Genomic DNA, 57,671 nt, shown 5'->3' on the forward strand with positions numbered 1-57,671 from the left:
TAGCAAGGAGGGTTACAATACTTGAAGGAGAAAGAATTTCAATCGAAGCCGCTGCTAACGAAAAGAGAAAGAGAAGTGTTCGAATTGCTCGTTCAAGATAAGACAACAAAGGAGATTGCAAGCGAGCTATTTATCAGTGAGAAAACCGTTCGAAACCATATTTCAAATGCCATGCAGAAATTAGGTGTGAAAGGGCGTTCGCAAGCCGTTGTTGAGCTTCTTAGAATGGGTGAGTTAGAGCTTTAATCCTTGCCGGTATTCCTTCTTTTCAGGAAGGAGCCGGTTATTGCTGTTTATAACGCTTGAAACCATATTTGGAATGCTGTGCAAAACTTGGATAGCCAGGCAAAAAACAAAAGTTTCTATTATGATGTGTTTGGCCTAAAGTCCGCTATTTCTCTCCAGTGAGTCTTGCATTTTCTTCAAAAAAGAAGGAAAATAGACACGGAACGCTTTGTGCGTAAGAGATCCTTGAGTGAGGGATGGACAAATGATATCAAAACCTTTGGAGCATGTTGCGGATATTGAAAAGTCACTCCGCCACATTGCCGCGATCATTAAACAAAAAGGACGAGAAATCCTTAACCAATATGCGATCACGCCGCCGCAATTTATCGGCCTGCAATGGCTTTATGAAGCAGGAGATATGACAATCGGCGAACTATCAGGCAAAATGTACTTGGCATGCAGCACAACGACGGACTTAATCGACCGCATGCAAAAAAATGAGCTTGTTGAAAGAGTCAAGGACCCTGCGGACAGGCGCGTTGTCCGGATACACCTTTTACCCGAAGGAGAACGGATTATCCAAGAGGTTATTACAAAAAGGCAGGAATATCTGCACAACATGTTCGAAACGTTTACAGATGAAGAAATAGCCATCTTCGAAAAATCATTGATGAAACTACAGCATGAAATGAAGAGAAAATGAGGCGATTTTGTTGGAACAACCAATAGGAGTCATTGATTCCGGGGTTGGCGGTTTAACCGTTGCAAAGGAAATCATGAGACAGCTACCAAAAGAAAATATTATCTACGTCGGGGACACAAAGCGGTGTCCGTACGGGCCGCGCCCTGAAGAAGAAGTTCTTCAATATACGTGGGAGCTGACGAATTATTTACTCGAAAACCATCACATCAAAATGCTCGTGATTGCCTGCAACACAGCAACAGCGATTGCGTTGGAAGAGATCCAGCGCAGCGTCAGCATCCCTGTTGTCGGAGTGATCCAGCCGGGTGCGAGAGCAGCGATAAAAGTGACGGAAAATCAGCATATCGGTGTCATTGGCACAGAGAATACGGTAAAAAGCAATGCATATGAAGAGGCGCTTTTGGCATTAAATCCTGATCTGAAGGTTGAGAACCTTGCCTGCCCACTGCTTGTGCCTTTTGTGGAAAGCGGGAGATTTCTCGACAAAACAGCAGACGAGATTGTGAAAACATCGCTATATCCTTTAAAAGACACAGCGATTGATTCGCTGATTCTGGGCTGCACCCACTATCCCATTTTAAAAGAATCTATTCAGAGATATATGGGGAAACATGTAAACATTATTTCTTCCGGTGATGAAACAGCCCGGGAAGTCAGCACGATTCTTTCATACAAAGGGCTGCTTAACCAGTCTCCGATTGTTCCTGAGCATCAGTTCCTGACAACAGGAGCACGTGATCAATTTGCGAAAATCGCAGATGACTGGTTTGGCCATGAGGTGGGCCGCGTGGAATGCATTTCACTGCAAGAACCGATTAGAAGATAGTTTTCTCCCGCAACGGCATGTTGCGGGTTTTTTCTGTTTGATGGGAATTCTTCGGTCTATTTCCTAATAAGGCTCGTATACATAATAGTACAAACAGCTTTAGGAGGGAAAAGTATGCTGAAAAAAGGACCTGCAGTCATTGGTGCCACTTGCCTCACCTCTGTCTTGCTTTTATCTGGATGCGGTTTGTTTCAATCTGATAAGGCAGCTGAGGAAATTGATCCGCCTCAAGACGTTACATACGTGAATGATGAAGCGGGGGCCAATTCAAATACAACAGCTGAAAAAACAGGAAGTGAAAAAAGTGATACCGCAAAAGCGGATCAAGCCTCATCCGCAGTCATGAGGGAGCTTTATCTTATTGATAAAAACGGGTATGTCGTTGCGCAAACGCTGCCCCTTCCGAAAAGTGAAGGCACTGCCAAGCAGGCGCTTGAATACCTTGTTCAAGGCGGACCTGTGTCAGAAATCCTTCCGAACGGCTTCAGAGCGGTATTGCCAGCCGACACAGCCGTTAACGTTGACATCAAAAAAGACGGGACTGCAATAGCGGACTTCTCTAATGAATTTAAAAATTATAAGAAGGAAGACGAACAGAAAATCGTTCAATCTGTCACATGGACGCTGACGCAATTCAGTTCGATAGACAAAGTGAAGCTGAGAATAAACGGCCATGAACTGAAGGAGATGCCTGTAGGCGGCACGCCGATCTCAGATGATTTAAGCCGTAAAGACGGGATTAATATGGAAACATCCGGCGTGAATGACCTCACTGCAACACATCCGCTCACTGTCTATTATTTGGCGGAAAACGAGAATAGTGAATACTACGTGCCGGTGACAAAACGAATTGACAATTCGGAAAAAGACGACATCACAGCAGCGATCAATGAACTGGCCAAAGGTCCAAGCAAGGTGAGCGGACTGTTAACGGATTTTAGTGGAGATGTAAAGCTGGTCAGTAAACCAAAAATGAAAGACGGACGCGTAACGTTAGATTTCAATCAATCTATATTCGGCAGCGCCGATGAAAAGACGAAAATGATTTCTTCAGAAGTGCTGAACAGTATTGTGCTGACATTAACGGAGCAGCCCGATATAAAAAGTGTCTCTGTTAAAGTGAACGGTAAATCAGAGCTCGTAAATGAAAAAGGCGAAAAGCTCACAAAACCAGTCTCCAGACCTTCTCAAGTGAATACGGGTAGTTTTTAAATTGAGATTTTTGGTATACTAGAAAGAAAGAGGTTAGCGTTCCGGCTGCCTCTTTCTTTATTCAATTCCGGGACAAAAATGGTTTATGTACATATAATCGGAGGTAAAACATGAGACATGACGGAAGACAACATGATGAGCTGCGTCCAATCACATTCGATTTGGATTTTATCAGCCATCCGGAAGGTTCTGTTCTAATAACAGCGGGAAACACAAAAGTAATTTGCAACGCGTCTGTTGAGGATCGCGTGCCGCCGTTTTTGCGGGGCGGAGGAAAAGGCTGGATTACAGCTGAATACAGCATGCTGCCGCGGGCAACAAACCAAAGAACAATCAGAGAATCTTCAAAAGGAAAAATTTCCGGCAGAACAATGGAGATTCAGCGCTTGATCGGCCGTGCGCTTCGGGCAGTTGTAGATTTAGAAAAGCTCGGGGAACGGACGATTTGGATTGACTGTGATGTCATTCAGGCTGATGGCGGAACAAGAACCGCTTCAATTACAGGTGCGTTTCTTGCGATGTCGATTGCGGTTGGCAAGCTGATGAAAGCGGGAACGATTAAGACAAATCCGATCACTGATTTTCTTGCTGCGATTTCTGTCGGAATTGATAAGGAACAGGGAATTTTGTTAGATTTAAATTATGAGGAAGATTCCTCCGCTGAAGTGGACATGAATGTCATTATGACTGGCAGCGGCCGCTTTGTAGAACTGCAGGGAACCGGGGAAGAGGCGACTTTTTCAAGGGAGGATCTGAACGGTCTTCTCGGACTTGCTGAAAAAGGCATTCAGGAACTGATTGACAAGCAAAAAGAAGTACTGGGTGATTCTCTGCCAGAACTGAAATAAAGACAGAAAGGCTTGATCATCATGAAAGAAGCAATTATTGCGACGCACAATCCGGGAAAAGTGAAGGAATTCAAAGAGATTCTTGAGCCGAAAGATTATGATGTCAAATCGTTAGCTGAAATTGGCTTCACAGAAGAAATTGAAGAAACAGGCCATACGTTTGAAGAAAATGCAATTCTGAAAGCGGAAGCTGTTGCCAAAGCAGTGAACAAAATGGTGATTGCTGATGACTCCGGTCTGTCCGTCGATAATCTTGGCGGAAGACCCGGCGTTTATTCCGCACGTTATGCGGGAGAACAGAAAGACGACCAGGCAAATATCGATAAAGTGCTCAGCGAGCTGAAAGGGATAGAAAAAGAACAGCGCACCGCCCGTTTCCGCTGTGCGCTGGCTGTGAGTATCCCCGGCGAGGAAACAAAAACAGTCGAAGGTCATGTTGAAGGGTACATTGCTGAAGAACCGAGAGGAGAATACGGCTTTGGCTATGACCCGATCTTTATCGTGAAAGATAAAGATCAGACAATGGCTGAACTGACAAGTGATGAAAAAAATAAAATCAGCCATAGAGCTGACGCGCTTAAAAAGCTGTCTAAGCTTTTGGAGGCATAAGGGGGAGTTTATACATGAACGTGCTGATTATCAGTGACAGCCATGGGCTTGAAGAAGAACTCCAAACCATTTCGAAACGGCATGAAGCAGAAGTTGATCTCATGATTCATTGCGGAGACTCTGAGCTTAAATCAGGGCATCCGGTTTTGGAGCCTTATGAGGTTGTAAAAGGGAACTGTGATTTTGCAGGCGATTTTAAGGACGAGCTTCTTCTGACTGCCGGTTCAAAAACAATCTTGGTCACGCACGGTCACCTTCACGGTATAAAACAAACTTTGTTAAACGTATACTATCGTGCAGAGGAGCTCGGAGCGGATATCATTTGTTTCGGGCATTCGCACATCGCGGGAAGTGAAGTGCTGCGCGGAAAACTGCTGATTAATCCAGGCAGCATCCGGCTTCCGAGGGTGCGCAGGACAGAAAGCTATGCTATACTGACATTAGAAAATGATGTTGCGACAGTGCGTTTTTACGACCAAACAGGCCATGAAATTGAGGATCTGCAAAACCGAGTCACACTATGAAAATGTCATGGGGAAGAAAATTTTCTTCCTCATGAAAAAAATTCTAAAAAACCGTTGACTTATTGTTGTGTCCCATATATAATAAATCTTGTCGCTGATAGTTAAGGCGAAAAACAAAGCATGTCCCAGTAGCTCAGCAGGATAGAGCAACGGCCTTCTAAGCCGTCGGTCGGGAGTTCGAATCTCTCCTGGGACGTACCAAAAGAAAAACCTCAAATCCTTTAAGGATTTGAGGTTTTTTGCTGTAGAGTTATGACTTTTATTTATTATTTAACGGATCATCATCCAAGCCATCAGCTTTTCCTTCTTTATGCAGGCGGGGTTCTTCTTTTTTCACAGTTTCAGAAATATGCTCATTTTCTTCTACAGTTCGTTTTCCGACAACCACTTCATCAGTGACAACCGGTTTTTTCGTCACTTCCAGTTTCTCCTCAACGATTGGAACTCTGACCGTTTCTGAATCATTGACAGGAGAAGCGTCCGCTCTGTTTTCATCCACTGGGCGGCGTTCGACATAAATTTCATCATGTCTCACTGGGATGTCCATATCTCTTTGTTCTGTTTTTACTTCTTTTCCTATCTCTACTTCTCCAGTTTGAATATCTTCCTTATCGACTTTCAGCTGTTCTTCCCGCAACGGCATTGTTTTTTCTTCTTTCGCTGTATAATCCGCCATTTCATTTGTGCTGGAAAAGCCGCCTGATAGGGCACTGCCGTTATCGATAGGAGCATTTACATCTGCATCCGTATCAACGGCTACAAGGAGTTTGCCGTCATCCAGATCCTCTTGATACTTGTCAATTTCTCCAGCCTTGATATCCAAATCTGATAATGTTTTGCTATGTTCTGCCGTATCATCCATTGTGAAATAATCTTTTAGTTTATCAATAAAAGATTCAGATCCGCTTTCATGTGCATCGACGGCTTGATTGACTTCTGTTCCTGTTCGTGACTCAAGATAATCTGTATCTCGCCGGCTTGTCACAACAGAAATGTCGTCAGAATCATAACCTTTTGTTAATAAGCCTTCAATCGCTGCGATGGTTTCCTGCGGCGTTTCATATACACCAACTATATTTTTCATATCAATCTCCTCCTTTATCAATTTTGCATTTCATCGTTCATGTTTTTCTAATTCCCGTTGAACTTTGAAATAAACAAAATTGAAAACATCAGAGGAGTTTCAAAGCTATTGCGTGAGACAAAAAAGATAGATAAGATAGCGCCGCCTCTGTACTTTCTAGCCCCATAAAAATGTCTCACAGCTTCTTCGTCGTAAACACACTGTTTGAATTTTAACCCCTCATAGCTGCGTTTCCAGTCTCCTCCTCCAGAATGTGCAGGTTATCAGAACATATTTTACTTCGATAAATCCGTTCTTTTTCTAAATGGAAAAAAGAGCCGAAAACAAAGTTTGGCTCTTGTGTCTTTTTAATATCTAAAGCCCCCATGTACCCCTGATGCTCCGCTGAAGCCGCCAGCATGCGTTGCTGGAATGCTGACACCGCCAGCGGACGTCGCTGGGATACTAAATCCGCCGCCATGGCCGACATAGCCGGCGCCGGCAAATTGCTGTCCGTAAAATCCTGAAGCATATGGAAAAGAGGAGTACATACTGCCGGCAGGGCTTAGCGGGCTGTATGCTTGGCTGTACGGCTGACTATATCCATAACCTCCGATTGGATGATGGCTTTGCTGGTAAAAGGCAGGGGCAGCCGGATAATATTGCGGCGGAAAACTGGGAAAACCTAGGGGGAATCCTTGCATGTCAGCTAATGATTTATTCATCGTATCACCTTTTCTTTGCAAGATACCATCAATGTATGCTGCAGGATGAATGGAAGTGCCTATCCGAAATGAAATGATTTGCTAGGTGATATGTCATATTTCAATCTATATGCCGGCGCTAGTATGTTATAAAATATGACACATTTCTAGGAAATTAAAAAATTCTGGTGTATCCTTGATAGATTAATAAAAAAATTATAAAAACTTATAACATTTGCAATTCCTGATACACCAATGATGAAAGCGTATACAATATAGATTGATTAATCAAAATTGTCTAATAATTTTAAAAATGCTGTTGACACTAGGTCCAAAGCGGCGTAATATGAGTTCAACAAAAGATAAACGCAAGCTTCACAAGCGAAAAATAATCGCAATGTGATCTGAAAAATGTTTAAAATAATAACCTTCAGGAACAGCTGAAAAGCTGTTTCGGAGGCTGAATATGAAAAGCGCAGATGAGGATAAGTAGCCTTGATAAAGTTTCCCACAGAGAACCGGGTTAGCTGAGAACCGGCGAAGCTTTACAAGGTGAACTCGCCTCAGAGTGCCAGTCTGAAATCTTAGATAGTAGGACCTGGCCGGGTGAACTTGATTCACTCGTTATTAAAGCGGATAGAAATATCCATGAGACGGCCGATTATAGGCCGTAAACAAGGGTGGTACCGCGGAAAGAAGAGCCTTTTCGCCCCTTTTGGCTATCGCATTCAACTGCGCGGCTGATTGTGGGTGGAAGGGCTCTTTTTATTGAATAATCAGCTATCAAACGAATAAAAAGATGATCTTTAGAGGATGAAATTCAAAGGGAGGAACTAAAATGGGGACTAACGTACAGGTGGATTCAGCATCTGCCGAATGTACACAGACAATGAGCGGAGCATTAATGCTGATTGAATCATTAAAGAAAGAAAAAGTAGAGATGATTTTCGGTTATCCGGGCGGGGCTGTGCTTCCGATTTACGATAAACTCTACAATTCAGGGATGGTACATATCCTTCCCCGTCACGAACAAGGTGCGATCCATGCTGCGGAAGGATACGCAAGAGTATCTGGAAAACCGGGTGTCGTGATCGCCACTTCAGGACCCGGAGCGACAAACCTTGTGACAGGGCTTGCCGATGCCATGATTGATTCATTGCCATTAGTCGTCTTTACTGGTCAGGTCGCAACATCTGTTATCGGCAGCGATGCATTTCAGGAAGCAGATATTTTAGGAATTACGATGCCGGTGACAAAACACAGCTATCAGGTTCGCAAGCCGGAAGATTTGCCGCGTATTATTAAAGAAGCGTTCCATATCGCAACAACTGGAAGACCCGGACCTGTATTGATTGATATTCCGAAAGATGTAGCAACAATTGAAGGGGAATTCAGCTACGATCATGAGATGGACCTCCCGGGATACCAGCCGACAACAGAGCCGAATTATTTGCAGATCCGCAAGCTTGTGGAAGCCGTAAGCAGCGCAAAGAAACCGGTGATCCTGGCGGGTGCGGGCGTACTGCACGGAAAAGCGTCAGAAGAATTAAAAAATTATGTTGAGCAGCAGCAAATCCCTGTGGCACACACCCTTTTGGGACTCGGAGGCTTCCCTGCTGACCACCCGCTTTTCCTGGGGATGGCGGGAATGCATGGCACTTATACAGCTAATATGGCTCTTCATGATTGTGATCTTTTAATCAGCATCGGCGCCCGGTTTGATGACCGCGTCACAGGAAACCTGAAGCACTTTGCCAGAAACGCAAAGATTGCCCACATCGATATTGATCCGGCTGAAATCGGAAAAATCATGAAAACGCAGATTCCTGTAGTCGGAGACAGTAAAACTGTCTTGCAGGAGCTGATCAAACAAGACGGCAAACAAAGCGATTCGAAGGAATGGAAAAAACAGCTCGCCGAGTGGAAAGAAGAGTATCCGCTCTGGTATGTAGATAATAAAGAAGAAGGCTTTAAACCTCAGAAATTGATTGAATATATTCATCAATTTACAAAAGGCGAGGCCATTGTTGCAACGGATGTCGGCCAGCATCAAATGTGGTCAGCGCAATTTTATCCATTCCGAAAAGCAGATAAATGGGTCACATCAGGCGGGCTTGGAACGATGGGATTTGGCCTTCCGGCAGCGATTGGCGCACAGCTGGCAGATAAAGATGCTACTGTTGTCGCAGTCGTCGGAGACGGCGGTTTTCAAATGACACTCCAAGAACTTGATGTCATCCGCGAATTGAACATTCCGGTTAAAGTCGTCATTTTAAATAACGCTTGTCTCGGGATGGTCAGACAGTGGCAGGAAATTTTCTATGAAGAACGCTATTCAGAATCTAAATTCGCTTCTCAGCCTGACTTTGTCAAATTGTCAGAAGCTTATGGCATTAAAGGCATCAGAATTTCTTCAGAAGCAGAAGCGAAAGAAAAGCTGGAAGAGGCACTAACATCAAAAGAACCGGTTGTCATTGACGTGCGGGTTGCCGGTGAAGAAAAAGTATTCCCGATGGTGGCTCCGGGAAAAGGATTGCATGAAATGGTGGGGGTGAAACCTTGAAAAGAATTATCACATTGACCGTGGTGAACCGTTCCGGCGTGCTGAACAGGATCACCGGTCTATTTACAAAAAGACATTACAACATTGAAAGCATTACAGTTGGACACACGGAGACAAACGGTGTCTCCAGAATCACCTTTGTCGTTCACGTTGAAGGAGAAAATGATGTTGAACAGCTGACAAAACAGCTTAACAAACAGATTGATGTGCTGAAAGTCACGGATATTACGAATCAATCGATTGTCCAGAGGGAGCTGGCCTTAATCAAGGTCGTATCCGCACCGTCAACGAGATCAGAGCTGAATGGAATCATAGAACCGTTCAGAGCCACTATCGTTGATGTCAGCAGAGACAGCATCGTTGTTCAGGTGACAGGCGAATCTAACAAAATTGAGGCGCTTATTGAATTGTTAAAACCTTATGGCATTAAAGAAATCGCGAGAACAGGTACAACGGCTTTTACGAGGGGAACCCAGCAAAAGCCGTCATTCAATAAAACAATATCTATTGTATAAAACATAACAAGGGAGAGATTGAAATGGTAAAAGTATATTATAACGGTGATATCAAAGAGAACGTATTGGCTGGAAAAACAGTAGCGGTTATCGGATACGGCTCACAGGGCCACGCACATGCATTGAACCTTAAAGAAAGCGGCGTTGACGTAATCGTTGGTGTTAGACAAGGAAAATCTTTCACTCAAGCCCAAGAAGACGGACATAAAGTATTTACAGTAAAAGAAGCGGCAGCGCAAGCTGAAATCATCATGGTTCTGCTTCCGGATGAACAGCAGCAAAAAGTTTACGAAGCTGAAATTAAAGATGAATTGACTGCTGGGAAATCATTAGTGTTCGCTCACGGTTTTAACGTTCATTTCCATCAAATTGTTCCGCCGGCTGATGTTGATGTATTTTTGGTAGCGCCTAAAGGGCCGGGACACTTAGTCAGAAGAACATATGAGCAAGGAGCTGGTGTGCCGGCATTGTTCGGGATCTATCAAGATGTGACTGGTGAAGCGAAAGACAAAGCCCTCGCGTATGCAAAAGGAATCGGCGGCGCTAGAGCTGGCGTTTTGGAAACGACATTTAAAGAAGAAACAGAAACAGATTTGTTCGGTGAGCAAGCAGTGCTTTGCGGAGGATTAACTGCGCTTGTCAAAGCAGGATTTGAAACATTAACTGAAGCGGGTTATCAGCCTGAACTTGCATACTTTGAGTGTCTTCACGAACTGAAATTAATCGTAGACCTTATGTACGAAGAAGGGCTTGCAGGCATGAGATATTCAATCTCTGACACAGCACAATGGGGAGATTTCGTATCAGGCCCTCGCGTTGTTGATGCTAAAGTAAAAGAGTCTATGAAAGAAGTGTTAAAAGATATCCAAAACGGTACATTTGCAAAAGAGTGGATCGTCGAAAACCAAGTAAACCGTCCTCGCTTCAACGCTATCAATACGAGCGAAAACGAACATCAAATTGAAGTTGTCGGAAGAAAGCTTCGTGAAATGATGCCGTTTGTGAAACAAGGCAAGAAGAAGGAAGCGGTGGTCTCCGTTGCGCAAAATTAATGTTTTCGATACGACGCTTCGTGATGGTGAACAGTCTCCTGGCGTGAATTTAAATACACAGGAGAAACTCGCCATAGCAAAGCAGCTCGAAAGACTCGGGGCAGATATCATTGAAGCGGGGTTTCCCGCTTCGTCCCGAGGTGACTTTTTAGCTGTCCAAGAGATTGCAAGAACCATTAAAAATTGTTCAGTAACCGGTCTTGCCCGCTGTGTAAAAGGTGATATTGATGCTGCTTGGGAAGCGTTAAAGGACGGTGCTTATCCGAGAATTCACGTGTTTATCGCCACATCGGACATTCATTTGAAACACAAGCTGAAAATGACGCGTGAGCAAGTGGTAGAAAGAGCGGTTGAAATGGTGAAATACGCAAAAGAGCGTTTTCCGGTTGTGCAATGGTCAGCTGAAGATGCCTGCCGCACTGAACTGGCGTTTTTGGCGGAAATCGTCGAGAAAGTCATTGACGCAGGCGCGAGTGTTATCAATCTCCCGGACACGGTCGGATATTTGGCTTCGGCGGAATACGGCAATATCTTTAAATATATGAAGGGAAACGTTCCGAACATTGAGCAAGCAAAGCTTTCGGCCCACTGTCATGATGATTTGGGAATGGCAGTCGCAAACTCACTTGCTGCGATTGAAAATGGTGCTGATCAAATTGAATGCGCTGTGAACGGAATCGGTGAAAGAGCCGGGAACGCAGCGTTAGAGGAAATTGCTGTTGCCCTTCATATCAGAAAAGATTTCTACCAAGCTGAAACAGGCATTACATTGAACGAGATTAAACGTACTAGCGATCTAGTAAGCAAGCTGTCAGGCATGGTTGTGCCGCGCAATAAAGCGGTAGTGGGTGATAATGCATTTGCTCATGAATCAGGTATCCATCAGGACGGCTTCTTAAAAGAAAAATCGACTTATGAAATTATTTCACCGGAGCTTGTCGGTGTGACGGCAGATGCGCTTGTTTTAGGCAAACATTCTGGACGCCACGCCTTTAAAGACCGGCTGACTGCTTTAGGATTCAAATTTGATAGTGAAGAGATTAATAAATTTTTTACGATGTTCAAAGAGTTGACTGAGAAGAAAAAAGAATTCACTGATGAGGATCTTGTTTCTCTTATTTTAGAAGAAAAAGTAACAGACCGCAAGATTGGGTATGAATTTCTTTCCCTGCAAGTGCATTACGGAACAAGTCAGGTTCCTACAGCTACACTTTCTTTGAAAAACCAAGAAAACGCAGAACTTATTCAGGAAGCAGCAACTGGAGCCGGGAGCGTGGAAGCGATCTACAACACGCTTGAACGCAGTATCGACAAAGACTTAGAGCTCTTGGACTACCGCATTCAGTCCAATAGAAAAGGCGAAGACGCATTTGCTCAGGTATATGTGAGAGTTTTGGTGAATGGAGAAGAATCAGCAGGGCGGGGCATAGCGCAAGATGTACTAGAAGCTTCAGCGAAAGCCTATTTGAACGCAGTCAACCGTCAGTTGGCTTTTCAGTCGAGTATGAGCGGATTTAAAAGCCATGCAGCTATCGGATCCTAAAAGAAAGGAGAACGGTTAACTTGAAAAAACGTATTGCTCTATTGCCTGGAGACGGGATCGGCCCTGAAGTATTAGAATCAGCGACAGACGTACTGAAAAGTGTTGCCGAACGCTTTAACCATGAATTTGAATTTGATTATGGCTTGATTGGAGGGGCGGCGATTGATGAACATAACAATCCCCTCCCGGAAGAAACGATTGCCGCTTGTAAAAATGCCGACGCTATATTGCTTGGCGCTGTCGGAGGCCCGAAGTGGGATCAAAATCCTTCTGAGCTGAGACCGGAAAAAGGGCTTCTTAGTATCAGAAAACAGCTTGATTTGTTTGCGAATTTACGGCCTGTAAAGGTGTTTGAAAGTCTTTCTGACGCCTCACCTTTAAAAAAAGAGTATATAGATCACGTTGATTTTGTCATTGTTCGTGAGCTGACAGGCGGCTTGTATTTCGGCCAGCCTAGCAAACGCTATGTAAATAATGAAGGTGAACAGGAAGCTATAGACACACTGTTTTACAAGCGGACGGAAATTGAACGTGTAATCAGAGAGGGCTTTAAAATGGCGGCGGCCAGAAAAGGCAAAGTGACCTCAGTTGATAAAGCGAACGTCCTTGAATCAAGCAGGCTATGGCGTGAGGTGGCTGAAGATGTTGCAAAAGACTTTCCTGAGGTGAAGCTGGAGCACATGCTTGTGGACAATGCGGCTATGCAGCTGATTTATGCGCCGAATCAATTTGATGTCGTGGTGACTGAAAACATGTTCGGCGATATTTTAAGCGATGAAGCATCCATGCTGACAGGTTCACTCGGAATGCTCCCGTCAGCCAGCCTGTCAAGCTCAGGTCTTCATTTGTTTGAGCCTGTTCACGGCTCTGCGCCTGACATAGCCGGTAAAGGAATGGCGAATCCGTTCGCAGCCATATTATCAGCGGCAATGCTTTTGAGAACATCTTTCGGGCTTGAAGAGGAAGCGAAAGCTGTAGAAGATGCGGTTAACAAAGTCTTAGCTTCCGGAAAAAGAACAAGAGACTTGGCGCGAGGCGAAGAGTTCAGCAGCACTCAGGCCATTACAGAGGAAGTCAAGGCAGCAATCATGAGTGAAAATACAATTTCTAATGTGTGACAGCTTATTTAGTTCACAGATAGAGGGAGGAAATAAAAGATGATGCCTCGAACAATCATCGAAAAGATTTGGGATCAGCATATCGTAAAACATGGTGAGGGAAAACCGGATCTTCTCTATATTGATTTGCATCTTATTCATGAGGTGACATCTCCTCAGGCATTTGAAGGGTTGAGACAAAAGGGAAGAAAGGTCAGAAGACCCCAAAACACATTTGCGACAATGGACCACAACATTCCGACCGTCAATCGTTTTGAGATCAAGGATGAAGTCGCGAAACGCCAAGTGACGGCGCTTGAACGAAACTGTGAAGAATTTGGCGTGCGCCTTGCTGATCTTCACAGCGTGGATCAAGGGATTGTCCATGTCGTCGGTCCTGAACTGGGCTTAACACTGCCAGGGAAAACAATTGTATGCGGTGACAGCCATACATCGACCCATGGAGCATTCGGCGCTCTTGCATTCGGAATCGGAACGAGTGAAGTTGAACATGTCCTTTCCACACAGACACTTTGGCAGCAGCGTCCGAAGACACTTGAAGTGCGTGTAGACGGAACGCTTCAAAAAGGGGTAACGGCAAAGGATGTCATTCTTGCTGTCATCGGCAAATACGGTGTGAAATTCGGCACTGGCTACGTCATTGAATATACTGGGGAAGTATTCAGAAATATGACGATGGATGAACGAATGACTGTATGTAATATGTCAATCGAAGCAGGGGCAAGAGCCGGTTTGATTGCACCTGATGAGGTGACGTTTGAATACTGTAAAAACCGCAAGTATACGCCAAAGGGTAAGGAATTTGACAAAGCTGTAGAGGAATGGAAGGCGCTGCGTACAGATCCGGGAGCAGTTTATGATAAATCTATTGTCCTTGATGGCAACGACATTTCTCCTATGGTGACGTGGGGCATCAACCCGGGAATGGTTCTTCCTGTGGATTCAGAAGTCCCTGCGCCGGAAAGCTTTTCTGCAGAAGATGACAAAAAAGAAGCGGTTCGCGCTTATGAATATATGGGACTGACCCCTCATCAAAAAATTGAAGACATCAAAGTCGAGCACGTATTTATCGGCTCCTGCACAAATTCACGCATGACTGACCTTCGCCAGGCTGCTGATATGATCAAAGGGAAAAAGGTAGCTGGCAGCGTAAGAGCCATCGTCGTTCCAGGATCTCAAAGCGTGAAGCTTCAGGCTGAACAGGAAGGGCTTGACCAAATTTTCTTGGAAGCTGGATTTGAATGGAGAGAGTCAGGCTGCAGCATGTGTTTGAGCATGAATAATGATGTTGTTCCTGAAGGAGAGCGCTGTGCGTCAACCTCTAACCGCAACTTCGAGGGCAGGCAAGGAAAAGGTGCAAGAACACATCTCGTCAGCCCGGCAATGGCTGCAATGGCTGCCATTCACGGACACTTCATTGACGTCAGAAAGTTTTATCAAGAAAAAACAGTTGTATAAGGAGTGCGCGAGATGGAACCTTTGAAAACACATACAGGAAAAGCAGCCGTGTTGAATCGAATCAATGTTGACACAGATCAAATTATTCCAAAACAATTTTTGAAGAGGATTGAAAGAACAGGCTACGGCCGCTTTGCATTCTTTGATTGGAGATATGATGAGAAAGGCGAGGCGAACCCTGAATTTGAATTAAACCAGCCTGCTTATCAAGGTGCATCCATTTTAATTGCAGGAGAAAACTTCGGCTGCGGCTCATCGCGTGAGCATGCCCCGTGGGCGCTTGATGATTACGGATTTAAAATTATCATTGCGCCGTCATTTGCTGATATTTTCCATCAGAACTGCTTTAAAAACGGTATGCTGCCAATCCGCATGCCATATGACAATTGGAAAAAACTTGTCGGCCAATATGAAAACCAGTCATCGCAAATGACAGTTGACCTTGAAAAACAGCTCATTCATGACAGTGAAGGCAATCACATTTCATTCGAAGTCGATCCGCATTGGAAAGAGATGCTGATCAACGGTTATGATGAAATTTCTTTAACACTTTTGCTTGAGGATGAAATCAAGCAATTTGAATCACAAAGAAGTTCATGGCTTCAAGCCTGAGAAAGCTGCCGCATTTGTTCGGCGGCTTTTTTCGCCTGGAGAAACCTTTCATTTCTTGTGTTTGTTCACAGGTGTTGATACACTTGAACAAAATAAATGCCTGAAAGGAATATAGGTATGACGCATGACAAGAAGAACGCAAAAATTATTCCTTTTCCTCATCTAAAAGATCGTCTTGTGGAAAAAGGGATGTCATCACTAAAGGATAAAAAGTATCAAGAAGCACTTGAACTCTTTTCAGAAGCAATGAAATATGATGATACTGAATCCGATCTTCACTTAGGGATGGCCATCTGCTTTTTAGAGCTGGGCGAATTAGAAGAAGCAAAAAGCGTGTGCGAAAAGATGTTAAGAGAAGGCTATGGCCATTATTTTACGGTTTTGCAGGTGTACATGACCATCTTGATTCAGCTCAAAAAATACGAAGAAGTCAAAAGCACTATTGAAGCTGTTTTGGAAGAAAATCAGCTCCCGGCAGAAAGTGCAGAGCAATTTTATAAGCTGCTTGATTTCAGCCGAAAAATGGCCGATCCGGAACGTGAGGACGAGGCGTGGGCTGAGGAGTATGAGGATACAATTGATACTGAAAAAGTGCTGGCAAGCCCTGAAGAGCAAATGAATCTCATTCATTCCTTAAAAGACCGCAATGTAGCGAAGTATACAGGCCTGCTCAAAACAATTCTTCAAGACCCCTCAGCTCACCCGATTATTAAAACGATGATTGTGATGTTGTTGGCCGAGCACGAGTACAGCAAACCTGTGCACATTACTAAATTTGGCGAATCGTTGACAATTGAACCGTCTGAGATTGTTCCGCCAGATGCTGCTCCGATTTTACATCGTGTTTTAAGGGTGCTGGATGAGACGCTTGGAAATGAAAACCCAACCTTATATGCGGCAGTGGAAGAATTGTGGAGAAGACATTTGTACGTTTTATATCCGTTCCAGCCAAAATTGCTGTCGGCCGATCTCTGGGCAGCTGCCCTTCATAAAGTCGGTTACGAGATGCACGGGATTGAAATTGAAAAAGAAGAACTTCATATGATGTATGAGTTTATTGACAAAGAACTCGATGAAGCGTGCACAATGATTAAAGATCTTGAAGAAATTTCTTATTTGTAAATCGCGCCATATAGTTGAAAGCGCTATGTGTTATGTTATAATATAATGGTTGTATTTGTGTATAACGGGTTATAAGAAATACGGTTGGACAGGCTTTGCAGTTCATTATTAACATCTATACATAATGATTCTGATCTTTGGCAGCTTTGATTTTGTTGGACGAAGCCGAATGATTGCTTTAGAATGGAAGACCGACACAACCTGAATAGATTTTTGGAGGGAAACACATGTCTGTAAAATGGGAAAAACAAGAAGGCAACGAAGGCGTTTTAACGGTTGAAGTTGATGCTGAAACGTTTAAAACAGCACTTGATGATGCGTTTAAAAAAGTAGTAAAACAAGTTTCAATTCCTGGATTCCGTAAAGGTAAAATTCCACGCGGATTATTCGAACAGCGCTTTGGCGTAGAAGCTCTTTACCAAGATGCTTTGGATATTCTTCTTCCTGTAGAATACCCTAAAGCGATTGAAGAAGCTGGAATCGAGCCGGTAGACCGTCCTGAAATTGATGTTGAAAAAATCGAAAAAGGCGAAAGCTTAATCTTCACTGCGAAAGTAACAGTAAAACCTGAAGTGAAGCTTGGCGACTACAAAGGCTTAGGCATTGAAAAAGACGACACGGCTGTAACTGATGAAGATGTTCAAAACGAACTAAAAGCACTTCAAGAGCGTCAAGCTGAGCTTGTTGTAAAAGAAGAAGGCGCTGTTGAAGAAGGAAACACAGTTGTTCTTGATTTCGAAGGATTCGTTGACGGCGAAGCATTCGAAGGCGGAAAAGCTGAAAACTACTCTCTAGAAGTAGGTTCTGGTTCATTCATCCCTGGCTTCGAAGAACAGTTAGTGGGTCTTGAAGCGGGCGCCGAGAAGGATGTTGAAGTGACATTCCCTGAAGAGTACCACGCTGAAGATCTTGCAGGCAAACCAGCTGTCTTCAAAGTGAAAATTCACGAAATCAAAGCGAAAGAGCTTCCTGAGCTTGACGATGAATTCGCAAAAGATATCGATGAAGAAGTGGAAACACTTGCTGAACTAACTGAAAAAACAAAGAAACGTTTAGAAGAAGCAAAAGAAAACGAAGCTGACGCTAAATTGCGTGAAGAGCTTGTTCTGAAAGCATCTGAAAATGCTGAAATGGATGTGCCGCAAGCAATGGTTGACACTGAGCTTGACCGTATGCTGAAAGAATTCGAACAGCGTCTGCAAATGCAAGGTATGAACCTTGAGCTTTACACTCAATTCTCAGGCCAAGATGAAGCTGCGTTAAAAGAGCAAATGAAAGAAGATGCTGAAAAACGCGTTAAATCTAACCTGACTCTTGAAGCAATTGCGAAAGCGGAAAACCTTGAAGTATCAGATGAGGAAGTTGAAGCTGAGCTTACTAAAATGGCTGAAGCATACAACATGCCTGTTGAAAATATTAAACAAGCCATCGGTTCAGCTGACGCGATGAAAGAAGATTTAAAAGTTCGCAAAGCAATTGATTTTCTTGTTGAAAACCGTTAATATGGTGCATAATAATAGTAATAATAAAACAGGGCGCGAATCATTCGTGCCTTGTTTTGTACAATTATGAGTTATCTCTTTTTCTTGGGGTAAGATAGTTAATGCAGAACTGTTTTTTCTCATACATATAGAATGTGCAAGTCAGAAACACATTGTTACCGTCTTTTTGGAAAGTATGGTAAAATGCAATACATACTCGTTCGTTTCAAGAATCATTTTCTTTTGCTCTGGTGGTAAAAGAAAAAGTGAGACAAGATTAAGGGGTGAAAGAATGTTTAAATTTAACGAGGAAAAAGGACAATTAAAATGCTCGTTCTGCGGAAAAACACAAGATCAGGTTCGTAAGCTTGTAGCTGGACCTGGTGTATATATATGTGACGAATGTATCGAACTCTGCACTGAAATTGTAGAGGAAGAACTCGGAACAGAGGAAGAAGTAGAATTTAAAGACGTACCAAAGCCTCAGGAAATCCGCGAAATTCTGAATGAATATGTCATCGGACAGGATCAAGCGAAGAAATCACTTGCTGTTGCTGTGTATAACCACTATAAGCGCATTAACTCCAACAGCAAAGTTGATGATGTTGAGCTTTCGAAAAGTAATATTTCATTAATCGGCCCGACAGGAAGCGGTAAAACCCTTCTGGCGCAAACATTGGCTCGTATTTTAAATGTACCGTTTGCGATTGCGGACGCTACGTCTTTGACTGAGGCTGGATACGTGGGTGAAGATGTTGAGAACATTCTCTTGAAGCTCATCCAAGCTGCTGATTATGATGTGGAAAAAGCAGAAAAAGGCATTATCTATATCGATGAAATCGATAAAGTGGCAAGAAAGTCAGAAAACCCATCTATTACACGTGACGTGTCAGGTGAAGGTGTGCAGCAGGCATTGCTTAAAATTCTTGAGGGCACAGTGGCAAGCGTGCCGCCTCAAGGAGGACGTAAGCATCCTCATCAAGAATTCATTCAAATTGACACAACAAATATTTTGTTCATTTGCGGCGGTGCTTTCGATGGTATCGAACAAATCATCAAACGCCGTTTAGGGCAAAAAGTGATCGGGTTCGGCGGAGACAATAAAGCTGCGGATCTTGAGAAGGAAGACCTTCTTCAAAAAGCGCTTCCTGAAGATTTGCTCCGCTTTGGGTTAATTCCTGAATTTATCGGGCGTCTTCCGGTTATTGCAAGCCTTGAAAAGCTCGATGAAGAAGCGTTGGTTGCGATTTTAACAAAACCGAAAAACGCTCTTGTTAAGCAATTCAAGAAAATGCTTGAGCTTGATAATGTAGAGCTTGAGTTTGAAGAAGAAGCGCTCTCTGAAATTGCTAAAAAAGCGATCGAACGCAAAACGGGAGCCCGTGGACTTCGTTCTATCATTGAAGGTATCATGCTTGAAGTGATGTTTGAGCTGCCTTCTCGTGATGACATTGAAAAATGTGTGATCACCGGGGCAACAGTGACAAGTGGAGAATCTCCTCGCCTCTTATTAAAAGACGGCACTGAGGTAAACCAAGATAAAACATCTGCATAAAGATAAGCAAAAAACCTCCTGAATGGTGACATTCAGGAGGTTTTTTTGTCATGCAATCTCTTCTGAAAAAACGTTTATTCCATGCTTCTATGGGAGATACTAGCAACCAGAGGAATGAATTGGATACATAAATTGTTTTTCAGGAGGGACCATCATGAGTTGGACAGGGATCGCGTTATTTATTCAGCTGTTTTTTGGGATCATTATTGGTTTGTATTTTTGGAATTTACTTAAAAACCAAAGGACACAAAAGGTCACGATAGATAAGGAATCAAAGAAGGAAATGGAGCAGCTGCGAAAAATGCGCGCTATCAGCTTGTCTGAGCCATTATCCGAAAAAGTCCGCCCTAAAAGCTTTCAAGATATCGTCGGACAGGAAGACGGCATCAAAGCATTAAAGGCCGCTTTGTGCGGACCGAATCCTCAGCATGTCATTGTCTATGGACCTCCCGGAGTTGGGAAAACAGCTGCTGCACGGCTGGTGTTAGAAGAAGCGAAAAAGCATAATCAATCGCCTTTTAAAGAGCAGGCTGTTTTTGTGGAACTCGATGCGACAACAGCGCGTTTTGATGAAAGGGGAATTGCTGATCCGCTCATCGGCTCTGTCCATGATCCGATATACCAAGGAGCAGGAGCGATGGGACAGGCGGGGATTCCGCAGCCAAAGCAGGGAGCTGTAACTCATGCCCATGGCGGTGTGCTGTTTATTGATGAAATAGGGGAATTGCATCCGATTCAAATGAATAAAATGCTGAAGGTCCTTGAGGACAGAAAAGTCTTTTTAGACAGTGCGTATTACAGCGAGGAAAACACACAAATCCCGAATCATATTCACGATATTTTTCAAAATGGACTGCCGGCTGATTTTCGGCTGATTGGTGCGACGACAAGAATGCCGAATGAAATTCCGCCAGCTATCCGATCTCGCTGTTTAGAAGTGTTTTTTCGCGAGCTTGAAAAGGATGAACTAAAAACAGTTGCCAAAACAGCAGCTGATAAAATTGAAAAAAACATTTCTGTTGAGGGTCTCGATCTGCTGACAAGCTATACACGTAACGGGCGCGAAGCTGTTAATATGATTCAAATCGCCGCGGGGATGGCGGTAACGGAGAATCGGAAAGACATTACAATTGAAGATATTGAATGGGTCATTCATTCCAGTCAGCTTACGCCGAAGCACGAGCAAAAAATCGGAGCCGAACCGCAAGTCGGCATTGTAAATGGCCTTGCAGTATATGGACCTAACAGCGGCTCGCTTCTGGAAATCGAAGTGAGTGTAACCGCGGCTCAGGATAAAGGATCCATTAATATCACAGGAATAGCTGAAGAAGAAAGCATCGGCAGTCAATCAAAATCCATACGGCGCAAAAGCATGGCGAAAGGTTCGGTTGAAAATGTGCTAACGGTGCTCCGGACAATGGGAATAAAGCCGTCTGATTATGATATTCATATTAATTTCCCAGGAGGAATTCCGATTGACGGGCCGTCGGCAGGTATTGCAATGGCGACAGGAATTTTTTCGGCGATTCACAAAATCCCAATTGACAATACCGTTGCCATGACGGGCGAAATCAGCCTGAACGGTCTTGTGAAACCCATTGGAGGCGTCATTCCAAAAATAAAAGCGGCCAAGCAGTCTGGTGCGAAAAAAGTGATTATCCCATATGAAAATCAGCAGGCGATCTTAAAACAGATTGACGGAATTACAATTATGGCAGTGAAAACATTCCAGGAAGTGCTGGATGAAATTTTAGTGAATCCGCCAACGGAACAAAAACCGTTTCCTGTTGAAATCAACAAAGAATCCGTTTAACCCTATTTTAAAATAGGGTTTTTTTTATGAAGGACATCTTTTCCTTTTTCATATCAAAAAGAAAGGGTATACTACGAGGAGACTGTTTTATAGAAAATGTAACCATGCCGTTTATTGTACAAGGATGAAAAAGTTGTATTATAATGGTTCATACTAAAGTCACGGAGGTGTCAGTCACATGGCAGAAGAGTTAAAACGCAGCATCCCGCTCCTCCCTTTAAGAGGTTTATTAGTGTACCCGACGATGGTTTTGCACCTAGATGTAGGACGTGACAAGTCGGTTCAGGCTCTTGAACAGGCAATGATGCATGATCATATGATATTTTTAGCTACTCAGCAGGATATTTCGATAGACGAACCGGGTGAAGATGAGATTTTTACTGTCGGCACCTATACTAAAATTAAGCAAATGCTGAAGCTTCCGAACGGTACGATACGTGTGTTGGTTGAGGGTCTCAAGCGTGCCCAAATCGTCAAATACAACGAGTATGAGGATTACACATCGGTCGACATTCAGCTGACCCATGAAGATGATTCAAAAGATACAGAAGACGAAGCATTGATGCGGACATTGTTAGACCACTTTGATCAGTACATAAAAATTTCTAAAAAAATCTCAGCCGAAACGTACGCGGCGGTTACTGATATCGAAGAGCCAGGGAGAATGGCAGATATCGTTGCTTCTCACCTGCCCCTTAAGCTAAAGGATAAGCAGGATATTCTTGAAACGGCTGACGTTAAAGACAGACTGAACAAAGTCATTGATTTTATCAATAACGAAAAAGAAGTGCTGGAGATTGAGAAAAAAATCGGCCAGCGCGTCAAGCGTTCGATGGAGCGTACGCAGAAGGAATACTATCTGCGTGAACAAATGAAGGCGATTCAAAAAGAGCTTGGCGATAAAGAAGGTAAAACGGGCGAAGTTCAGACGCTGACAGAAAAAATTGAAGAAGCAGGCATGCCTGCTCATGTAAAGGAAACGGCACTTAAGGAATTGAACAGATACGAAAAAATTCCGTCAAGTTCCGCAGAAAGCTCTGTAATACGCAACTATATCGAATGGCTGATCGCTCTCCCGTGGACGGATGAGACAGATGATAAGCTTGATTTGAAAGAAGCAGGGCGTCTTTTAGATGAAGAACACCACGGACTTGAAAAAGTGAAAGAGCGCATTTTAGAATATTTGGCTGTCCAGAAGCTGACAAAATCACTGAAAGGCCCGATTCTCTGCTTGGCAGGACCTCCTGGTGTTGGAAAAACATCTTTAGCCAAATCAATTGCAAAAAGCATGGAGCGGGAATTTGTCAGAGTCTCCCTCGGAGGAGTACGTGACGAATCAGAAATCCGCGGACATAGACGAACATATGTCGGCGCAATGCCTGGACGAATTATTCAAGGCATGAAAAAAGCAGGCAAGCTGAACCCGGTTTTCTTATTAGATGAAATAGACAAAATGTCATCTGATTTCAGAGGCGATCCGTCTTCTGCTATGCTTGAAGTGCTTGATCCAGAGCAAAACAGCACCTTCAGTGACCACTATATTGAAGAAACATTTGATTTATCAAAAGTGCTGTTTATCGCAACGGCAAACAATTTGGCCACGATCCCTGGCCCGCTCAGAGACAGAATGGAAATCATTAATATTGCGGGCTACACAGAAGTAGAAAAACTTGAAATCGTAAAAGACCACCTTCTTCCAAAGCAGATCAAGGAACACGGACTGAAAAAAACTAACCTTCATCTTCGTGATCAAGCGATTCTTGATATTATTCGCTACTACACGAGGGAAGCAGGAGTGCGAAGCCTTGAACGCCAGCTTGCTGCGATTTGCCGTAAGGCTGCCAAAGCCATTGTCGCTGAAGAGCGAAAACGGATTACGATTACTGAAAAGAACCTTCAGGACTTTATCGGGAAGCGTATTTTCAGATACGGACAAGCTGAAGCAGAAGATCAAATAGGTGTAGTGACAGGGCTTGCCTATACAACAGTCGGCGGAGATACACTGTCGATTGAAGTATCGCTTTCTCCGGGGAAAGGAAAATTGATCCTGACAGGAAAGCTTGGAGATGTAATGAAAGAGTCAGCTCAGGCTGCATTCAGCTATGTGCGTTCAAAAACAGAAGAACTTGGCATTGAACCTGACTTTCATGAGAAGTATGATATTCATATACATGTACCTGAGGGCGCGGTGCCTAAAGATGGTCCATCAGCTGGCATTACAATGGCGACAGCGCTTGTTTCTGCTTTAACAGGTCGGGCGGTTTCGCGTGAGGTCGGCATGACTGGCGAAATCACGCTTCGCGGGCGCGTGCTGCCGATCGGCGGATTGAAGGAAAAAGCGCTTGGTGCCCATAGAGCGGGGCTTACGACCATTATTGCGCCTAAAGAGAATGAAAAAGATATAGAGGATATTCCAGAAAGCGTCAGAGAGGGTCTGACCTTTATATTGGCGTCTCATCTAGACGAAGTTTTGGAACATGCCTTAGTAGGAGAGAAAAAATGAAAGTCACAAAGTCAGAAATCGTGATCAGTGCAGTTAAGCCAGAGCAGTACCCTGAGGGCGGGCTTCCGGAAATTGCACTGGCCGGAAGATCGAACGTAGGAAAATCGTCTTTTATTAATTCATTAATCAACCGCAAAAATTTGGCGAGAACATCATCTAAACCAGGAAAAACACAAACGCTTAATTTCTATATTATCAATGATGAGCTGCATTTTGTGGATGTACCGGGTTACGGTTTTGCCAAAGTGTCAAAATCCGAGCGGGAAGCTTGGGGCAGAATGATTGAAACCTACATCACGATGCGAGAGAATTTGAAAGCAGTGGTGCAGATCGTTGATTTACGGCATGCGCCGTCTAATGATGATGTACAGATGTATGAATTCTTAAAGTATTACGGTATTCCTGTCATTGTTATTGCCACAAAGGCGGATAAGATCCCGAAAGGAAAATGGGATAAACACGCAAAGGTTGTCCGACAGACATTAAATATTGATCCAGAAGACGAGCTGATTCTCTTCTCCTCAGAAACGAAAAAGGGGAAAGACGAAGCTTGGGGAGCGATCAAAAAAATGATAAACCGGTAGAGAACATTCTCTGCCGGTTTTATTTATCGTATAGATTTTTTTCGTTTTATCAATAATAACAATAAACTGATTCCTATAAAGACAAACGGCCAGTACTCTTTCAAAAGGGCTGTCGGGATATGCACAGACTCAAGCCACGCCATGATTTGTTTGAAAAAGTATAAAAACAGGGAAAAACAAATCATCGATACCGCTTCATATACATATTCTTTTTTCTGTGCGGTTGACACCAAAAGCGAGAAGCCGATAATAAATACGAGCATTTCAAAATGATCCGGCCACCATAGCCATTTTGGTTTAGCGAAAAAGTGTAAGCCAAACCCGAAAAGAAGCAAACCGATAAAGAAATGCGGTGTGACGGTTTCTTTTTTTCCTTGATAAACAAAGGCTGCACCTAACAGCATGAGGAGAACAGGCCATTGATCCTGCCCTGAAAATATTTTGGCTTGGCCGCTTTCGAGCCATGCATATACAGAAGCGGCAAGCAGCAGACAAGGGAATAAAATTGATTTTTGTTTCATGTGTATCACCTTCTTGTTTTTTAGAGCAGATGTGTAGTGAATTTCTGCTGTTTTTGGTATTGTCAATAGGGATGCTTCTTTTTCGTGGAGCTTTTTCTAATATAGCATAAGAATTTTGAAATCTGTTCACATTTTGTGAAAGAAACTATGTTATAATCATTATAAATAATAAATTCTATGTTAGAATGATTATAAATAAAGAATGGACGTTGGGGGTGCAAAGAAAGCGATGCATATACTTGTTGTGGGAGTAGATTATAAATCCGCCCCTATTGAAATGCGTGAAAAAGTTAGCTTTCAGCCGAATGAGCTGGCTGAAGCGATGGTGCAGCTGAAAGAAGAGAAAAGCATTCTTGAAAACATCATCGTTTCCACCTGCAACCGCACTGAAATTTATGCGGTAGTCGACCAGCTCCATACCGGCCGTTATTATATAAAGAAGTTTTTAGCTGATTGGTTTCAATTAAGCAAAGAAGAGCTGTCACCGTTTTTAACATTTTACGAAAGCGATGCGGCTTTTGAGCATTTATTCCGCGTAGCCTGCGGACTTGATTCTATGGTAATTGGCGAAACGCAGATTCTTGGCCAGGTGCGTGACAGCTTTAAAACAGCTCAGCAAGAAAAAACCATCGGTACTATTTTTAATGAACTGTTTAAGCAGGCCGTTACAGTAGGCAAACGAACTCACGCTGAAACAGACATTGGCTCAAACGCAGTGTCAGTAAGCTATGCTGCAGTTGAACTTGCTAAAAAAATCTTCGGAAACCTTTCAAGTAAGCACATATTGATCCTCGGTGCGGGAAAAATGGGCGAGCTTGCTGCGGAAAACCTGCACGGACAGGGAATTGGCAAGGTCACTGTCATTAACCGAACATATTTGAAAGCGAAGGAGCTTGCAGACCGTTTCTCCGGTGAAGCGAGAAGCTTAAATCAGCTTGAAAGCACGCTTGCGGAGGCCGATATCTTAATCAGTTCAACTGGCGCAAGTGATTTTGTTGTGTCCAAAGAGATGATGGAAAATGCGAACAAGCTTCGCAAGGGACGTCCGCTGTTTATGGTGGACATTGCTGTGCCTAGAGACCTTGATCCAGCGCTGAATGATCTTGAAGGCGTTTTTCTTTATGATATCGATGACCTTGAAGGTATTGTAGAAGCGAACATGAAAGAGCGCAGAGAAACTGCTGAAAAAGTTGAACTGTTAATTGAAGAAACCATTGTGGAGTTCAAACAATGGCTGAATACACTTGGTGTTGTTCCGGTTATTTCTGCATTGCGCGAAAAGGCGCTTGCGATTCAGTCTGAAACGATGGAAAGTATCGAACGGAAGCTGCCTCACTTAAGCACAAGAGAGAAAAAGCTGTTGAACAAACACACCAAAAGCATCATTAACCAAATGCTGCGTGACCCAATTTTAAAGGCGAAAGAGCTTGCGGCAGAAGCTGATTCTGAAGAAAAGCTGGCCTTGTTTATGCAGATTTTTGATATTGAAGAAGCTGCGGACCATCAAACGATGAAAACTGTTGAAAGCAGCCAAAAGGTTCATTCTTTTAAAAAGACTGAATCAAAAGCGGGCTTTGCCCCACTTGTAAGTGAGTGAATGCTGAATGATTGATACTGCAATGGCAAGGCTTAATGAAGGAACAATCGTCATTTATGCATTAAGTGTGCTCTTTTATTTTATAGATTTTCTTCAACACAACCGGAAGGCTGGAAAAATGGCCTTCTGGTTGCTTTCTATTGTCTGGACTCTGCAAACCGTGTATTTGTCCTATTTTATGTGGGTAACGGGGCGGTTTCCGGTATTAAATGTGACAGAGGCGCTTTATTTTTATGCGTGGGTGCTTGTCACACTGTCACTTGTCCTGACAAAGCTATTACGAGTTGACTTTATTGTGTTTTTCACAAATGTGATAGGGTTTTCTCTGATCGCTATCCATACCTTTTCACCGACAGATCAGCAATCAGCCGCTTTTTCCGGGCAGCTGGTATCTGAGCTTTTGGTGATTCATATTACAATGGCGATTCTTTCATACGGGGCCTTTTCCCTTTCTTTCGTTTTTTCTGTGCTGTACATGTTTCAATATCGTCTGCTGAAAAAGAAAAAATGGGGAAAATGGCTGTTGAGAATAGAAGATTTGTCTAAGCTTGATTATATGGCATATGTTCTAAATATCATCGGGGTTCCGATGCTGCTGCTGAGTTTGATTCTCGGTGTCATTTGGGCGTATGTCTCATTAGAAACGCTGTATTGGTTTGACGCCAAAGTGCTTGGTTCGTTTGTCGTCCTGCTGCTGTACAGCTATTATCTTTATATCAGGCTGATAAAAGAGCTGCAAGGAAAGGTCGCTGCACTGTGGAATACGGCTTGTTTTCTCGTGCTGATGATCAATTACTTTCTGCTTGGAAGCCTGTCGCAATTCCATTGGTTCAGTTAAAAGATGTCCCAAGCAGATTCGGGAGGAAAGAAAACGATGAGAACAATAAAAGTAGGTTCGAGACGAAGCAAACTTGCTATGACTCAAACAAAATGGGTCATTCAAAAACTGAAGGAAATCAATCCTTCATTTGATTTTCAAATTAAAGAGATCGTGACAAAAGGCGACCGGATTGTCGATGTTACGCTCTCAAAAGTGGGCGGAAAAGGGCTTTTTGTCAAAGAGATTGAACAAGCGCTTTTGAATGAAGATATTGATATGGCAGTGCACAGTATGAAAGACATGCCCGCTGTTTTGCCTGAAGGCCTTGTGATCGGCTGTATTCCTGAACGGGAAGACCCGCGTGACGCCCTTATCTCAAAGAATCATGTAAAGCTTTCGGAAATGAAGAAAGGCGCTGTCATCGGAACAAGCAGTTTAAGAAGAAGCGCACAGCTTTTGATCGAGCGGCCTGATATTACAATTAAATGGATTCGAGGCAATATAGATACGAGGCTCCAAAAACTGGAAAATGAGGATTATGATGCGATTATTTTAGCTGCAGCCGGCCTTTCCAGAATGGGCTGGAAGCAAGATGTCGTGACAGAATTTCTAGAGCCAGAGTGCTGTTTGCCTGCTGTGGGCCAAGGAGCATTGGCGATTGAGTGCAGAGAATCGGATGAAGAGCTTTTGGCGCTGTTTACGCAGTTTACGGATGAATATACAAAACGGACTGTGTTGGCAGAACGCGCTTATTTAAACGCGATGGAGGGCGGATGCCAGGTTCCGATTGCAGGCTACTCAGTTTTAAATGAGAATGATGAAATTAAATTGACAGGACTTGTCGCTTCTCCTGACGGCAAAATCATTTATAAAGAAACCGTCACCGGAAACGATCCGGAGGACGTTGGAAAGCGCTGTGCTGCTCTGATGGCTGATAAAGGAGCCAAAGATTTAATTGATCGTGTAAAACAGGAGCTTGATGAGGATGGAAAATGATTTTCCGCTGAAAGGAAAAACAGTGCTTGTCACCCGGAATAAGGCACAGGCAAAATCGTTTCGTCAAAAAGTGGAGGCGCTGGGCGGAAAAGCGATTTTGACCTCTTTGATTACGTTTCGCCGCGCTTTGCCGAATGATGCTGCAAAACAAGTGGAAGAGGATCTTGGTGCGCCTGGATGGATTGTTTTTACAAGTGTGAACGGAGCAGACTTCTTTTTTTCTTATCTAAAGGAAAATCAACTCATTTTTCCAGCGTATAAAAAAATTGCGGCTGTCGGTGAAAAAACGGCACGCCGTTTGGAAACGTATGACGTATCGGTTGATGTCATGCCTAAGGATTATATCGCTGAACAGCTGGCAGAGTCCCTTAAAGAGCATGCGAATCCTGCGGAACCAATTACAGTAGTGAAAGGCAATTTGTCACGTGATGTGATCAAACAGGAGCTTGTCCCGCTCGGCTTTGCAGTAAAGGAATGGACTGTTTACGAAACAATTCCGGATGAAGAAGGCATCGAGGCATTAAAAGCAGCTGCGGGCCAATATTCCTTTGACTATGTGACATTTACGAGTTCATCAACCGTACATACGTTTATGCATGTTTTAGGTGAAGAATTGAAACAGTGGCAGGCGAACAAGACGTCATGTATCAGCATCGGACCTTTAACAAGAGACGCACTGCTGACATATGGCATTACATCTCATACGCCTAGTACATTTACAATAGATGGCATGCTTGAGTTAATGTGCAGCATGTCAAGAGAGGAAGAGAAAATATGAGTCAATTATTTAACAGACACCGTCGCCTGCGGGCATCAAAAACAATGAGAGAGATGGTAAAAGAAACACGTTTACACCCATCGGATTTTATTTATCCAATTTTTGTCGTTGAAGGGCTTGAAGGCAGAAAAGCTGTTCCGTCGATGCCTGATGTTTACCATGTATCATTAGATTTATTGAAGGATGAAATAGCAGAGCTGGTTAAACTGGGTATTCAATCGGTCATCGTGTTCGGCATACCTGAAGAAAAAGATGATTGCGGAACGCAAGCGTACCATGACCACGGCATTGTCCAAAAAGCCATTACCGAAATTAAGACACATTTCCCTGAGATGGTTGTTATTGCTGATACATGTTTATGCGAATACACTGATCATGGCCATTGCGGGCTTGTCAAAGACGGCGTAATTCTAAATGATGAATCACTGGAGCTTTTAGCGCAGACGGCTGTCAGCCAAGCGAAAGCAGGGGCGGATATCATTGCGCCTTCAAACATGATGGACGGATTTGTTACAGTGATCAGAGAAGCTCTTGATAAAGAAGGATTCATCAATATTCCGATCATGTCCTACGCTGTGAAATATTCAAGTGAGTTTTACGGTCCATTCCGTGATGCAGCAAACAGCACACCGCAATTCGGGGACCGCAAAACATATCAGATGGACCCTGCCAACCGTATGGAGGCACTCCGCGAAGCGCAATCAGATGTCGAGGAAGGCGCGGACTTTTTGATTGTCAAACCATCACTTTCATATATGGATATCATGCGCGATGTGAAAAATGAGTTTACTTTACCGCTCGTCGCTTATAATGTTAGCGGGGAGTATTCAATGGTGAAGGCTGCAGCGCAGAATGGCTGGATCAAAGAAAAAGAAATCGTGTTAGAAATTTTGACAAGTATGAAGCGTGCAGGCGCGGACCTGATTATTACGTATCATGCTAAAGACGCAGCGAAATGGCTTGCAGAGTAATTTTATTCAGTTGATAGGAGTTGAGGCAGATGAGAAGCTATGAAAAATCAAAAACGGCTTTTAAAGAAGCGCAAAAACTCATGCCGGGCGGTGTGAACAGCCCCGTTCGTGCATTTAAATCGGTAAACATGGATCCGATTTTTATGGAACGCGGAAAAGGCTCGAAAATCTATGATATTGATGGAAATGAATATATCGACTACGTCTTGTCATGGGGACCTCTCATTTTGGGCCATACAAATGACCGTGTTGTAGAGAGCCTTAAAAAAGTGGCTGAATATGGGACAAGCTTCGGCGCTCCGACTGAAGTGGAAAATGAACTGGCGAAGCTCGTCATTGATCGTGTGCCATCTGTAGAAATTGTACGAATGGTCAGCTCCGGCACAGAGGCTACAATGAGTGCCCTCCGTTTAGCAAGGGGGTATACGGGCCGCAATAAAATTTTAAAATTTGAGGGCTGCTACCACGGCCACGGCGATTCCCTCTTAATTAAAGCAGGTTCAGGTGTGGCCACTCTCGGTCTTCCTGACAGCCCTGGTGTGCCTGAGGGTATCGCGAAAAACACCATCACCGTTCCGTACAATGATGCAGAAAGTGTAAAGCTTGCTTTCCAGCAATTCGGTGAAGACATTGCCGGTGTGATCGTAGAACCTGTTGCCGGAAATATGGGCGTTGTTCCGCCGCAAGAAGGCTTCCTGCAAGGTCTGCGTGATATCACTGAGCAATACGGTTCTCTGCTGATTTTTGATGAAGTGATGACAGGCTTCCGGGTTGATTATAACTGTGCCCAAGGCTATTTCGGCGTAACGCCTGATCTCACTTGTTTAGGAAAAGTAATCGGGGGCGGACTTCCTGTCGGCGCTTATGGCGGAAAGGCAGAAATCATGGAGCAGATCGCTCCGAGCGGTCCGATCTATCAAGCCGGCACATTGTCAGGCAACCCGCTTGCAATGACAGCTGGCTTAGAGACATTGAAACAGCTGACACCTGACTCCTATAAGAATTTTATGAAAAAAGGTGACAGACTGGAAGAAGGTATTTCAAAAGCGGCCGAGACTCACGGCATTCCGCATACCTTTAACCGCGCAGGTTCAATGATCGGTTTCTTCTTTACTAACGAGCCTGTTATCAATTATGATACAGCCAAAGCTTCTGATCTGAAGCTGTTCGCTAACTATTACAAAGGAATGGCAAATGAAGGTGTATTCCTTCCGCCATCACAATTCGAAGGGCTTTTCCTTTCAACGGCCCACACTGATGAAGATATTGAAAAAACAATTCAGGCAGCTGAGAAAGTATTTGCTGAAATCAGCCGCGGATAAAAGAAAAACCGGTATCAAGGACAGCCTTGTACCGGTTTTTTCTGTGTCCGTCCACTCATATTTCCCCCAGTTCATACATACACCTTTAGTGACATCTAATTTTAAGGATTAGATGAAAGGAGGATATGAACTTGCCGCAAAATCATCGCTTGCAATTTTCTGTAGAAGAATCGATCTATTTCCAAAAAGGACAGGAAGTTTCTGAACTGCTTTCTATTTCATTAGATCCTGATATTAGGGTTCAGGAAGTAAATGATTATGTATCAATCAGAGGATCGCTTGAACTTACAGGTGAGTACAACATAGATCAAAACAAACATACCGAAGAAATGTATACTGATAAGCGGTTTGTTGAAGAAGTAAGAAAGAGAGCGGATGGAAGTGCTGAGCTGGCTCACTGTTTTCCTGTGGATATTACCATTCCGAAAAATAAAGTGAGTCATTTACAGGATGTCTTCGTCTTTATTGACGCATTTGACTATCAGTTAACAGATTCGCGCATTTTAACGATTCAGGCTGATTTAGCGATCGAAGGGCTTCTGGATGATACGGCAGACAAGGAGCCGGAGATTCCTCTATATGAGGCTTCCGCGGCGTTCAGAGAGGAAGAGCTTTCAGAGCCGCCGATGCAAAGGGCAACAGAAGGGGTTCTGCAGAATGAAATAACAGCCGAATCGCCAGAACTATTTATCTCGGAAGCTGGGCTTCGTGAAGAGCTGGAAACAGAAAAAGCAGAATCTGCTAACCTTAACCTAGAATCAGTTTTTTCAGAACGAGAGACGCGAGAAGGCGTGGAAGACGAGGCATGCCCGGCAGAACTTGCAAAGAGGGAAACGGAGAGCCGTCAAGATTCGGAATTAGAGGAAGATGATGCTTTAGAAACAGAGGATCAAGAGATCGTGAAAGCAGAAAATGAACCGCCAGAGTCAGCAGCTGAAAGTGCAGATGTTCGCGAAGAAGCAGACCCTGCAGCAAAGGCCGAACCGCAGGCAGAGACTGTGAGTTCTGAGGCGCCAGTGTCACCTATTCTCGAATATGCATTGCGCCAAGAGGCTCAAAATGAAGAAACAGAAGAGCCGGAGCACACTGAGCCTGCGTACCGTCAACAAACAGAAGAACAGGAGCACGCTGAACCAGCGCTCCGTCAAGAAACAGAAGAACGAGAGCGCGCTGAGCCAGCACTCCGTCAAGAAACAGAAGAACGGGAGCGCGCTGAGCCTGCGTACCGTCAAGAAACAGAAAAATCGGAGCACGCTAAACCGGCATTCCGTCAAGAAACAGAAAACCGGGAGCATACTGAACCTGCGTACCGTCAAGAAACAGAAAAACCGACGCGCATTGAATCCGAATTCCGTCAAAAAGCTGAAGAAGCTCTGGAGACTGAATCTCAGGCCGTATCTTCCATTGAAGAAAGCCGAGAGGGAAAATCTTCCTCAGCTCCACAGGCGGAGAATGACGAAGCCGCTTTACAGCTTCATCATAATCAAAAAGCAAGCTTGAAGGAGGAGACATCTCAAGAAGAAGAGTCTGCACCGGCATACCGAACCTTCCTGCCTGAACATGAAGATGAGGTTTCTTTTTATTCAGCGCCTAAGCTGCTGGAAGAGGAAGAACAAGGGGAGGAAAGTTTTCAGATTGAAGTGAGGAAAATACCGCCGGCTGAAGAACCTGAGGAAGAAACTTCTCTTCAATCCTTCCAGCAGCCTAATGCCTCAGAAACTGAAAGGGAGAAACCAAAGGCTGTTCCTAGGACTGCTCCTGCTGCTGAAAAGAAAGAGCCTCAAGCAAATGAAAGTAATAATTCTCTTTACTTAACAAAGCTCTTTACGAGAGAAGAGGATGAATTTTCGAGAATGAAAATATGCATTGTTCAGCAGGAAGACACGATCGAGCGTTTATGTGAACGGTATGAAATTACCTCCCAGCAGCTGATCAGGATGAATTCCTTAGCATTGGATGATGAATTGAAAGCAGGTCAAATCCTTTATATTCCTCAAAATAAACATAGCCATGCGTAAGTCGTAAGCGATTGGAAAATGTGGTGAATGGAATGGAAGAAACCCAATCGGTTCTTCAGGAATACGGACTGACTGCTCAATTTATTGAGCCTGTCAGTCCTCTTGTATGGAAAGTGTATACAGACTACGGTATATTTGCCCTGAAAAAATTGAAATCGGTTCGCAGCAAACAGTTTACAGATCATATGGTGGCGATTGAGGAAAAAGGTTTTCGTTCGTTTGTTCCCGTTTACAGAACAAATAGCGGTGCGTTTTTATCGGCTGGTGTACAATCAGGAGATTCCTATTATTTAATGCCTTGGCTCCAATTTGACCAAGAGGAAGAACAGGATCAAAAACATACTTATTTATTTAGAGAAGCAGCCCGTCTTCACGAGAGAACTGCACAGGAAATGAAGATTAGCCGTAATGATGTTGAAGGTTATTACGGTCAAACGAAAAAAAAGTGGGAACAGGATAAAATGTTCTATGAACAGTTTGTGGATAGAGCGGAGAAGGAATGGTACCTTTCCCCATTTGAACTCCAAGCTGTAAGCTGCTTTTCAGAAACCATTTCTGCGGTGCGCTTTGCATTGGAACGGCTGGAGGACTGGTATGAGTCGGCAAAAGAAAAGGATGTCTCAAGAGTTGTGATGAATCACGGCAGCTTGTCTATCCATCATTTTCTGTATAATGATGCAGGCACCGGGTATTTTACAAATTTTGAAAGGGCATCTGTCGGTCCTCCGCAAAACGACCTGCTCGGCTTTTATACAAAAATGTTCAGGGGATTTCCAAAAGCTTGTCCAGAATGCGTCGAATGGTTTTATGCCTACACGAAATCATTCCCTTTGCATGAAGCGGAGGTTAGTCTTTTTCTCAGCTATATGGCGTACCCGGCAGCCGTGTATAAGGTGCTGTACCGTTATGAAACTGGGAAAAGACAGCATGAAAAGGATGAATGTACACATTTATTAAAGGCCTACTGGCAAATGAAAAATATAGAGCCGTTTTTGATGAAAATTTATCAAATTGAACAAGAGAAAAAATATCAGGCTGAAAACGAGTCCACGTCTTAATGGCGCGGACTTGTTTGTTTATATCCATTCTAAATGAAGGGCACAAGCTAAAATGATTAGAATTGCGAGCAGCAAAACATCAAAGGTTGTCGGAAAGAAAATGGTTCTGATCCCTTGAAATATTGAAATGGGGATAATCACTTGTACGGATACAAGCCGAATCTGTTTGACCCACGGCGGCAGCGAATAAGAGCTGAATCGTTTCTTCACGGTGCATCCTCCTCCTACGCATTTACAAGCATCATATGTAAACTTGGGCAATAGGTGCCTGCCTATTCGGTATAGAAAGCGGCGTTTTTGGAAAAGATGATTGACGAATCAAAAACACTTTTACTATAATAAAGAGCATAAATAAAAGTATATAATGAGCTGATAGATACGATACACCTGCTTAGAACGGGAAGAGTACAAAAAAGGCGCATGCAGAGAGAGAAGCCGTTTGCTGAAAGGCTTCTTATGCTGTCTGATTGGAAGGTCGCCCGGGAGCATAATTTCTTGAAAGAAGAGTAGAGAAATTCGGGAAACACCCGTTATCCGTTGTAAGTGCATGAACTGGTATAGTTCATGAAAAAAGGTGGTACCGCGAAAGAGCTTTTCGTCCTTTTACAGGATGAAGAGCTCTTTTGTCGTTCTCAGCCATTTTTAAACATGTTGGAGGGTTATGATGGAAACGAATGAGCAGATGACAATGCCGACGAAATATGATCCGGCAGCGGTTGAAAAAGACCGATATAATTTTTGGCTGAAAGGCAAATTCTTCGAAGCTGGAAGTGACGAGACAAAAGAGCCGTATTCTGTTGTTATTCCGCCGCCAAACGTAACAGGAAGACTTCATCTTGGCCATGCGTGGGACACAACGCTGCAAGACATTGTAACTAGGATGAAACGCATGCAGGGCTATGATGTGCTGTGGCTTCCAGGTATGGACCACGCCGGCATTGCGACACAGGCTAAAGTAGAAGCGAAACTTCGTGAAGAAGGCAAATCCCGCTACGATTTGGGACGCGAGAAATTCCTCGAGGAAACGTGGAGCTGGAAGGAAGAGTATGCTGACTTTATCCGAAGCCAGTGGGCGAAATTAGGGCTTGGCCTTGATTATTCCCGTGAACGGTTCACGCTGGATGAAGGTTTAAGCAAAGCGGTTCGTGAAGTATTCGTTAAGCTTTATGAAAAAGACCTGATTTATAGAGGCGAATATATTATTAACTGGGATCCTGCGACAAAAACAGCCTTATCTGACATTGAGGTCATTTACAAAGATGTTCAAGGCGCATTTTATCATATGAGCTATCCGCTCGCTGATGGTTCAGGTTCAATTGAAATTGCGACGACACGTCCTGAAACGATGCTCGGTGATACGGCTGTTGCCGTTCACCCTGAAGACGAACGCTATAAACACCTTATCGGAAAAACGGTGATCCTGCCGATTGTAAATCGTGAAATTCCGATTGTGAGTGATGATTACGTTGATATGGAATTTGGTTCAGGTGCCGTGAAAATTACACCTGCTCATGATCCGAACGACTTCGAGCTTGGCAACCGCCACAATTTAGAGCGCATACTCGTTATGAATGAAGATGGTACGATGAATGAAAATGCCCTGCAATATCAAGGTTTGGATCGTTTTGAATGCCGCAAAAAGCTCGTGAAGGATTTACAGGAAGCGGGAGTTCTCTTCAAAATCGAGGATCACATGCACTCTGTCGGCCATAGTGAACGAAGCGGGGCTGTTGTGGAGCCTTATCTTTCTACACAATGGTTTGTGCATATGCAGCCGCTTGCTGATGCAGCGATTGAACTGCAAAAGAAAGAAGCAAAGGTCAACTTTGTGCCTGACCGTTTTGAAAAAACGTATTTACACTGGATGGAAAACATTCGCGACTGGTGTATTTCCCGTCAATTGTGGTGGGGACACCGTATTCCTGCCTGGTATCATAAAGAAACAGGCGAGCTATATGTCGGGCTTGAAGCGCCTGAGGACAGCGAAAATTGGGAACAAGATACAGACGTATTGGACACATGGTTCAGTTCTGCGCTTTGGCCTTTCTCCACGATGGGCTGGCCTGACGTAACGGCTGAAGACTTTAAGCGATACTATCCGACAGACGTTCTCGTAACAGGATACGACATCATTTTCTTCTGGGTGTCACGCATGATTTTCCAAGGTATCGAATTTACAGGCGAGCGCCCGTTCAAAGATGTGTTAATCCATGGCTTAATCCGTGACGAGCAAGGCCGGAAAATGAGTAAATCTCTTGGCAACGGTGTCGATCCGATGGATGTCATTGACAAGTACGGAGCCGATTCTCTGCGTTATTTCCTAGCGACAGGAAGCTCTCCGGGCCAGGATCTGCGCTTTAGCTATGAAAAGGTGGAATCGACTTGGAATTTCGCCAATAAAATTTGGAATGCCTCCCGTTTTGCATTAATGAACATGGACGGCATGTCATACGATGAGCTTGATCTGTCAGGTGAAAAATCAGTAGCTGACAAGTGGATTTTAACGCGATTAAATGAAACGATCGAGCACGTGACCCAGCTTGCTGATCGATATGAATTTGGTGAAGTCGGCCGCCATTTATATAATTTCATTTGGGATGATTTCTGTGATTGGTATATTGAAATGGCGAAGCTACCGCTTTACGGAGAAGACGAAGCGGCTAAGAAAACAACTCGTTCCATCCTTGCTTACGTACTGGATCAAACGATGCGTCTGCTCCATCCATTTATGCCATTCTTAACGGAAGAGATTTGGCAGCACCTTCCTCACCAAGGGGAATCGATTACAGTAAGTCAATGGCCTGTTGTTGTGCCAGAGCATACGGATGCGGAAGCGGCGGCTGACATGAAGCTTCTTGTTGAGCTGATCCGTTCTGTGCGTAATATCCGCAGTGAAGTCAATACGCCAATGAGCAAGCAGGTTGAACTGCATATTAAAACAAGCACAGACGAAATCGCAGCCCGTCTCGAAGCGAACCGTTCGTATGTTGAACGCTTTACGAATCCGAGCGTGCTTAAAATCGGCACGGATATCAAGGCTGTTGATAAAGCAATGACGGCCGTTGTCTCAGGAGCAGAGGTTATTCTTCCGCTTGAAGGCTTAATTAATATCGACGAAGAAATTGCCCGTCTGCAAAAAGAATTCGATAAGCTGACAAAAGAAGTCGAGCGTGTCCAAAAGAAACTTGGAAATGAAGGATTTATCAAAAAAGCCCCTGCGCACGTAATTGATGAAGAACGTGAAAAAGAAAAAGATTATGTGGCAAAGCGTGACGCTGTTCAAAAACGAATGGCTGAGCTGAAAGGTTAATGAAAAAGCGGGGCGGTTTCTCTAGAAACCGCCTTGTCTTATAAAAGAGGGGATTATCATTGTTTACTAAATATGAAGAAGCGCGCAGCTGGATTCATGGGCGGCTGAAATTCGGCGTGAAGCCCGGACTCGGCCGGATGGAGCAGCTGATGGCGCGATTAGGGCATCCTGAAAAGAAAATCCGTGCACTTCACGTCGCAGGAACAAACGGAAAAGGCTCAACTGTCGCTTTTATCCGTTCTATGCTGCAAGAAGCCGGATATACGGTTGGCACGTTTACGTCACCTTATATCATTACGTTTAATGAACGGATCAGTGTAAACGGAACACCGATCTCAGATGAGGAATGGACGGCGCTTGTCAATCAGCTGAAGCCGCACGTTGAAGCACTTGATCAAACAGAATACGGGCCGACGACAGAATTTGAAGTGATGACGGCTTGTGCATTTTTATATTTTGCAGCATTTCATAAGGTCGATTTTGTTGTTTTTGAAACAGGTTTGGGCGGCAGATTTGACTCTACCAATGTGGTTGAACCGCTTTTAACTGTGATCACAAGCATCGGACATGATCACATGAACATTTTGGGAAACACGATTGAAGAAATTGCAGGAGAAAAGGCCGGAATCATTAAAGATGGAATTCCAATCGTGACCGCTGTTACCCAGCCGGAAGCCTTGCAGGTCATTCGTCATGAAGCTGAGCAGCATGCTGCGCCGTTCCAGTCATTACATGACACATGTATTATGTTCAATGAAAAGGCTTTGCCTGCGGAAGAACAGTTTTCCTTCAAAACGGGTGAGAAGTGCTATGAAGACATTCGGACATCTCTCATTGGCACACATCAAAGACAAAATGCCGCATTATCCATTTTGGCTGCGGAGTGGCTCAATAGAGAGAATATTGCCCATATCAGTGAGGAAGCGCTAAGAAGCGGGCTGGTAAAGGCTGCATGGCCGGGACGGTTAGAGCTAGTTTTAGAGCAGCCGCCGGTATACTTAGATGGCGCGCATAACGAAGAAGGTGTGGAAAAGCTGGCGGAAACGATGAAACAGCGTTTCCCTGATTCCCGCATTTCTATTGTGTTTAGTGCGTTAAAGGACAAACCATATCAAACCATGATAAAGAGGCTGGAGAGCATAGCGCATGCGATTCATTTTGCTTCTTTTGATTTCCCGCGTGCTTCTCTTGCAAAAGATCTCTATGAGGTAAGTGAAATCAGCAATAAAAGCTGGAGTGAAGATCCTCAAGATGTGCTCGAATTTATAGAAAGCAAAAAAGGAACAAATGACATTGTGCTGATTACCGGATCGCTTTATTTTATTTCTGAGATTCGTAAAAGGCTGAAATAAAGGCAATCAGCCCCGGCAGTATCAAAATTGAGATTCTGCCGGGGTTTTTTTGTGTAAAATTGAATATTCCCGATTCGAGTTATGGCCGCTCATTTTGCTACAATCCATACCAGTATCTAGTAAAGGTGTGTTGTCCATGCTTCTTATTCTATTTATTCTCGGCCTGATTTTTGGTTCATTTTATTATACGGCCGGGTGCCGTATCCCTTCACATATATCCATTATCACGCCCCGTTCAGCATGCTCATTTTGCCGGCGGACTTTAACTCCAACAGAATTAATCCCCATCCTGTCATTTCTTTTCCAAAAGGGCAAATGCAAAAGCTGCGGGCGCAGAATTTCTTTAATGTATCCCGCGGCAGAGCTTTTGACAGCGTGTTTATTTGCCGCCGCCGGTATTCGCTTTGGTTTATCTTCGGAACTATTTCCAGCTCTCGTGTTTATCTCTCTTCTCATCATTGTTGCGGTGACAGATATTCATTATATGCTGATTCCAAATCGAATATTGGTTTTCTTTCTTCCCCTTTTGGCGGCTGCGAGATTGATTTCTCCGCTTGATTCCTGGTATGCCGGTCTTTTAGGTGCGGCCGCCGGATTTCTATCTTTAGCCTTTATTGCCGCGATCACCCGTGGAGGAATAGGGGGAGGAGATATTAAATTATTTGCGGTGATTGGCTTTATGCTTGGTGTGAAAATGCTGGCTGCTGCTTTTTTCTTTTCTGTTTTGATCGGTGCATTATATGGAGCGGCAGCCGCCCTGACTGGACGACTCGCCAAAAGACAGCCGCTTCCCTTTGCTCCCGCCATTGCGGCAGGCAGTACGTTAGCCTATTTATACGGTGATGCTATCATTTCTTTTTATATTCAAATGGCATTAGGGAATCACTGAAAAATTTGACGAACGTTTTTTGGACAAGGCGACAAAAGTCTTGTTCTTTTTTTTTTCGCCTGTGCTAAAGTGTGTAGCATGAATAAGCCGACAAAAACGGTCAAGCAAACGAAGGGAGGAAGCGGAATTGAAAAAAAGGAAGCATAAAAAAAACAGGAAAGCCGCAGAAAAGGCCCTCAAGGTAACGATTAATGGACAAGAAGAGACGGTTTACGAACAAGAAATGCCTGAGACTGAAGCTGAGATGGAAAAAAACATGACATTTTCAAATTGGGAGGAAAAGAGAAAGGCAGAACAAGAGGTTGCCGCATCCCATGAGCATCCTGATGAGGATGACTTTAATTGGGATCCTGAGGAAGACAAGGTGTTTAAAGAGGATCCAAAAGTTGTTCCGGCCTATCAAAAGAAAAAAACAAAGCTGTATTCAAAGGGAAAGCCCGGGACGGCAAAGCCGGTAAAAAGAGTGGCGGCGACGATTGCCTTTGCGGCTGTCATAGGCACAGGATTAGGTTTATTCGCGTTGAACATGTCTGGTAATAAAGAAGCGTCGGTACCTGCTTCTATAGATGATTCCCTAGGCAGCCAAACGGCGAAAGCCGGAGATACTGCTGGTGAGAAACAAAGCTCAGGCGCAGAAAAGCAGGCGGCACAAACTAAAGGTACATATAAAACGTACGCTGTTCAAGCCGGGAAATTCTCAAATGAAAAGGGTGCCGAAACGTTAACTGAACAACTGACTGAAAAAGGCTATTCCGCCGTGTCGCTGCCAAAGGATGACGGATATACATATGTCATCGCAGGCTTAGCCGGTGATAAAGGTGTATCACAGCAGTTAGGGCAATTTTTAATCGATAGCGATTTTGAAGCTTGGGGCGGCAAGGAGCTTTCCTTATCAGTAGAGCCGGATATGACAGATTCGTTCAAGAAAACAACGGAGCTTGCAGCAAAGGCGATTCTCGGGGAAGACGTTACAAAAGCAAGTGTGGAAAAAATAGAAAAGTCGATTGGAGAAACAGAAGCAGGAGAGAAAAAAGCGATCTTGCAAGCATTAAAGGAACTGGAGAACCCAAGTGCTGAAGCGGGCTGGAAGGCTCAGCAGCAGCTGTTGGCTCTCATTAAATAAGAGAAAGTGCCTGAGCCTTCGTCCTTTAGCGACAGGCTTTTTTTATTTTGTCATGAAAAAGTTATTTTTCTGAAATTGTGACAAGCCTCGTGATTTGGTAGGATAAACGAGTATCTTTTTTTCTTAAGCAAACCCTGAAAGGATGACGAGCATGACTAAGCCGCTAATACTTGCATCACAATCTCCGCGCAGGAAAGAACTCCTTGATCTTCTCCAGCTGCCCTACTCCATTATCGTCAGTGAAGTAGAGGAAAAATTAAATCGAAACTTTTCACCTGAAGAAAACGTCCAATGGTTGGCAAAACAAAAAGCTAAGGCTGTAGCTGATCTCCACCCGCATGCAATCGTTATCGGCGCTGATACAATGGTATGCCTGGACGGCGAATGCCTCGGCAAACCAAAGGATCAAAAAGAAGCCGCTTCTATGCTGCGGAGGCTTTCAGGCAGGAGTCATTCAGTCATTACCGCGGTCAGCATACAAGCCGCACATCACAGCGAGACTTTTTATGATAAGACAGAAGTTGTGTTTTGGCCACTCATTGAAGAAGAGATTTGGACTTATATTGAAACAAAAGAACCAATGGATAAAGCAGGTGCGTACGGCATCCAAGGAAGAGGCGCGCTTTTTGTAAAGAAAATAGACGGAGATTATTATTCAGTCATGGGTCTTCCTATATCAAAAACGATGAGAGCTCTTCGCCATTTTGATATAAATTCATGACGGTTCTATAAACGGGAAGGGAAAGAAAAGGAGTGCTTGATCATACACGATCTGCCATTAAAACTCAGAGATTTCCCAACGAAAGAAAAGCCAAGAGAACGGCTCCTGAGAGTCGGAGCCGAGAACTTAGCGAATCACGAACTATTGGCTATATTATTGCGGACAGGAACGAGACGCGAATCTGTCATGGACCTGTCAAATCGGCTGCTGCGATCTTTTGACGGACTGCGACTGCTGAAAGAAGCATCGGTTGAAGAATTGTCGAGCATCCCGGGAATTGGTGTGGTAAAAGCCGTGCAAATACTGGCGGCAGTTGAACTGGGAAGCCGTATTCATAAATTAGCCAATGAAGAACATTTCATTATTCGCTCCCCGGAAGACGGCGCAAATCTTGTCATGGAGGATATGCGCTTTTTAAGCCAAGAGCATTTTGTCTGTTTATATCTTAATACAAAAAACCAAGTCATCCATAAACGCACCATATTTATCGGAAGTCTGAATTCATCTATTGTCCATCCGCGAGAGGTGTTTAAAGAAGCATTTAAACGATCTGCCGCTTCCTTTATCTGTGTTCACAATCATCCTTCTGGAGATCCGACGCCGAGCAGGGAAGATATTGAAGTGACGAGGCGGCTGTTTGAATGCGGAAACCTGATTGGCATCGAATTGCTTGACCATTTGGTGATCGGTGACAAAAAATTTGTGAGTTTAAAGGAAAAAGGATATTTGTAACACTTTTTTTTTCGTCAAATTAAGCTATAATAGAGTTTATGAGTTTTTCCCTTTAGGGTATTTTTGCTTTAAGAAAGGAAGATACATACATATGTTTGGAATTGGTACAAGAGACCTTGGTATAGATCTTGGAACTGCGAATACGCTTGTTTTTGTAAAAGGAAAAGGAATTGTTGTGAGAGAGCCGTCAGTCGTCGCTTTGCAAACGGATACGAAGTCGATTGTTGCTGTCGGAAATGATGCGAAAAATATGATCGGACGGACACCGGGTAATGTGGTGGCGCTTCGCCCGATGAAAGACGGGGTTATCGCTGATTATGAAACAACGGCGACGATGATGAAATATTACATCAATCAGGCCATTAAAAATAAAGGCATGTTTGCCAGAAAACCATATGTGATGGTTTGTGTCCCTTCAGGCATTACGGCTGTTGAGGAACGCGCTGTTATCGATGCGACAAGACAGGCGGGAGCGCGTGATGCGTATCCGATTGAAGAGCCATTTGCCGCAGCAATCGGTGCTAATCTGCCGGTTTGGGAACCGACGGGAAGTATGGTTGTAGATATCGGCGGCGGTACGACAGAGGTTGCGATTATTTCCCTCGGGGGCATTGTAACGTCCCAATCGATCCGCGTAGCCGGTGACGAGATGGATGACGCGATTATCAACTATATCAGAAAAACATACAACCTGATGATCGGTGACCGTACGGCTGAAGCGATTAAAATGGAGATCGGATCAGCGGAAGCTCCTGAAGGATCCGACAACATGGAAATTCGCGGACGCGATTTACTGACAGGTCTGCCGAAAACAATCGAAATTACAGGAAAAGAAATTGCAAATGCTTTGCGTGACACTGTATCTACAATTGTTGAAGCAGTGAAGAGCACACTTGAAAAAACACCGCCTGAACTTGCAGCAGATATCATGGACAGAGGTATTGTGTTAACCGGCGGCGGAGCACTTCTTCGCAATTTGGATAAAGTCATCAGTGAAGAAACAAAAATGCCGGTTCTGATTGCCGAAGATCCGCTCGATTGTGTAGCGATCGGAACAGGAAAAGCGCTGGAGCACATCCATCTTTTCAAAGGGAAAACAAGATAATCGGGAGTTCAATAGAAGAGGTGTAACACGATGCCGAATAAACGGTTAATGCTATTACTTCTGTGTATTATCATATTGGTGGCTATGATTGGATTTTCGCTGAAGGGCGGCCGCAATACCACCTGGCCTGAGAAAGTGATCGGCGATACGACGGGAGTATTTCAAAATATTTTTCATACGCCTGCCGCGTTTTTTGCAGGGATATTTGAAAACATCGATGATTTAAAAAACACGTATAAAGAAAACGAGCGTCTAAGAGAGAAGCTTGATGGACAGACACAGTATGAAGCCAAGCTTCAAGAGCTTGAAGAAGAAAACAAATCCTTGCGTGACGAGCTGGGCCACGTCAAATCGATTAAAGATTACAAGCCGATTTTAGCTACGGTCATTGCCAGAAGTCCTGATCATTGGGCGAAACAGGTCACCGTTAATAAGGGGACACAGCAAAACGTAGCGAAGGATATGGCTGTAACAAACGAAAAAGGCGCATTAATCGGCAAGATCAAAAGCTCTGGTCTCAATAACTTCACGTCTACTGTTCAGCTTTTAAGCGACACTGACCGCAATAACAGAGTGGCGACGAAAATATCCGGGAAAAAAGGCAACAAAGGCTACGGCCTGATCGAAGGGTATGACAAAGAGAAAAAACGTCTTAAGATGACAATTATTGAGCGTAAGGATAAGCAGGACGTAAAAAAAGGCGATCTTATTGAAACATCAGGCACAGGCGGCGTTTTCCCAGAGGGACTGACAATCGGTGAAGTGACAGATATCGAGTCAGATTCCTATGGATTAACGAAAGTTGCTTATGTAAAACCTGCTGCTGACCTATCCGATTTAAATAATGTGATCATTGTTAACCGTGACGTGCCGACTGTCGATACAGAGGAGGAAGGATCGTGAAACGTTTCCTTCTCCCTTTCGTGATGCTGCTCGTTTTTTCTGCGGAAAGCATTTTTACAGATTTGGTGCATTTTCCGTTCGTTACAGATGATCAGGTGCTTGCCCCGCGTTTTCTGATGATTGTATTGATATTTATGTCAGCTTTCATCAACCAAAAACACGCGATGATTTACGGATTTATTTTTGGCTTTCTATATGACATGAACTATACAAGTCTATTAGGCGTTTATATGTTTGGTTTTGCCGGGTTATGCTACTTGGCTTCAAAAGCGTTTAAAGTGCTGCATACAAACGCATTTGTGGTGATATTGATAGCAGTTCTCGCTGTCAGCGTGCTCGAATTTTATGTATTCGGCATTCAGTCGTTGATTCATAAAGACATCATGACGTTTAACGGGTTTGTGCTTGACCGGTTTATACCGACAATTTTATTAAATATTGCAGCCGCTTTAATCCTGGTTCTTCCATTTAGATTGTTTTTTATGAGTCTAAAGAAAGAATTGAGAGATGAGTAAAAAAGGATTTTATCTTTTTTTGACGAAATGAGTATGTTGTTGAGGTGAATATTGTGAAGACCAAAAAGCAGCAATATGTAACAATAAAAGGAACTAAGAACGGATTAACATTGCATCTGGATGATGCATGTTCTTTTGATGAGCTTCTCGATGGTCTTCAGAATATGCTGTCAATTGAGCAATATACGGATGGAAAAGGCCAGAAAATCAGCGTCCATATTAAGCTGGGAAATCGCTTTTTATATAAGGAGCAAGAGGAACAGCTGACCGAATTGATTGCGTCAAAGAAAGATTTGTTTGTTCATTCTATTGACAGTGAAGTCATTACGAAACAAGAAGCACAGCGAATGAAAGAGGAAGCTGAAATTATTTCTGTTTCAAAAATTGTCCGTTCAGGCCAAGTGCTGCAAGTGAAAGGCGATTTGCTCCTGATCGGTGATGTGAATCCCGGCGGAACAGTCATGGCAGGAGGGAACATTTTTGTCCTTGGTTCATTGAAAGGGATGGCGCACGCTGGATGTAACGGTAATCATCAAGCGGTTATCGCCGCCGCCGAAATGCTGCCGACACAATTAAGAATCAATCATGTGTTAAATCGCTCCCCAGACCACATTCAAAAAGGGAACGAAATGGAATGTGCTTATTTAGATACAGACGGAAATATGGTCATTGAACGCCTTCAACATTTGGCTCATTTAAGACCTGATCTAACAAGGCTTGAGGGAGGAATGTGAATTGGGTGAGGCTATCGTAATAACTTCGGGAAAAGGCGGAGTAGGTAAAACGACAACATCTGCGAACCTCGGTACCGCCTTAGCCATTTTAGGGAAGCGAGTATGCTTATTAGATACTGATATAGGGCTGCGCAACCTTGATGTTGTAATGGGTCTTGAAAATAGAATTATTTATGATCTTGTCGACGTCGTAGAGGGAAGATGCAAAATGCATCAGGCGCTCGTAAAAGACAAACGTTTCGATGATCTGCTCTATTTAATGCCCGCTGCTCAAACGAGCGATAAGACAGCCGTGGTTCCTGAACAAATTAAAGATATGGTTCAAGCGCTTAAACAGGAATTTGACTATGTCATCATAGACTGTCCTGCCGGAATTGAGCAAGGATACAAAAATGCCGTTTCCGGAGCTGATAAAGCGATTGTGGTCACAACGCCTGAAATTTCAGCTGTTCGTGATGCTGACCGTATTATAGGACTGCTGGAGCAAGAGGAAAATATTGAACCGCCGCGGCTTGTTGTAAACAGAATCAGAAATCACCTAATGAAAAATGGTGATACGATGGATATCGACGAAATCGTACAGCATTTGTCGATCGATTTACTCGGAATCGTGGCTGATGATGATGAAGTCATTAGAGCTTCTAACCATGGCGAACCGATTGCAATGGACTCGAAAAACCGCGCTTCGATTGCATATCGCAATATTGCCCGGCGCATCCTGGGTGAATCTGTTCCTTTGCAGATGCTTGAAGAGCAAAACAAAGGGATGATGGCTAAGATTAAATCATTTTTCGGAGTAAGATCTTAGTGGAATAAAATCAAAGAGAAGAGCCTGACAAAGCAAATGCTGTGTCAGGTTTTTTGTTTTTGTCTGCTTTGGGTAAAACGAATATTTGTCATGGACAAGACATATGATGTACAAACCCAACGAATGCAAAGGATGATTGCAATGAGTCATAGAGCAGATGAAATCAGAAAACGATTAGAGAAAAGAAGAAAACAGCTTTCCGGCTCGAAACGTTCTTCCGCTCAGACATTTCCTGAAAAGCAGAAACCCCCGTCTTGGGTAATGGTATCGGATCAGGAAAAGCATGGAACTCTTCCAATATATGAAGATAACATATCAACATTTAACGGAAAACACCCTTTGGTTAAAACAGATTCGATTATCCTAAAATGTCTTCTGTCAGCCTGCCTTGTTCTTGTTTCAGCCATAGCTTATAAAACAAATATAGGGCCTGTCAGCCAGATTAAACCCGCCGTTGCCAAAACCTTCGAAACTGAATTTCAATTTGCCTCTGCAAGCCACTGGTTTGAAACGAAATTTGGAAATCCGCTCGCTTTTCTGGCTCCTGAACATAAAAATAAGGAACAGCAGGTTGAAGTAGGCCAAGATTTGGCCGCGCCTGCATCTGGGAAAGTGCAGGAGGATTTTAAGGATAACGGGGAAGGGATTAAAGTCGAAACAAGCAGTGATACAATTGATAGCATAAAAGAAGGCTATATAGTTGAAGTCAACAAAGATAGCCAGACGGGGCTGACGGTTAAGGTACAGCATGCTGACAATACTTATAGTATTTATGGAGAGCTCAAAGATGTAGATGTGGCTTTATATGACTTTGTAGATAAAGGAAAAAAACTTGGTTCAATTAAACTTGATGATCATAATAAAGGGGTCTATTACTTTGCTATGAAAGATGGCGATAAATTTATTGACCCGATTCAGGTGATTTCATTTGAATAAGTGGCTTGACCTTATTTTAAAAATTCATGTGCATCCTTTTCTGTGGATGATTGCGGCTCTGGGACTGCTCACAGGCCATATGAAGGCATTATTATGCCTGCTGCTGATTGTACTGATCCATGAGCTGGGGCATGCTGCTCTGGCCGTGTTTTTTTCTTGGAGAATTAAGCGTGTTTTTTTGCTGCCGTTTGGCGGAACGGTCGAAGTGGAAGAGCACGGGAATCGACCGTTAAAGGAAGAGCTTGCGGTGGTTATTGCGGGCCCTCTTCAGCACATCTGGCTTCAGCTTGCTGCCTGGACGCTTGCAGAATTCTCAGTGATTCATCAGCATACCTTTGAACTCTTCACCTTTTATAACCTTTCTATTTTATTTGTAAATCTGCTGCCGATCTGGCCGCTTGACGGCGGAAAACTGTTGTTTTTGCTGTTTTCCAAGCAACTGCCTTTTCAAAAGGCTCACCGGCTCAATTTAAAAACGTCGCTCTGCTTCTGTCTGCTGCTCGGGTGCTGGATTTTATTTGTGGTTCCTCTGCAAATCAGCGCATGGGTTTTGTTTGTCTTTCTTGCTGTTTCTTTGTTTGAGGAATACAGGCAAAGGCATTATATCCACGTGAGATTTCTTCTTGAACGGTATTACGGAAAAAATCGCGAGCTTGAAAAACTGCTGCCGCTGACTGTAAAGGCGGAAGACAAAGTCTATCATGTGATGGCAGAGTTCAAACGCGGCTGTAAACATCCGATTATTATAGAGAAATCCGGCAAGAAGCTCAGCCAGCTTGACGAGAATGAAGTGCTCCACGCTTACTTTGCCGATAAGCGGACGAATTCCTCCATGGAAGAGCTGCTGCTGCCTTACTAAAATCAATTGACAAACGTCTTGTGTTTTGGTATATTTTTTAATGTTATGGATGTAGCACCATTGCTACAACCGCTCAGTACAGGTGTTAAGAGCTTTTAAAGCCCCCTGGTGTCTGGCGAGTCTTAGTCTAATAGGAGGTGCAGAGAATGTACGCAATCATTAAAACAGGCGGTAAACAAATCAAAGTTGAAGAAGGCCAAACTGTTTACATCGAAAAACTTGCTGCTGAAGCAGGAGAAACAGTTACTTTTGAAGACGTTTTGTTTGTTGGCGGAGACAATGTGAAAGTCGGCAACCCTACAGTTGAAGGCGCAACAGTAACAGCTAAAGTTGAAAAACAAGGCCGTGCGAAAAAAATCACTGTTTTCAGATACAAAGCAAAGAAAAACGTTCATAAAAAACAAGGTCATCGTCAGCCTTACTCTAAAGTGACGATCGAAAAAATCAACGCGTAAGCATGATTCAGGCAACAATCAGAAGGTCCCATGATAAAGGCATCTTGTCTTTTGAAATGACAGGCCATGCGAATTTTGCTGAACATGGACAAGATCTTGTTTGTGCTGGAGTGACAGCGGTTGTGTTTGGAGCCGTAAACGCGGTTATTGTGCTTGCAGGCTTTGAGCCGCTTCTTGATATAGGAGAGGATGGGGGTTATTTTTACTTTGAATTCCCTGAATCTCTTGATACGGAGGCGCGCCAAAAGGCTCAGCTGCTGATTGAAGGCATGATTGTTTCACTGGAGACAATCGAACGGGATTACAAAGATAACTTGCGTGTGACCACAAACATAATATAGGAGGTGAGCTACATGCTTAGATTAGATCTTCAGTTTTTCGCTTCTAAAAAAGGAGTAGGTTCTACAAAGAACGGACGTGACTCTGAGTCTAAACGTTTAGGTGCTAAACGTGCTGACGGTCAATTCGTAACAGGCGGTTCTATCCTTTACCGTCAACGCGGAACAAAAATTTACCCAGGTGAAAACGTGGGCCGCGGCGGAGATGACACTCTATTTGCGAAAATCGACGGAACTGTTAAATTCGAACGTTTCGGCCGTGACCGCAAAAAAGTGAGCGTATATCCTGTAGCTCAATAATGATTTAAAAACTCCGGTCGATGATGACTGGAGTTTTTTTGCAATATGCGGAGTATACACCAAGAATGAAATGCAGAGTATGTGCGAGCAGACCCCGCGAAGAATGAGAATAACATCTCAAACCCACTGGATATGTTCCCCAAGCAGTAATACATAATATGTTCTGCCTGGCTGCAAATCAACCATAGCCATAAAAAAGGAACATGATATTTCTGGGAAAAACAATTGTTTTTCTAACAAAGCCTTCTCTGTTATAATTCATAATACACACTTATACAGACTCCTAAAAAGAAATTAAATGATTGGGAGTGCGAAAATGAAGGATGTTTCAAACAATCAAGAAGAAAATATAAGCGATACAACATTAATAAACGAACTGATTCATCTGCTTGGCCATTCTCGGCATGATTGGATGAATAAGCTGCAGCTGATTAAAGGAAACTTAAGTTTGCAGAAGTATGACCGCGTCTTTGAAATGATTGAAGAAATGGTGATAGACGCAAAACACGAATCAAAGCTCTCAAACCTGAAAACACCGCATTTGGCGTTTGATTTTCTTACGTTTAATTGGAAAACCCATTATATGACGCTTGAATATGAAGTTCTTGGAGAAATTAAGGATTTGTCGGCATATGATCAAAAGCTGGTGAACCTGATGAGAAAACTGTTTTCTCTGTTTGATCAAGCGGTCAGCAGAGGGAGCGAAAATCATTTAACGGTTTCGCTGCAAACGGATCATCCTGGCAGACAGCTGATTCTGTACCTTGATTTTCACGGCGCTTTTACCGATCCATCGGCTTTTAATGATATTCGGCAGAATGGATATGAGGATGTTGACATCATGCGTTTTGAGATCACAAGTCACGAATGTCTGATTGAAATTGGGTTGGATTAGCGGAGTTTTTAACGGTTTAGAACGGAGGACATTATGTTTGTAGATCAGGTCAAAGTATATGTAAAAGGCGGCGATGGCGGCAACGGGATGGTTGCGTTTCGTCGTGAAAAATATGTGCCGAAAGGCGGCCCTGCCGGCGGTGACGGAGGAAAGGGAGGAGACGTCGTTTTTGAAGTGGATGAAGGTCTCCGCACCCTGATGGATTTTAGATACAAAAAACACTTTAAAGCAATTCGCGGCGAGCACGGCATGTCTAAAAACCAGCATGGGCGAAATGCCGATGATATGGTCATTAAAGTTCCGCCGGGCACCGTTGTGACAGACGATGATACAAAGCAGGTCATTGCTGATTTAACAGAGCACGGACAGCAGGCTGTCATTGCAAGGGGAGGAAGAGGCGGAAGAGGGAATTCCCGCTTTGCTACACCGGCTAACCCCGCGCCTCAGCTTTCAGAAAACGGCGAGCCGGGAAAAGAGCGCTACATTGTTCTTGAATTAAAAGTGCTTGCAGATGTGGGGCTTGTTGGATTTCCGAGTGTCGGAAAATCCACTTTGCTGTCTGTTGTTTCATCTGCAAAACCGAAAATTGCGGACTACCACTTTACAACGCTTGTTCCGAATCTCGGCATGGTTGAGACGGATGACGGACGCAGCTTTGTTATGGCTGATTTGCCGGGACTGATTGAAGGCGCACACCAAGGCGTCGGACTTGGCCACCAATTTTTGCGCCATATCGAACGGACGCGGGTTATCGTTCACGTCATTGACATGTCCGGTTTAGAAGGACGCGATCCGTATGAGGATTATGTAACGATTAATCAGGAGCTGAGCGAGTACAATCTGCGTCTCACTGAACGCCCGCAAATTATTGTTGCAAATAAAATGGACATGCCGGAGGCGGCGGAAAACCTTAAAGCCTTTAAAGAAAAGCTGACGGATGATTACCCGGTATTTCCAATCAGCGCGGTGACAAGAGAAGGCCTTCGTGAACTTCTGTTTGAAGTCGCCAATCAGCTTGAAAATACGCCGGAATTTCCGTTATATGACGAGGAAGAGCTTACACAAAATCGTGTTATGTACACGATCGAAAATGAAGAAGTGCCATTTAATATTGAACGCGACCCAGACGGTGTATTTGTGCTTTCAGGAGACAGCCTTGAGCGATTATTCAAGATGACTGATTTCTCGCGTGATGAATCGGTTAAACGATTTGCGAGACAAATGCGCGGAATGGGTGTTGATGAAGCACTCAGAGAACGAGGAGCCGAGGATGGAGATATTATCAGGCTTCTGGAGTTTGAATTTGAATTTATTGATTAATGATGGCAGAAAGGAGAGCCTGAATGTCGGGCTCTCTATTTTAAAGGGGGGATGCAAATGAAAGAGGAGACATTTTATCTTGTCCGTGAAGATGTATTGCCCGATGCGATGAAAAAAACATTGGAAGTCAAAAAGCTGCTTGATCGAAAAAAAGCAGATTCAGTGGCAGATGCCGTTCAAAAGGTCGATTTAAGCAGAAGTGCATTTTATAAATATAGAGATGCTGTTTTTCCGTTCTACACTATGGTTAAAGAGCAAATTATCACACTTTTCTTTCATTTGGAGGATAGGTCAGGTGCGTTATCTCAGCTCCTGCAGGCAGTAGCTGATTCTGGAAGCAATGTTCTTTCCATTCACCAGACCATTCCGCTTCAGGGCCGAGCAAATGTGACGCTGTCTATCAGTACATCTGCCATGGAAGAGGACATTCATACGTTAATGAATAAGCTTAGAAAATTTGATTTTGTAGAAAAGGTTGAAATATTAGGTTCAGGTGCATAAGGGAGAGAATAGGGTCATGAAAGTCGGTTATTTAGGTCCAGCAGCTACATTCACACATTTAGCAGTCAGTTCTTGTTTTCAAAACGGCGCCGAACATGTTGCTTACCGTACCATACCGGAGTGCATAGATGCGGCAGTTGCAGGCGAAGTTGATTTCGCTTTCGTTCCTTTAGAGAATGCATTAGAAGGATCAGTGAATTTAACGATAGACTATTTAATACATGAACAGCCCTTGCCAATTGTAGGTGAAATGACATTGCCGATTCATCAGCATTTGCTCGTTCATCCTTCAAGAGAGAATGCATGGAAAGAACTCGACAAAATTTACTCACACTCACACGCGATTGCACAATGCCATAAATTTCTCCATCGTCATTTTCCTTCCGTTCCCTATGAATACGCCAATTCAACAGGGGCGGCAGCTAAATATGTCAGTGACCATCCAGAGCTGAACATCGGGGTCATTGCCAATGAAATGGCAGCTTCTACATACGAGTTAAAAATCGTAAAACGAGATATACAGGATTACAAGGACAATCATACGAAATTTGTTATTCTTTCATCTGATGAAAACATTTCATTTGAAGTGAATGCAAAATTAAGCTCGAAGCCTAAAACGACCTTGATGGTGATGCTTCCGCAGGACGAATCAGGGGCGCTGCACAGAGTGCTGTCTGCTTTTGCTTGGAGAAACTTAAACTTGTCAAAGATTGAGTCACGTCCGACTAAAACCGGATTAGGCCATTATTTCTTTATCATTGATATCGAGAAAGCGTTTGATGAAGTATTGATTCCAGGTGCCATGCAGGAGCTCGAAGCACTCGGCTGCAAAGTAAAGCTCCTTGGTGCATATCAGTCCTATCTATGATAAAAAAAAGCCCAATAAAGGGCTTTTTTTAGTCTTTAATTAAAATACCGGCTGCCTCGAGTGCTTGACAAGCATGATCGATGCGGTGTTCATCAGGTGCTGTCAGTGTATGAAGATGCACACCGTCAGTCAGCTGTGATAAATAGGCGGCATTTGTGGAATTGATTTTCTGAATGAAACGGCTCACTTCTTTCCGGGTGCCTACTTGGATGGCTGCCGTTAAATCTCCGTATACGGAATGCTCGATTTTTACGTCTTTTACTGTAACACCTTCGTCCACGATGAGTTGCAATTCCTCTTCAGTCCGTTCGGGGCCGTGCTGACAAGCGATAATTTTTTCTGCCTGCTGGTGCTGCTGAGCGGCTGTATCCATGTATATATATCCTTGGCTTGTGGCGATGATCGGTTCATTTTTCGCTTTCAAGAGCGATATGTCCTGTACAATAACCTGTCTTGAAACGTTTGCTTTTTTTGCGAGTTCTCCTCCTGTCAGCGGCGATTTAGATTCCTTCAGCCACAGAAGAAGCTGTTCACGCCTGCTGGCGCCCATAAGCTTTAATTCTTCGGTCAATATCAAATTCTCCTTTCTTTTGTTCCCAAAGCGCTGTAAGTGTATGTAATAACTGATCCAGCTGTTCAGCTGTTGTATGCCTTCCGAAAGAGATGCGGATAAATTGCAGCGCTTCTTGATCTGTTTTTCCTAGTGCTTTCATCGCTGCAGACGGACCTTGATATCCGGAAGAACAAGCACTGCCCGTTGAGATGCAAATATGATTCCGATTACATTCTAACATAACATATTGTCCTTCAAATGAGTGAAAAAAACACCCTAAAATATGCGGGAGACATTCTGTTTGTGCAGTGTCTGCCGCAAGGGTTACAGGAAGAGATCGAATACCGATTTCGTCTAATAAGTGTGCTCTTAATGTTTTATTGCGGGATATCTGTTTATCCATCTCGCTAATGATTAGTTCTGCAGCGGCGGTGAAGGCGCCGATCCCGGGGACATTCACAGTGCCGGCTCTGAATCCTTGTTCGTGAGCGGTGTGAGGGTAAACGGGTTTCCAAGGGACATCCGGCCGAATATAGACCGCGCCCACTCCTTTAGGGCCGTGGATTTTATGGCTTGATACTGACAGTGCATCCATCCCTAGTTCTTCTGTATTGATGGGGATTTTTCCAAACGTTTGCACAGCGTCGCAATGAAGAAGAATACCCTTATTGCGGAGGAATGAAGACAGACGTTGAATGGGCTGAATGATCCCGGTTTCAGAATTGGCATGCTGAATAGATATCAGGCCTGTCTCCGGCCGAATATGAGCTGTTAATATTTCCTCGGTAATAAGCCCGTATTCATTCGGTTGAATGATGGTTACATCAAATCCTTGCTGTTCCAGATAAGCAGCACAGTTATGAATGGACTGATGCTCCATAGCGCTTGTAATGAAATGTCTTTTCGTTTTTGGCAGGCAATTAAGCAACGATTGAATGGCCAGAAAATTGGATTCAGTGCCGCCGCTTGTAAAATAAATGCCGCTTGCTTCTCCGCCAATGATGCTGGCGATTTTTTCACGGCAGTACTCCAGTATGTACTTTGCTTTTCCTCCCGCATCATGCAGGCTGCTGGCATTCCCGTACATATCTATGCTGAGCTTCTGATAAACGTGGAGAGCTTCCTCGCAAATAGGTGTCGTCGCTGCATAATCTAAATAAATCATCCAGTCTCCTCCGTCTGTTCTTCATAAAAAACTCTTGAGTTTATTTTACTCTTGTGTAAATATATGTGTCAAGACAGATGTAAATAACAGGGGGGCGACATATGTCTAAAAAGACGATTGCAGTCATCGGTTCAGGGGCAGCAGCACTTTCCTTAGCGTCTGCTTTTCCGTCCGCATACGAAGTGACTGTCATCACAAAAAAAAGCGCTAAAAACAGCAATTCTGTCTATGCACAAGGGGGGATTGCTGCGGCTTTTGCAAAAGGTGACACGATTGCATCCCATTTGGAGGATACGTTATATGCAGGCTGCGGGCATAATGATCAAGCTATTGCAGGAGACGTTTTACATGATGGGAAAAACATGATTCAAAATCTAGTGGAGAGCGGATTTCCATTCGACTGCAATGAACAAGGTGATGTTTGCCTTGGCAGGGAAGGCGCCCACTCATACAACCGTATTTTTCATGCAGGTGGAGATGCAACAGGCAGACTGCTTGTTGATTATTTGCTCAAACAGGTTCACAGTAAAATCGAATTAATCGAGCATGAAACAGCAGCCGATTTGCTTGTTGAGAATGGGCGCTGTATCGGTGTCATGACAAAAGACAGCAGGGGGCAAGTCAAGGTGAGGCATGCGGATGAAGTGGTGCTGGCGGCCGGCGGATGCGGGAGTCTGTTTCTTCATCATACGAACGACCCATCTGTCACAGGTGACGGCCTCTCTCTTGCTTACCGGGCCGGAGCGGAATTAACGGATTTAGAGTTTACCCAGTTTCACCCGACATTGCTTGTGAAAAATGGTGTTTGCTTTGGACTCGTTTCAGAAGCTGTCAGAGGGGAAGGCGGATATTTAATTGACGAAAAAGGCCGCCGGATTATAGCCGGACGCCATCCTTTAGGTGACTTGGCTCCAAGGGATATTGTTGCTCGGATTATCCATGAAGAAATATCAAAAGGAAATTGCGTTTATATCGACTGCAGGGCAATTTCTGATTTTGAAGGGCGTTTCCCCACTATTACTGCTATTTGTGAAAAAGCAGGAGTTGATATCCAAAGCGGAAAAATTCCAGTGGCACCGGGAATGCACTTTTTGATGGGAGGTGTTTCAGTGAATCGCTGGGGGGAAACGACAGTGCCGGGACTCTATGCAATTGGCGAGACCGCATGTACTGGTTTACACGGAGCCAATCGGCTTGCGAGCAATTCCTTGTTGGAGGCGCTGGTGTTTGGAAAAAGAGCAGCAGAGCATATAAGACAAAAACCGGTTTATAACAGGCACTATCAATCAGAACCGGAAACCAATGCCATCTATCAGGTGCCGAATACAAAGGTGAATGAATTGCAAAGCAAAATGGCATGCCATATGTCGATCTTACGGGAAAAAGACAGTCTGATTGAGATGAGCAACTGGCTTCATATGTTGTCTTTTCAAGAAGTGAATGTGAAGGATATCACAATGCCCCAGCTGGAGCTTTCTCATTTATGGAAAACCGCAAAGCTGATGACATTTTCTGCGCTTTTGCGGGAGGAAAGCAGAGGAGCTCACTTCCGTACCGATTTTCCTCAAGCCGATATGCGCTGGCAAGGAAGACAAATTGTCCATACAAAAAAGGGAATAAAAATCAGAAAAAAAGAGGGGAGTGGGAGAAATGAATCATTTACAGCTAAAAAAATTACTGAATCGCTTTTTTCTTGAGGATATAGGGACAGGGGACATTACGTCGCAGTCTATCTTTGGCGTACATAGCTGCGAAGCGGAGATTGTGGCAAAGTCAGACGGTATCTTTGCCGGAGCTGCAGTGATAAAAGAAGGCTTTGCCTTATTAGATGAAAATGTTCAAACCATTTTACATAAAACAGATGGAGACATGTTGCGAAAAGGTGAAATAATTGCCGTATTACACGGTCCTGCGACAGCACTGCTTTCAGGAGAGCGGGTCGTATTAAATCTTATTCAAAGGCTGTCAGGAATTGCGACGCTGACAAGGGAGGCTGTTCGGCGGCTTGATGATGAACAGATTAACATTTGTGATACGAGAAAAACAACACCGGGGCTGAGAATGCTGGAAAAATACGCTGTCAGAGCGGGAGGCGGGTATAATCATCGATTCGGCTTGTATGACGGCATCATGATTAAAGATAATCATATCGCAGCATGCGGCTCTATTTTAGAGGCATGCAAAAAAGCGCGTCATGCCGCAGGGCATATGGTAAAAATCGAGGTCGAAGTTGAAACCGAAGAACAGCTACGGGAAGCAATTGAAGCAGGAGCAGATGTTATTATGTTTGACAACTGCCCGCCTGATACGGTCCGCCATTTTGCAAATCTCACACCAAACCATATAAAAACTGAAGCTTCAGGCGGAATTACGTTAGAAGCTTTGCCTGCTTTTAAAGGGACTGGTGTGAATTATATTTCATTAGGATTTCTGACTCATTCCGTCAAAAGTTTAGATATCAGTATGGTTGCTGGATTATCAAATGATTCTATGGAGGGGTGCCGCGATGTCAATTCTTGATGTGATAAAACAATCGAATAAGATGATGCCAGAAGGTTATAAAAGAATATCA

General features: G+C 43.8%; 58 protein-coding genes, 1 tRNA gene and 3 other annotated features (1 of these 62 running past the window's edge). Of the genes, 52 read left to right on the forward strand and 7 right to left on the reverse strand.

Going from position 1 to position 57,671, the window contains the following annotated elements; translation table 11 throughout:
- The first annotated feature begins 21 nt into the window (after positions 1–21).
- The 8 genes from gerE (at position 22) to BTW01_RS06450 (ending at position 5,146) form a co-directional block, all read left to right on the forward strand.
- Complete coding sequence (gerE, locus tag BTW01_RS06415) at positions 22–246, forward strand: spore germination transcription factor GerE (protein ID WP_003184172.1); 225 nt, start codon at positions 22–24, stop codon at positions 244–246.
- Between the two features lie 244 nt (positions 247–490).
- Positions 491–931 carry a MarR family winged helix-turn-helix transcriptional regulator gene (locus tag BTW01_RS06420; protein WP_162102191.1) on the forward strand — a complete coding sequence of 147 codons (441 nt, stop codon included), beginning with the start codon at positions 491–493 and terminating at the stop codon, positions 929–931.
- A gap of 7 nt (positions 932–938) precedes the next feature.
- Positions 939–1,757 (forward strand): glutamate racemase, encoded by an 819-nt coding sequence (racE, locus tag BTW01_RS06425; RefSeq protein ID WP_162102192.1) that lies wholly within the window; start codon positions 939–941, stop codon positions 1,755–1,757.
- A gap of 114 nt (positions 1,758–1,871) precedes the next feature.
- A complete protein-coding gene (gerM, locus tag BTW01_RS06430; protein ID WP_162102193.1) occupies positions 1,872–2,969 on the forward strand; it encodes a spore germination protein GerM in 1,098 nt (365 codons plus the stop codon).
- A 110-nt stretch (positions 2,970–3,079) separates the two neighbouring features.
- The gene (rph, locus tag BTW01_RS06435; RefSeq protein ID WP_162102194.1) at positions 3,080–3,817 is read left to right on the forward strand and encodes a ribonuclease PH; all 738 of its coding nucleotides are present in this window, start codon (positions 3,080–3,082) and stop codon (positions 3,815–3,817) included.
- Positions 3,818–3,829: 12 nt separating this feature from the next.
- Positions 3,830–4,426 (forward strand): XTP/dITP diphosphatase, encoded by a 597-nt coding sequence (locus tag BTW01_RS06440; protein ID WP_162102195.1) that lies wholly within the window; start codon positions 3,830–3,832, stop codon positions 4,424–4,426.
- A gap of 14 nt (positions 4,427–4,440) precedes the next feature.
- Positions 4,441–4,950: a YfcE family phosphodiesterase gene (locus BTW01_RS06445; protein ID WP_162102196.1), complete on the forward strand. Its 510-nt coding sequence runs from the start codon at positions 4,441–4,443 to the stop codon at positions 4,948–4,950.
- A 122-nt stretch (positions 4,951–5,072) separates the two neighbouring features.
- A tRNA-Arg gene (locus BTW01_RS06450) sits at positions 5,073–5,146 on the forward strand.
- 63 nt (positions 5,147–5,209) lie between these two features.
- Here BTW01_RS06450 and BTW01_RS06455 read toward each other — a convergent pair.
- Together BTW01_RS06455 and BTW01_RS06460 are read right to left on the reverse strand one after the other, a co-directional pair.
- A complete protein-coding gene (locus BTW01_RS06455) occupies positions 5,210–6,034 on the reverse strand; it encodes a YsnF/AvaK domain-containing protein (protein ID WP_162102197.1) in 825 nt (274 codons plus the stop codon).
- Positions 6,035–6,381: 347 nt separating this feature from the next.
- A complete protein-coding gene (locus tag BTW01_RS06460; RefSeq protein ID WP_162102198.1) occupies positions 6,382–6,738 on the reverse strand; it encodes a hypothetical protein in 357 nt (118 codons plus the stop codon).
- A 446-nt stretch (positions 6,739–7,184) separates the two neighbouring features.
- Positions 7,185–7,434 (forward strand) — a binding site (T-box leader).
- 121 nt (positions 7,435–7,555) lie between these two features.
- Between BTW01_RS06460 and ilvB the strand changes: the two genes are divergently transcribed.
- The 13 genes from ilvB to yihA all read left to right on the forward strand — a co-directional run bounded on the left by ilvB (position 7,556) and on the right by yihA (position 24,636).
- Positions 7,556–9,280: an acetolactate synthase large subunit gene (gene ilvB, locus BTW01_RS06465; protein ID WP_162102199.1), complete on the forward strand. Its 1,725-nt coding sequence runs from the start codon at positions 7,556–7,558 to the stop codon at positions 9,278–9,280.
- Entirely contained in the window at positions 9,277–9,795 is a 519-nt protein-coding gene (ilvN, locus tag BTW01_RS06470) for an acetolactate synthase small subunit (protein WP_162102200.1), read from the forward strand. The genes ilvB and ilvN overlap by 4 nt, the downstream gene beginning before the upstream one ends.
- A gap of 23 nt (positions 9,796–9,818) precedes the next feature.
- On the forward strand, positions 9,819–10,847 hold the full coding sequence (ilvC, locus tag BTW01_RS06475; protein WP_162102201.1) for a ketol-acid reductoisomerase: 1,029 nt from the start codon (positions 9,819–9,821) through the stop codon (positions 10,845–10,847).
- Positions 10,834–12,390, forward strand: a complete 1,557-nt coding sequence (locus BTW01_RS06480) for a 2-isopropylmalate synthase (RefSeq protein ID WP_162102202.1) — start codon at positions 10,834–10,836, stop codon at positions 12,388–12,390. The genes ilvC and BTW01_RS06480 overlap by 14 nt, the downstream gene beginning before the upstream one ends.
- 20 nt (positions 12,391–12,410) lie before the next feature.
- Positions 12,411–13,508 (forward strand): 3-isopropylmalate dehydrogenase, encoded by a 1,098-nt coding sequence (leuB, locus tag BTW01_RS06485; protein WP_162102203.1) that lies wholly within the window; start codon positions 12,411–12,413, stop codon positions 13,506–13,508.
- Between the two features lie 39 nt (positions 13,509–13,547).
- Positions 13,548–14,966, forward strand: a complete 1,419-nt coding sequence (gene leuC / locus BTW01_RS06490; RefSeq protein WP_162102204.1) for a 3-isopropylmalate dehydratase large subunit — start codon at positions 13,548–13,550, stop codon at positions 14,964–14,966.
- Between the two features lie 12 nt (positions 14,967–14,978).
- A complete protein-coding gene (gene leuD, locus BTW01_RS06495; RefSeq protein ID WP_162102205.1) occupies positions 14,979–15,578 on the forward strand; it encodes a 3-isopropylmalate dehydratase small subunit in 600 nt (199 codons plus the stop codon).
- 117 nt (positions 15,579–15,695) lie between these two features.
- Positions 15,696–16,700 carry a DNA damage checkpoint antagonist DdcA gene (gene ddcA / locus BTW01_RS06500; protein WP_162102206.1) on the forward strand — a complete coding sequence of 335 codons (1,005 nt, stop codon included), beginning with the start codon at positions 15,696–15,698 and terminating at the stop codon, positions 16,698–16,700.
- Positions 16,701–16,927: 227 nt separating this feature from the next.
- The gene (gene tig / locus BTW01_RS06505) at positions 16,928–18,202 is read left to right on the forward strand and encodes a trigger factor (RefSeq protein ID WP_162102207.1); all 1,275 of its coding nucleotides are present in this window, start codon (positions 16,928–16,930) and stop codon (positions 18,200–18,202) included.
- 271 nt (positions 18,203–18,473) lie between these two features.
- Positions 18,474–19,736 carry an ATP-dependent protease ATP-binding subunit ClpX gene (gene clpX / locus BTW01_RS06510; protein WP_162102208.1) on the forward strand — a complete coding sequence of 421 codons (1,263 nt, stop codon included), beginning with the start codon at positions 18,474–18,476 and terminating at the stop codon, positions 19,734–19,736.
- Positions 19,737–19,890: 154 nt separating this feature from the next.
- A complete protein-coding gene (lonB, locus tag BTW01_RS06515; protein ID WP_162102209.1) occupies positions 19,891–21,549 on the forward strand; it encodes an ATP-dependent protease LonB in 1,659 nt (552 codons plus the stop codon).
- A gap of 178 nt (positions 21,550–21,727) precedes the next feature.
- Positions 21,728–24,052 carry an endopeptidase La gene (gene lon / locus BTW01_RS06520; RefSeq protein ID WP_162102210.1) on the forward strand — a complete coding sequence of 775 codons (2,325 nt, stop codon included), beginning with the start codon at positions 21,728–21,730 and terminating at the stop codon, positions 24,050–24,052.
- Positions 24,049–24,636: a ribosome biogenesis GTP-binding protein YihA/YsxC gene (gene yihA, locus BTW01_RS06525; RefSeq protein WP_162102211.1), complete on the forward strand. Its 588-nt coding sequence runs from the start codon at positions 24,049–24,051 to the stop codon at positions 24,634–24,636. Before lon ends, yihA begins: the two co-directional genes overlap by 4 nt.
- A 23-nt stretch (positions 24,637–24,659) precedes the next feature.
- Here yihA and BTW01_RS06530 read toward each other — a convergent pair whose 3' ends face one another.
- A complete protein-coding gene (locus BTW01_RS06530; RefSeq protein WP_162102212.1) occupies positions 24,660–25,157 on the reverse strand; it encodes a hypothetical protein in 498 nt (165 codons plus the stop codon).
- Between the two features lie 229 nt (positions 25,158–25,386).
- Between BTW01_RS06530 and hemA the strand changes: the two genes are divergently transcribed.
- The 8 genes from hemA (at position 25,387) to cotN (ending at position 34,717) form a co-directional block, all read left to right on the forward strand.
- Positions 25,387–26,754: a glutamyl-tRNA reductase gene (gene hemA / locus BTW01_RS06535; protein WP_162102213.1), complete on the forward strand. Its 1,368-nt coding sequence runs from the start codon at positions 25,387–25,389 to the stop codon at positions 26,752–26,754.
- Between the two features lie 7 nt (positions 26,755–26,761).
- Entirely contained in the window at positions 26,762–27,592 is an 831-nt protein-coding gene (locus tag BTW01_RS06540; protein WP_162102214.1) for a cytochrome c biogenesis protein, read from the forward strand.
- A 36-nt stretch (positions 27,593–27,628) separates the two neighbouring features.
- On the forward strand, positions 27,629–28,570 hold the full coding sequence (gene hemC / locus BTW01_RS06545) for a hydroxymethylbilane synthase (protein WP_162102215.1): 942 nt from the start codon (positions 27,629–27,631) through the stop codon (positions 28,568–28,570).
- Complete coding sequence (gene hemD / locus BTW01_RS06550; protein WP_162102216.1) at positions 28,560–29,348, forward strand: uroporphyrinogen-III synthase; 789 nt, start codon at positions 28,560–28,562, stop codon at positions 29,346–29,348. The genes hemC and hemD overlap by 11 nt, the downstream gene beginning before the upstream one ends.
- Positions 29,345–30,319 carry a porphobilinogen synthase gene (hemB, locus tag BTW01_RS06555; protein ID WP_162102217.1) on the forward strand — a complete coding sequence of 325 codons (975 nt, stop codon included), beginning with the start codon at positions 29,345–29,347 and terminating at the stop codon, positions 30,317–30,319. The genes hemD and hemB overlap by 4 nt, the downstream gene beginning before the upstream one ends.
- Positions 30,320–30,348: 29 nt before the next feature.
- Positions 30,349–31,641 carry a glutamate-1-semialdehyde 2,1-aminomutase gene (gene hemL, locus BTW01_RS06560; RefSeq protein WP_162102218.1) on the forward strand — a complete coding sequence of 431 codons (1,293 nt, stop codon included), beginning with the start codon at positions 30,349–30,351 and terminating at the stop codon, positions 31,639–31,641.
- A 131-nt stretch (positions 31,642–31,772) separates the two neighbouring features.
- Positions 31,773–33,659, forward strand: a complete 1,887-nt coding sequence (locus tag BTW01_RS06565) for a LysM peptidoglycan-binding domain-containing protein (RefSeq protein ID WP_162102219.1) — start codon at positions 31,773–31,775, stop codon at positions 33,657–33,659.
- Positions 33,660–33,691: 32 nt separating this feature from the next.
- Positions 33,692–34,717, forward strand: coding sequence for a spore coat protein CotN (gene cotN, locus BTW01_RS06570; RefSeq protein ID WP_162102220.1), 1,026 nt, complete (start codon positions 33,692–33,694; stop codon positions 34,715–34,717).
- Between the two features lie 18 nt (positions 34,718–34,735).
- On the opposite strand, the gene BTW01_RS06575 is transcribed toward cotN, so the two are convergent.
- Entirely contained in the window at positions 34,736–34,927 is a 192-nt protein-coding gene (locus BTW01_RS06575) for a hypothetical protein (protein WP_162102221.1), read from the reverse strand.
- A gap of 173 nt (positions 34,928–35,100) precedes the next feature.
- Positions 35,101–35,323: a binding site (T-box leader), on the forward strand.
- 58 nt (positions 35,324–35,381) lie between these two features.
- On the opposite strand from BTW01_RS06575, the gene valS reads away from it, so the two are divergent.
- From valS to rpmA, 16 genes are all read left to right on the forward strand, one after another.
- Positions 35,382–38,027 (forward strand): valine--tRNA ligase, encoded by a 2,646-nt coding sequence (gene valS, locus BTW01_RS06580; RefSeq protein ID WP_162102222.1) that lies wholly within the window; start codon positions 35,382–35,384, stop codon positions 38,025–38,027.
- Positions 38,028–38,086: 59 nt separating this feature from the next.
- Positions 38,087–39,379 carry a bifunctional folylpolyglutamate synthase/dihydrofolate synthase gene (locus BTW01_RS06585; protein ID WP_162102223.1) on the forward strand — a complete coding sequence of 431 codons (1,293 nt, stop codon included), beginning with the start codon at positions 38,087–38,089 and terminating at the stop codon, positions 39,377–39,379.
- Positions 39,380–39,515: 136 nt separating this feature from the next.
- Positions 39,516–40,268 carry a prepilin peptidase gene (locus tag BTW01_RS06590; RefSeq protein ID WP_162102224.1) on the forward strand — a complete coding sequence of 251 codons (753 nt, stop codon included), beginning with the start codon at positions 39,516–39,518 and terminating at the stop codon, positions 40,266–40,268.
- A gap of 127 nt (positions 40,269–40,395) precedes the next feature.
- Entirely contained in the window at positions 40,396–41,391 is a 996-nt protein-coding gene (locus BTW01_RS06595) for an SPOR domain-containing protein (protein WP_162102225.1), read from the forward strand.
- A 151-nt stretch (positions 41,392–41,542) separates the two neighbouring features.
- On the forward strand, positions 41,543–42,112 hold the full coding sequence (locus tag BTW01_RS06600; RefSeq protein WP_162102226.1) for a Maf family nucleotide pyrophosphatase: 570 nt from the start codon (positions 41,543–41,545) through the stop codon (positions 42,110–42,112).
- Between the two features lie 36 nt (positions 42,113–42,148).
- Complete coding sequence (gene radC, locus BTW01_RS06605) at positions 42,149–42,844, forward strand: RadC family protein (RefSeq protein ID WP_162102227.1); 696 nt, start codon at positions 42,149–42,151, stop codon at positions 42,842–42,844.
- Positions 42,845–42,935: 91 nt separating this feature from the next.
- Entirely contained in the window at positions 42,936–43,949 is a 1,014-nt protein-coding gene (gene mreB / locus BTW01_RS06610) for a cell shape-determining protein MreB (protein ID WP_162102228.1), read from the forward strand.
- Positions 43,950–43,979: 30 nt separating this feature from the next.
- Positions 43,980–44,852: a rod shape-determining protein MreC gene (mreC, locus tag BTW01_RS06615; RefSeq protein ID WP_162102229.1), complete on the forward strand. Its 873-nt coding sequence runs from the start codon at positions 43,980–43,982 to the stop codon at positions 44,850–44,852.
- The gene (gene mreD / locus BTW01_RS06620; protein WP_162102230.1) at positions 44,849–45,367 is read left to right on the forward strand and encodes a rod shape-determining protein MreD; all 519 of its coding nucleotides are present in this window, start codon (positions 44,849–44,851) and stop codon (positions 45,365–45,367) included. Before mreC ends, mreD begins: the two co-directional genes overlap by 4 nt.
- A 53-nt stretch (positions 45,368–45,420) precedes the next feature.
- Complete coding sequence (gene minC / locus BTW01_RS06625; RefSeq protein WP_162102231.1) at positions 45,421–46,101, forward strand: septum site-determining protein MinC; 681 nt, start codon at positions 45,421–45,423, stop codon at positions 46,099–46,101.
- A gap of 1 nt (position 46,102) precedes the next feature.
- Positions 46,103–46,909, forward strand: a complete 807-nt coding sequence (gene minD, locus BTW01_RS06630; protein ID WP_162102232.1) for a septum site-determining protein MinD — start codon at positions 46,103–46,105, stop codon at positions 46,907–46,909.
- 141 nt (positions 46,910–47,050) lie between these two features.
- Positions 47,051–47,845 (forward strand): M23 family metallopeptidase, encoded by a 795-nt coding sequence (locus BTW01_RS06635; protein WP_162102233.1) that lies wholly within the window; start codon positions 47,051–47,053, stop codon positions 47,843–47,845.
- Entirely contained in the window at positions 47,838–48,704 is an 867-nt protein-coding gene (spoIVFB, locus tag BTW01_RS06640) for a stage IV sporulation intramembrane metalloprotease SpoIVFB (protein ID WP_162102234.1), read from the forward strand. The genes BTW01_RS06635 and spoIVFB overlap by 8 nt, the downstream gene beginning before the upstream one ends.
- Positions 48,705–48,761: 57 nt before the next feature.
- Positions 48,762–48,837: a sequence feature (ribosomal protein L21 leader region), on the forward strand.
- 13 nt (positions 48,838–48,850) lie between these two features.
- Positions 48,851–49,159, forward strand: a complete 309-nt coding sequence (gene rplU / locus BTW01_RS06645; RefSeq protein WP_162102235.1) for a 50S ribosomal protein L21 — start codon at positions 48,851–48,853, stop codon at positions 49,157–49,159.
- A gap of 2 nt (positions 49,160–49,161) precedes the next feature.
- Positions 49,162–49,500 (forward strand): ribosomal-processing cysteine protease Prp, encoded by a 339-nt coding sequence (locus BTW01_RS06650; protein ID WP_162102236.1) that lies wholly within the window; start codon positions 49,162–49,164, stop codon positions 49,498–49,500.
- Between the two features lie 12 nt (positions 49,501–49,512).
- On the forward strand, positions 49,513–49,797 hold the full coding sequence (gene rpmA / locus BTW01_RS06655) for a 50S ribosomal protein L27 (RefSeq protein WP_003152662.1): 285 nt from the start codon (positions 49,513–49,515) through the stop codon (positions 49,795–49,797).
- Between the two features lie 117 nt (positions 49,798–49,914).
- Here the strand turns inward: rpmA and BTW01_RS06660 are convergent, their stop codons facing one another.
- On the reverse strand, positions 49,915–50,037 hold the full coding sequence (locus BTW01_RS06660; protein ID WP_162102237.1) for a hypothetical protein: 123 nt from the start codon (positions 50,035–50,037) through the stop codon (positions 49,915–49,917).
- Positions 50,038–50,113: 76 nt separating this feature from the next.
- Between BTW01_RS06660 and spo0B the strand changes: the two genes are divergently transcribed.
- Genes spo0B through pheA form a run of 4 tightly spaced genes read left to right on the forward strand, consistent with a single transcriptional unit; the run spans position 50,114 to position 53,381 of the window.
- Positions 50,114–50,692 (forward strand): sporulation initiation phosphotransferase Sop0B, encoded by a 579-nt coding sequence (spo0B, locus tag BTW01_RS06665; protein WP_162102238.1) that lies wholly within the window; start codon positions 50,114–50,116, stop codon positions 50,690–50,692.
- A gap of 33 nt (positions 50,693–50,725) precedes the next feature.
- On the forward strand, positions 50,726–52,012 hold the full coding sequence (obgE, locus tag BTW01_RS06670; protein WP_162102239.1) for a GTPase ObgE: 1,287 nt from the start codon (positions 50,726–50,728) through the stop codon (positions 52,010–52,012).
- Between the two features lie 57 nt (positions 52,013–52,069).
- Positions 52,070–52,513 (forward strand): transcriptional regulator ThrR, encoded by a 444-nt coding sequence (gene thrR / locus BTW01_RS06675; RefSeq protein WP_162102240.1) that lies wholly within the window; start codon positions 52,070–52,072, stop codon positions 52,511–52,513.
- A gap of 16 nt (positions 52,514–52,529) precedes the next feature.
- Positions 52,530–53,381 carry a prephenate dehydratase gene (gene pheA, locus BTW01_RS06680; RefSeq protein ID WP_162102241.1) on the forward strand — a complete coding sequence of 284 codons (852 nt, stop codon included), beginning with the start codon at positions 52,530–52,532 and terminating at the stop codon, positions 53,379–53,381.
- A gap of 28 nt (positions 53,382–53,409) precedes the next feature.
- On the opposite strand, the gene BTW01_RS06685 is transcribed toward pheA, so the two are convergent.
- Both BTW01_RS06685 and BTW01_RS06690 read right to left on the reverse strand, forming a co-directional pair.
- Positions 53,410–53,952 carry a transcription repressor NadR gene (locus tag BTW01_RS06685; protein WP_162102242.1) on the reverse strand — a complete coding sequence of 181 codons (543 nt, stop codon included), beginning with the start codon at positions 53,950–53,952 and terminating at the stop codon, positions 53,410–53,412.
- Complete coding sequence (locus tag BTW01_RS06690; protein WP_162102243.1) at positions 53,912–55,099, reverse strand: IscS subfamily cysteine desulfurase; 1,188 nt, start codon at positions 55,097–55,099, stop codon at positions 53,912–53,914. Before BTW01_RS06690 ends, BTW01_RS06685 begins: the two co-directional genes overlap by 41 nt.
- A 101-nt stretch (positions 55,100–55,200) precedes the next feature.
- On the opposite strand from BTW01_RS06690, the gene nadB reads away from it, so the two are divergent.
- The 3 genes in view from nadB to nadA are tightly spaced (each overlapping or abutting the next) and all read left to right on the forward strand, a layout consistent with a single transcriptional unit that may run on beyond the window.
- Positions 55,201–56,796 carry an L-aspartate oxidase gene (nadB, locus tag BTW01_RS06695; protein WP_162102244.1) on the forward strand — a complete coding sequence of 532 codons (1,596 nt, stop codon included), beginning with the start codon at positions 55,201–55,203 and terminating at the stop codon, positions 56,794–56,796.
- Positions 56,750–57,619: a carboxylating nicotinate-nucleotide diphosphorylase gene (nadC, locus tag BTW01_RS06700; RefSeq protein ID WP_162102245.1), complete on the forward strand. Its 870-nt coding sequence runs from the start codon at positions 56,750–56,752 to the stop codon at positions 57,617–57,619. Before nadB ends, nadC begins: the two co-directional genes overlap by 47 nt.
- Positions 57,606–57,671 carry the 5' portion of a quinolinate synthase NadA gene (nadA, locus tag BTW01_RS06705; RefSeq protein WP_162102246.1) on the forward strand. It continues 1,041 nt past the right edge of the window, so the window shows 66 of its 1,107 coding nt (coding positions 1–66); it begins with the start codon at positions 57,606–57,608; its stop codon lies off the right edge, out of view. Before nadC ends, nadA begins: the two co-directional genes overlap by 14 nt.

It is taken from the genome of Bacillus sp. SKDU12, from assembly GCF_010093085.1.
GTDB classification, from domain to species: Bacteria; Bacillota; Bacilli; order Bacillales; family Bacillaceae; genus Bacillus; species Bacillus mexicanus.

Coding starts and splice junctions, on each gene's coding strand:
- BTW01_RS06460 (WP_162102198.1), bottom strand. CDS start 6,738: ATGAATAAATCATTAGCTGACATGCAAGGATTCCCCCTAGGTTTTCCC.
- BTW01_RS06530 (WP_162102212.1), bottom strand. CDS start 25,157: ATGAAACAAAAATCAATTTTATTCCCTTGTCTGCTGCTTGCCGCTTCT.
- BTW01_RS06590 (WP_162102224.1), top strand. CDS start 39,516: ATGCTTCTTATTCTATTTATTCTCGGCCTGATTTTTGGTTCATTTTAT.
- gerM (WP_162102193.1), top strand. CDS start 1,872: ATGCTGAAAAAAGGACCTGCAGTCATTGGTGCCACTTGCCTCACCTCT.
- tig (WP_162102207.1), top strand. CDS start 16,928: ATGTCTGTAAAATGGGAAAAACAAGAAGGCAACGAAGGCGTTTTAACG.
- mreB (WP_162102228.1), top strand. CDS start 42,936: ATGTTTGGAATTGGTACAAGAGACCTTGGTATAGATCTTGGAACTGCG.
- hemD (WP_162102216.1), top strand. CDS start 28,560: ATGGAAAATGATTTTCCGCTGAAAGGAAAAACAGTGCTTGTCACCCGG.
- yihA (WP_162102211.1), top strand. CDS start 24,049: ATGAAAGTCACAAAGTCAGAAATCGTGATCAGTGCAGTTAAGCCAGAG.
- BTW01_RS06420 (WP_162102191.1), top strand. CDS start 491: ATGATATCAAAACCTTTGGAGCATGTTGCGGATATTGAAAAGTCACTC.
- BTW01_RS06635 (WP_162102233.1), top strand. CDS start 47,051: ATGAGTCATAGAGCAGATGAAATCAGAAAACGATTAGAGAAAAGAAGA.
- hemB (WP_162102217.1), top strand. CDS start 29,345: ATGAGTCAATTATTTAACAGACACCGTCGCCTGCGGGCATCAAAAACA.
- lon (WP_162102210.1), top strand. CDS start 21,728: ATGGCAGAAGAGTTAAAACGCAGCATCCCGCTCCTCCCTTTAAGAGGT.
- hemC (WP_162102215.1), top strand. CDS start 27,629: ATGAGAACAATAAAAGTAGGTTCGAGACGAAGCAAACTTGCTATGACT.
- BTW01_RS06540 (WP_162102214.1), top strand. CDS start 26,762: ATGATTGATACTGCAATGGCAAGGCTTAATGAAGGAACAATCGTCATT.
- leuC (WP_162102204.1), top strand. CDS start 13,548: ATGATGCCTCGAACAATCATCGAAAAGATTTGGGATCAGCATATCGTA.
- thrR (WP_162102240.1), top strand. CDS start 52,070: ATGAAAGAGGAGACATTTTATCTTGTCCGTGAAGATGTATTGCCCGAT.
- BTW01_RS06455 (WP_162102197.1), bottom strand. CDS start 6,034: ATGAAAAATATAGTTGGTGTATATGAAACGCCGCAGGAAACCATCGCA.
- rpmA (WP_003152662.1), top strand. CDS start 49,513: ATGCTTAGATTAGATCTTCAGTTTTTCGCTTCTAAAAAAGGAGTAGGT.
- leuD (WP_162102205.1), top strand. CDS start 14,979: ATGGAACCTTTGAAAACACATACAGGAAAAGCAGCCGTGTTGAATCGA.
- spo0B (WP_162102238.1), top strand. CDS start 50,114: ATGAAGGATGTTTCAAACAATCAAGAAGAAAATATAAGCGATACAACA.
- valS (WP_162102222.1), top strand. CDS start 35,382: ATGGAAACGAATGAGCAGATGACAATGCCGACGAAATATGATCCGGCA.
- lonB (WP_162102209.1), top strand. CDS start 19,891: ATGAGTTGGACAGGGATCGCGTTATTTATTCAGCTGTTTTTTGGGATC.
- cotN (WP_162102220.1), top strand. CDS start 33,692: ATGGAAGAAACCCAATCGGTTCTTCAGGAATACGGACTGACTGCTCAA.
- nadB (WP_162102244.1), top strand. CDS start 55,201: ATGTCTAAAAAGACGATTGCAGTCATCGGTTCAGGGGCAGCAGCACTT.
- clpX (WP_162102208.1), top strand. CDS start 18,474: ATGTTTAAATTTAACGAGGAAAAAGGACAATTAAAATGCTCGTTCTGC.
- nadC (WP_162102245.1), top strand. CDS start 56,750: ATGAATCATTTACAGCTAAAAAAATTACTGAATCGCTTTTTTCTTGAG.
- ddcA (WP_162102206.1), top strand. CDS start 15,696: ATGACGCATGACAAGAAGAACGCAAAAATTATTCCTTTTCCTCATCTA.
- BTW01_RS06650 (WP_162102236.1), top strand. CDS start 49,162: ATGATTCAGGCAACAATCAGAAGGTCCCATGATAAAGGCATCTTGTCT.
- obgE (WP_162102239.1), top strand. CDS start 50,726: ATGTTTGTAGATCAGGTCAAAGTATATGTAAAAGGCGGCGATGGCGGC.
- hemL (WP_162102218.1), top strand. CDS start 30,349: ATGAGAAGCTATGAAAAATCAAAAACGGCTTTTAAAGAAGCGCAAAAA.
- BTW01_RS06690 (WP_162102243.1), bottom strand. CDS start 55,099: ATGATTTATTTAGATTATGCAGCGACGACACCTATTTGCGAGGAAGCT.
- BTW01_RS06600 (WP_162102226.1), top strand. CDS start 41,543: ATGACTAAGCCGCTAATACTTGCATCACAATCTCCGCGCAGGAAAGAA.
- rplU (WP_162102235.1), top strand. CDS start 48,851: ATGTACGCAATCATTAAAACAGGCGGTAAACAAATCAAAGTTGAAGAA.
- ilvC (WP_162102201.1), top strand. CDS start 9,819: ATGGTAAAAGTATATTATAACGGTGATATCAAAGAGAACGTATTGGCT.
- BTW01_RS06445 (WP_162102196.1), top strand. CDS start 4,441: ATGAACGTGCTGATTATCAGTGACAGCCATGGGCTTGAAGAAGAACTC.
- rph (WP_162102194.1), top strand. CDS start 3,080: ATGAGACATGACGGAAGACAACATGATGAGCTGCGTCCAATCACATTC.
- ilvB (WP_162102199.1), top strand. CDS start 7,556: ATGGGGACTAACGTACAGGTGGATTCAGCATCTGCCGAATGTACACAG.
- hemA (WP_162102213.1), top strand. CDS start 25,387: ATGCATATACTTGTTGTGGGAGTAGATTATAAATCCGCCCCTATTGAA.
- mreC (WP_162102229.1), top strand. CDS start 43,980: ATGCCGAATAAACGGTTAATGCTATTACTTCTGTGTATTATCATATTG.
- pheA (WP_162102241.1), top strand. CDS start 52,530: ATGAAAGTCGGTTATTTAGGTCCAGCAGCTACATTCACACATTTAGCA.